This window comes from Streptomyces sp. NPDC104226 (assembly GCF_055584085.1).
Map to the genome: position 1 here is coordinate 55632 of NZ_JBVJMS010000003.1, position 54589 is coordinate 110220.

Annotated in this window: 67 protein-coding genes and 3 pseudogenes (2 of these 70 only partly in view); 37 read left to right on the top strand and 33 right to left on the bottom strand. The window is 66.5% G+C overall.

Features of this window, described 5'->3' with window-relative positions:
- Window positions 1-799 carry the 5' portion of a bifunctional lysylphosphatidylglycerol synthetase/lysine--tRNA ligase LysX gene (gene lysX / locus ACZ60J_RS10065; RefSeq protein WP_469680381.1) on the bottom strand. Its footprint begins 2516 nt before the window's first position, so only the first 799 of its 3315 coding nucleotides appear in the window; the start codon lies at window positions 797-799; its stop codon lies off the left edge, out of view.
- A 114-nt stretch (window positions 800-913) separates the two neighbouring features.
- Between lysX and ACZ60J_RS10070 the strand changes: the two genes are divergently transcribed.
- A complete protein-coding gene (locus tag ACZ60J_RS10070; RefSeq protein WP_469680383.1) occupies window positions 914-1375 on the top strand; it encodes a universal stress protein in 462 nt (153 codons plus the stop codon).
- Between the two features lie 170 nt (window positions 1376-1545).
- Window positions 1546-2268 carry a DUF4328 domain-containing protein gene (locus tag ACZ60J_RS10075; RefSeq protein ID WP_469680385.1) on the top strand — a complete coding sequence of 241 codons (723 nt, stop codon included), beginning with the start codon at window positions 1546-1548 and terminating at the stop codon, window positions 2266-2268.
- 19 nt (window positions 2269-2287) lie between these two features.
- On the opposite strand, the gene ACZ60J_RS10080 is transcribed toward ACZ60J_RS10075, so the two are convergent.
- Window positions 2288-3502, bottom strand: a complete 1215-nt coding sequence (locus ACZ60J_RS10080) for a CapA family protein (protein WP_469680387.1) — start codon at window positions 3500-3502, stop codon at window positions 2288-2290.
- 281 nt (window positions 3503-3783) lie between these two features.
- Here ACZ60J_RS10080 and ACZ60J_RS10085 point away from each other — a divergent pair, with 281 nt between their 5' ends.
- Both ACZ60J_RS10085 and ACZ60J_RS10090 read left to right on the top strand, forming a co-directional pair.
- On the top strand, window positions 3784-4323 hold the full coding sequence (locus ACZ60J_RS10085; protein WP_469680389.1) for a sigma-70 family RNA polymerase sigma factor: 540 nt from the start codon (window positions 3784-3786) through the stop codon (window positions 4321-4323).
- 258 nt (window positions 4324-4581) lie between these two features.
- Complete coding sequence (locus ACZ60J_RS10090; protein ID WP_243341408.1) at window positions 4582-5046, top strand: hypothetical protein; 465 nt, start codon at window positions 4582-4584, stop codon at window positions 5044-5046.
- Between the two features lie 14 nt (window positions 5047-5060).
- Here ACZ60J_RS10090 and ACZ60J_RS10095 read toward each other — a convergent pair whose 3' ends face one another.
- From ACZ60J_RS10095 to ACZ60J_RS10115, 5 genes are all read right to left on the bottom strand, one after another.
- The gene (locus ACZ60J_RS10095; RefSeq protein WP_469680391.1) at window positions 5061-5465 is read right to left on the bottom strand and encodes a hypothetical protein; all 405 of its coding nucleotides are present in this window, start codon (window positions 5463-5465) and stop codon (window positions 5061-5063) included.
- Window positions 5466-5485: 20 nt separating this feature from the next.
- The gene (locus ACZ60J_RS10100; RefSeq protein WP_469680392.1) at window positions 5486-6346 is read right to left on the bottom strand and encodes an Fpg/Nei family DNA glycosylase; all 861 of its coding nucleotides are present in this window, start codon (window positions 6344-6346) and stop codon (window positions 5486-5488) included.
- A gap of 20 nt (window positions 6347-6366) precedes the next feature.
- Entirely contained in the window at window positions 6367-7587 is a 1221-nt protein-coding gene (locus ACZ60J_RS10105) for a hypothetical protein (RefSeq protein WP_469680394.1), read from the bottom strand.
- Window positions 7588-7701: 114 nt separating this feature from the next.
- On the bottom strand, window positions 7702-9765 hold the full coding sequence (locus ACZ60J_RS10110; RefSeq protein ID WP_469680396.1) for a SpoIIE family protein phosphatase: 2064 nt from the start codon (window positions 9763-9765) through the stop codon (window positions 7702-7704).
- Between the two features lie 7 nt (window positions 9766-9772).
- Window positions 9773-11062 carry a DUF6777 domain-containing protein gene (locus ACZ60J_RS10115; RefSeq protein WP_469680398.1) on the bottom strand — a complete coding sequence of 430 codons (1290 nt, stop codon included), beginning with the start codon at window positions 11060-11062 and terminating at the stop codon, window positions 9773-9775.
- A 174-nt stretch (window positions 11063-11236) separates the two neighbouring features.
- Between ACZ60J_RS10115 and ACZ60J_RS10120 the strand changes: the two genes are divergently transcribed.
- The 3 genes from ACZ60J_RS10120 to ACZ60J_RS10130 are packed head-to-tail and all read left to right on the top strand — an operon-like array spanning window position 11237 to window position 14330.
- Window positions 11237-12151, top strand: a complete 915-nt coding sequence (locus ACZ60J_RS10120) for a YndJ family protein (protein WP_469680400.1) — start codon at window positions 11237-11239, stop codon at window positions 12149-12151.
- Window positions 12148-12744, top strand: coding sequence for a DUF1990 family protein (locus ACZ60J_RS10125; RefSeq protein WP_469680402.1), 597 nt, complete (start codon window positions 12148-12150; stop codon window positions 12742-12744). Before ACZ60J_RS10120 ends, ACZ60J_RS10125 begins: the two co-directional genes overlap by 4 nt.
- Entirely contained in the window at window positions 12702-14330 is a 1629-nt protein-coding gene (locus tag ACZ60J_RS10130) for a lipase maturation factor family protein (RefSeq protein WP_469680403.1), read from the top strand. Before ACZ60J_RS10125 ends, ACZ60J_RS10130 begins: the two co-directional genes overlap by 43 nt.
- Window positions 14331-14474: 144 nt before the next feature.
- On the opposite strand, the gene ACZ60J_RS10135 is transcribed toward ACZ60J_RS10130, so the two are convergent.
- Together ACZ60J_RS10135 and ACZ60J_RS10140 are read right to left on the bottom strand one after the other, a co-directional pair.
- The gene (locus tag ACZ60J_RS10135) at window positions 14475-15008 is read right to left on the bottom strand and encodes a GNAT family N-acetyltransferase (RefSeq protein ID WP_469680405.1); all 534 of its coding nucleotides are present in this window, start codon (window positions 15006-15008) and stop codon (window positions 14475-14477) included.
- Entirely contained in the window at window positions 15005-16270 is a 1266-nt protein-coding gene (locus ACZ60J_RS10140; RefSeq protein ID WP_469680407.1) for an XRE family transcriptional regulator, read from the bottom strand. The genes ACZ60J_RS10135 and ACZ60J_RS10140 overlap by 4 nt, the downstream gene beginning before the upstream one ends.
- Window positions 16271-16449: 179 nt before the next feature.
- Between ACZ60J_RS10140 and ACZ60J_RS10145 the strand changes: the two genes are divergently transcribed.
- From ACZ60J_RS10145 to ACZ60J_RS10180, 8 genes are all read left to right on the top strand, one after another.
- Window positions 16450-16644: a hypothetical protein gene (locus ACZ60J_RS10145; RefSeq protein WP_469680409.1), complete on the top strand. Its 195-nt coding sequence runs from the start codon at window positions 16450-16452 to the stop codon at window positions 16642-16644.
- Window positions 16645-16694: 50 nt separating this feature from the next.
- Window positions 16695-16868: a hypothetical protein gene (locus ACZ60J_RS10150; protein ID WP_469680411.1), complete on the top strand. Its 174-nt coding sequence runs from the start codon at window positions 16695-16697 to the stop codon at window positions 16866-16868.
- A gap of 5 nt (window positions 16869-16873) precedes the next feature.
- Window positions 16874-17317 (top strand): hypothetical protein, encoded by a 444-nt coding sequence (locus ACZ60J_RS10155; RefSeq protein ID WP_469680413.1) that lies wholly within the window; start codon window positions 16874-16876, stop codon window positions 17315-17317.
- A gap of 607 nt (window positions 17318-17924) precedes the next feature.
- Window positions 17925-18950, top strand: a complete 1026-nt coding sequence (locus tag ACZ60J_RS10160) for a radical SAM protein (protein ID WP_469680415.1) — start codon at window positions 17925-17927, stop codon at window positions 18948-18950.
- Entirely contained in the window at window positions 18947-19594 is a 648-nt protein-coding gene (locus ACZ60J_RS10165) for a dTMP kinase (protein WP_469680417.1), read from the top strand. The genes ACZ60J_RS10160 and ACZ60J_RS10165 overlap by 4 nt, the downstream gene beginning before the upstream one ends.
- 106 nt (window positions 19595-19700) lie before the next feature.
- Complete coding sequence (locus ACZ60J_RS10170; protein ID WP_469680419.1) at window positions 19701-20084, top strand: hypothetical protein; 384 nt, start codon at window positions 19701-19703, stop codon at window positions 20082-20084.
- Between the two features lie 2 nt (window positions 20085-20086).
- The gene (locus ACZ60J_RS10175) at window positions 20087-20878 is read left to right on the top strand and encodes an STM4013/SEN3800 family hydrolase (RefSeq protein WP_469680421.1); all 792 of its coding nucleotides are present in this window, start codon (window positions 20087-20089) and stop codon (window positions 20876-20878) included.
- Window positions 20879-20900: 22 nt separating this feature from the next.
- Entirely contained in the window at window positions 20901-21326 is a 426-nt protein-coding gene (locus ACZ60J_RS10180) for an NUDIX hydrolase (protein ID WP_469680423.1), read from the top strand.
- Between the two features lie 52 nt (window positions 21327-21378).
- On the opposite strand, the gene ACZ60J_RS10185 is transcribed toward ACZ60J_RS10180, so the two are convergent.
- The 17 genes from ACZ60J_RS10185 to ACZ60J_RS10265 all read right to left on the bottom strand — a co-directional run bounded on the left by ACZ60J_RS10185 (window position 21379) and on the right by ACZ60J_RS10265 (window position 31189).
- Entirely contained in the window at window positions 21379-21783 is a 405-nt protein-coding gene (locus ACZ60J_RS10185) for a deoxycytidylate deaminase (RefSeq protein WP_469680424.1), read from the bottom strand.
- Window positions 21783-22034, bottom strand: coding sequence for a thioredoxin family protein (locus ACZ60J_RS10190; RefSeq protein ID WP_469680426.1), 252 nt, complete (start codon window positions 22032-22034; stop codon window positions 21783-21785). The genes ACZ60J_RS10185 and ACZ60J_RS10190 overlap by 1 nt, the downstream gene beginning before the upstream one ends.
- Window positions 22031-22219 carry a hypothetical protein gene (locus ACZ60J_RS10195; protein ID WP_469680427.1) on the bottom strand — a complete coding sequence of 63 codons (189 nt, stop codon included), beginning with the start codon at window positions 22217-22219 and terminating at the stop codon, window positions 22031-22033. The genes ACZ60J_RS10190 and ACZ60J_RS10195 overlap by 4 nt, the downstream gene beginning before the upstream one ends.
- Window positions 22216-22449: a hypothetical protein gene (locus ACZ60J_RS10200; protein ID WP_469680428.1), complete on the bottom strand. Its 234-nt coding sequence runs from the start codon at window positions 22447-22449 to the stop codon at window positions 22216-22218. Before ACZ60J_RS10200 ends, ACZ60J_RS10195 begins: the two co-directional genes overlap by 4 nt.
- On the bottom strand, window positions 22446-24269 hold the full coding sequence (locus ACZ60J_RS10205) for a DNA polymerase (protein ID WP_469680430.1): 1824 nt from the start codon (window positions 24267-24269) through the stop codon (window positions 22446-22448). Before ACZ60J_RS10205 ends, ACZ60J_RS10200 begins: the two co-directional genes overlap by 4 nt.
- A 36-nt stretch (window positions 24270-24305) precedes the next feature.
- Window positions 24306-24533, bottom strand: coding sequence for a hypothetical protein (locus ACZ60J_RS10210; RefSeq protein WP_469680432.1), 228 nt, complete (start codon window positions 24531-24533; stop codon window positions 24306-24308).
- A complete protein-coding gene (locus ACZ60J_RS10215) occupies window positions 24533-24661 on the bottom strand; it encodes a hypothetical protein (protein ID WP_469680434.1) in 129 nt (42 codons plus the stop codon). The genes ACZ60J_RS10210 and ACZ60J_RS10215 overlap by 1 nt, the downstream gene beginning before the upstream one ends.
- Window positions 24651-25043, bottom strand: coding sequence for a hypothetical protein (locus ACZ60J_RS10220; protein ID WP_469680436.1), 393 nt, complete (start codon window positions 25041-25043; stop codon window positions 24651-24653). The genes ACZ60J_RS10215 and ACZ60J_RS10220 overlap by 11 nt, the downstream gene beginning before the upstream one ends.
- A 35-nt stretch (window positions 25044-25078) precedes the next feature.
- Window positions 25079-25216: a hypothetical protein gene (locus ACZ60J_RS10225; protein ID WP_469680438.1), complete on the bottom strand. Its 138-nt coding sequence runs from the start codon at window positions 25214-25216 to the stop codon at window positions 25079-25081.
- A 142-nt stretch (window positions 25217-25358) separates the two neighbouring features.
- Complete coding sequence (gene thyX, locus ACZ60J_RS10230) at window positions 25359-26042, bottom strand: FAD-dependent thymidylate synthase (RefSeq protein WP_469681490.1); 684 nt, start codon at window positions 26040-26042, stop codon at window positions 25359-25361.
- A 90-nt stretch (window positions 26043-26132) separates the two neighbouring features.
- Complete coding sequence (locus tag ACZ60J_RS10235) at window positions 26133-26654, bottom strand: hypothetical protein (protein ID WP_469680440.1); 522 nt, start codon at window positions 26652-26654, stop codon at window positions 26133-26135.
- A gap of 58 nt (window positions 26655-26712) precedes the next feature.
- Entirely contained in the window at window positions 26713-28713 is a 2001-nt protein-coding gene (gene nrdJ, locus ACZ60J_RS10240; RefSeq protein ID WP_469680442.1) for a ribonucleoside-triphosphate reductase, adenosylcobalamin-dependent, read from the bottom strand.
- Between the two features lie 10 nt (window positions 28714-28723).
- A complete protein-coding gene (locus ACZ60J_RS10245) occupies window positions 28724-28912 on the bottom strand; it encodes a hypothetical protein (RefSeq protein WP_469680444.1) in 189 nt (62 codons plus the stop codon).
- A complete protein-coding gene (locus ACZ60J_RS10250) occupies window positions 28909-29475 on the bottom strand; it encodes a hypothetical protein (RefSeq protein WP_469680446.1) in 567 nt (188 codons plus the stop codon). Before ACZ60J_RS10250 ends, ACZ60J_RS10245 begins: the two co-directional genes overlap by 4 nt.
- The gene (locus ACZ60J_RS10255; RefSeq protein ID WP_469680448.1) at window positions 29472-30281 is read right to left on the bottom strand and encodes a hypothetical protein; all 810 of its coding nucleotides are present in this window, start codon (window positions 30279-30281) and stop codon (window positions 29472-29474) included. Before ACZ60J_RS10255 ends, ACZ60J_RS10250 begins: the two co-directional genes overlap by 4 nt.
- Window positions 30282-30548, bottom strand: coding sequence for a DUF3310 domain-containing protein (locus tag ACZ60J_RS10260; protein ID WP_469680450.1), 267 nt, complete (start codon window positions 30546-30548; stop codon window positions 30282-30284).
- A complete protein-coding gene (locus tag ACZ60J_RS10265) occupies window positions 30545-31189 on the bottom strand; it encodes a topoisomerase (RefSeq protein WP_469681555.1) in 645 nt (214 codons plus the stop codon). The genes ACZ60J_RS10260 and ACZ60J_RS10265 overlap by 4 nt, the downstream gene beginning before the upstream one ends.
- On the opposite strand from ACZ60J_RS10265, the gene ACZ60J_RS10270 reads away from it, so the two are divergent.
- A complete protein-coding gene (locus ACZ60J_RS10270) occupies window positions 31188-31319 on the top strand; it encodes a hypothetical protein (protein WP_469681557.1) in 132 nt (43 codons plus the stop codon). The genes ACZ60J_RS10265 and ACZ60J_RS10270 overlap by 2 nt on opposite strands.
- Here ACZ60J_RS10270 and ACZ60J_RS10275 read toward each other — a convergent pair.
- From ACZ60J_RS10275 to ACZ60J_RS10300, 6 genes and pseudogenes are all read right to left on the bottom strand, one after another.
- Window positions 31260-31448: pseudogene (locus tag ACZ60J_RS10275) on the bottom strand (CHC2 zinc finger domain-containing protein); the annotation flags it as partial. The gene ACZ60J_RS10270 and the pseudogene ACZ60J_RS10275 sit on opposite strands and share 60 nt — an antisense overlap.
- 1 nt (window position 31449) lies before the next feature.
- Window positions 31450-31698, bottom strand: coding sequence for a hypothetical protein (locus ACZ60J_RS10280; RefSeq protein WP_469680452.1), 249 nt, complete (start codon window positions 31696-31698; stop codon window positions 31450-31452).
- Window positions 31695-32123, bottom strand: a complete 429-nt coding sequence (locus ACZ60J_RS10285; protein ID WP_469680453.1) for an endonuclease VII domain-containing protein — start codon at window positions 32121-32123, stop codon at window positions 31695-31697. The genes ACZ60J_RS10280 and ACZ60J_RS10285 overlap by 4 nt, the downstream gene beginning before the upstream one ends.
- A gap of 65 nt (window positions 32124-32188) precedes the next feature.
- On the bottom strand, window positions 32189-33010 hold the full coding sequence (locus ACZ60J_RS10290) for an AAA family ATPase (protein WP_469680455.1): 822 nt from the start codon (window positions 33008-33010) through the stop codon (window positions 32189-32191).
- A 36-nt stretch (window positions 33011-33046) separates the two neighbouring features.
- Window positions 33047-33859 (bottom strand): RecB family exonuclease, encoded by an 813-nt coding sequence (locus ACZ60J_RS10295; RefSeq protein ID WP_469680457.1) that lies wholly within the window; start codon window positions 33857-33859, stop codon window positions 33047-33049.
- Entirely contained in the window at window positions 33856-34197 is a 342-nt protein-coding gene (locus ACZ60J_RS10300; RefSeq protein WP_469680459.1) for a hypothetical protein, read from the bottom strand. The genes ACZ60J_RS10295 and ACZ60J_RS10300 overlap by 4 nt, the downstream gene beginning before the upstream one ends.
- Before the next feature lie 579 nt (window positions 34198-34776).
- Between ACZ60J_RS10300 and ACZ60J_RS10305 the strand changes: the two genes are divergently transcribed.
- Both ACZ60J_RS10305 and ACZ60J_RS10310 read left to right on the top strand, forming a co-directional pair.
- A complete protein-coding gene (locus tag ACZ60J_RS10305) occupies window positions 34777-35625 on the top strand; it encodes a helix-turn-helix transcriptional regulator (protein ID WP_469680460.1) in 849 nt (282 codons plus the stop codon).
- A 28-nt stretch (window positions 35626-35653) separates the two neighbouring features.
- Window positions 35654-36061: an acyl-CoA thioesterase gene (locus ACZ60J_RS10310; RefSeq protein ID WP_469680461.1), complete on the top strand. Its 408-nt coding sequence runs from the start codon at window positions 35654-35656 to the stop codon at window positions 36059-36061.
- Window positions 36062-36145: 84 nt separating this feature from the next.
- Here ACZ60J_RS10310 and ACZ60J_RS10315 read toward each other — a convergent pair whose 3' ends face one another.
- Window positions 36146-36628 (bottom strand): hypothetical protein, encoded by a 483-nt coding sequence (locus ACZ60J_RS10315; protein WP_469680463.1) that lies wholly within the window; start codon window positions 36626-36628, stop codon window positions 36146-36148.
- A 438-nt stretch (window positions 36629-37066) separates the two neighbouring features.
- Here ACZ60J_RS10315 and ACZ60J_RS10320 point away from each other — a divergent pair, with 438 nt between their 5' ends.
- The 19 genes and pseudogenes from ACZ60J_RS10320 to ACZ60J_RS10410 all read left to right on the top strand — a co-directional run.
- Window positions 37067-37438, top strand: a complete 372-nt coding sequence (locus ACZ60J_RS10320; RefSeq protein WP_469680464.1) for an HNH endonuclease — start codon at window positions 37067-37069, stop codon at window positions 37436-37438.
- Entirely contained in the window at window positions 37428-37613 is a 186-nt protein-coding gene (locus ACZ60J_RS10325; protein ID WP_469680465.1) for a hypothetical protein, read from the top strand. The genes ACZ60J_RS10320 and ACZ60J_RS10325 overlap by 11 nt, the downstream gene beginning before the upstream one ends.
- Window positions 37613-38050, top strand: coding sequence for a phage terminase small subunit (locus ACZ60J_RS10330; RefSeq protein ID WP_469680466.1), 438 nt, complete (start codon window positions 37613-37615; stop codon window positions 38048-38050). The genes ACZ60J_RS10325 and ACZ60J_RS10330 overlap by 1 nt, the downstream gene beginning before the upstream one ends.
- Before the next feature lie 12 nt (window positions 38051-38062).
- Window positions 38063-38629: a hypothetical protein gene (locus ACZ60J_RS10335; RefSeq protein WP_469680467.1), complete on the top strand. Its 567-nt coding sequence runs from the start codon at window positions 38063-38065 to the stop codon at window positions 38627-38629.
- A gap of 37 nt (window positions 38630-38666) precedes the next feature.
- On the top strand, window positions 38667-39677 hold the full coding sequence (locus tag ACZ60J_RS10340; protein ID WP_469680468.1) for a hypothetical protein: 1011 nt from the start codon (window positions 38667-38669) through the stop codon (window positions 39675-39677).
- 22 nt (window positions 39678-39699) lie between these two features.
- A complete protein-coding gene (locus ACZ60J_RS10345) occupies window positions 39700-41199 on the top strand; it encodes a phage portal protein (RefSeq protein ID WP_469680469.1) in 1500 nt (499 codons plus the stop codon).
- A gap of 64 nt (window positions 41200-41263) precedes the next feature.
- Window positions 41264-41824: a hypothetical protein gene (locus tag ACZ60J_RS10350; RefSeq protein WP_469680470.1), complete on the top strand. Its 561-nt coding sequence runs from the start codon at window positions 41264-41266 to the stop codon at window positions 41822-41824.
- Window positions 41825-41898: 74 nt separating this feature from the next.
- The gene (locus ACZ60J_RS10355) at window positions 41899-43005 is read left to right on the top strand and encodes a phage major capsid protein (protein ID WP_469680472.1); all 1107 of its coding nucleotides are present in this window, start codon (window positions 41899-41901) and stop codon (window positions 43003-43005) included.
- Window positions 43006-43044: 39 nt separating this feature from the next.
- Window positions 43045-43386: a head-tail connector protein gene (locus ACZ60J_RS10360; RefSeq protein ID WP_469680473.1), complete on the top strand. Its 342-nt coding sequence runs from the start codon at window positions 43045-43047 to the stop codon at window positions 43384-43386.
- The gene (locus tag ACZ60J_RS10365) at window positions 43383-43712 is read left to right on the top strand and encodes a hypothetical protein (protein WP_469680475.1); all 330 of its coding nucleotides are present in this window, start codon (window positions 43383-43385) and stop codon (window positions 43710-43712) included. Before ACZ60J_RS10360 ends, ACZ60J_RS10365 begins: the two co-directional genes overlap by 4 nt.
- Window positions 43712-44038, top strand: coding sequence for a hypothetical protein (locus ACZ60J_RS10370; RefSeq protein ID WP_469680477.1), 327 nt, complete (start codon window positions 43712-43714; stop codon window positions 44036-44038). Before ACZ60J_RS10365 ends, ACZ60J_RS10370 begins: the two co-directional genes overlap by 1 nt.
- Window positions 44035-44421, top strand: a complete 387-nt coding sequence (locus tag ACZ60J_RS10375; protein WP_469680479.1) for a hypothetical protein — start codon at window positions 44035-44037, stop codon at window positions 44419-44421. The genes ACZ60J_RS10370 and ACZ60J_RS10375 overlap by 4 nt, the downstream gene beginning before the upstream one ends.
- A gap of 107 nt (window positions 44422-44528) precedes the next feature.
- The gene (locus ACZ60J_RS10380) at window positions 44529-45434 is read left to right on the top strand and encodes a phage tail tube protein (RefSeq protein ID WP_469680481.1); all 906 of its coding nucleotides are present in this window, start codon (window positions 44529-44531) and stop codon (window positions 45432-45434) included.
- 72 nt (window positions 45435-45506) lie between these two features.
- The gene (locus ACZ60J_RS10385) at window positions 45507-45797 is read left to right on the top strand and encodes a hypothetical protein (protein WP_469680483.1); all 291 of its coding nucleotides are present in this window, start codon (window positions 45507-45509) and stop codon (window positions 45795-45797) included.
- Window positions 45798-45865: 68 nt separating this feature from the next.
- Window positions 45866-46195 carry a hypothetical protein gene (locus tag ACZ60J_RS10390; RefSeq protein WP_469680485.1) on the top strand — a complete coding sequence of 110 codons (330 nt, stop codon included), beginning with the start codon at window positions 45866-45868 and terminating at the stop codon, window positions 46193-46195.
- Between the two features lie 1106 nt (window positions 46196-47301).
- Window positions 47302-47871 (top strand): annotated as a pseudogene (locus ACZ60J_RS10395) (tape measure protein); the annotation flags it as partial.
- A 3783-nt stretch (window positions 47872-51654) separates the two neighbouring features.
- A pseudogene (locus ACZ60J_RS10400) lies at window positions 51655-51888 on the top strand (transglycosylase SLT domain-containing protein); the annotation flags it as partial.
- Between the two features lie 365 nt (window positions 51889-52253).
- Entirely contained in the window at window positions 52254-53210 is a 957-nt protein-coding gene (locus ACZ60J_RS10405; protein ID WP_469680487.1) for a phage tail family protein, read from the top strand.
- 2 nt (window positions 53211-53212) lie between these two features.
- Window positions 53213-54589, top strand: partial view of a Gp37-like protein gene (locus ACZ60J_RS10410; RefSeq protein ID WP_469680489.1) — the 5' portion only. Its footprint extends 180 nt past the window's final position; the window shows 1377 of its 1557 coding nt (coding positions 1-1377); it begins with the start codon at window positions 53213-53215; its stop codon lies off the right edge, out of view.

Below are 54589 nucleotides of genomic sequence, written 5' to 3' on the forward strand. Positions count from 1 at the left end.
CGACGGCCTTGTCCCGCCGGGTGGCGAAGTAGCCGAGGGAGTCGCTCCGTCCGTAGGCGCCCAGCAGCGCCCGGATGCGGGGTTCCTCGTCCCCGTGCAGGGCGGCGGTCAGCCGCTGGGAGCGGAAGAGGGTGGCGGCGGCGTTCAGCAGGGCGAGGGCGCCGAAGAGGCCGAGCAGGAAGTACAGGGGGCGGGGCGGGTGGCCGTCGAACTGCCGGGCCGAGAACAGTCCGCCGAAGACCTGCTTGGCGGACCAGTCCAGCCACTGCCCCCTGGGCAGGCTCCCCGGGAACAGCGCGACCAGGCCCCAGCCGAGGAGGACGGCCGCGAGCAGGCCGAGTCCGAGCACGAGCAGGGCCCGCCACAGGGCCCCCGGCCGGGAGGCGGCGTTGAACTCCTTGCGCGCGGCGATCAGGAGGACGAGGGCGGCGACCGCGACGGCCATGGAGGAGAAGCCGACCCAGTAGTCCTCTTCGGCCACGGTGAGCACGTCGACCAGGAGCAACAGGGCCAAATAGGTGACGACGATCCACCAGGCGATCTTCTTGCGCATGCCGAGTGCGGCGGCGAGGAGGAAGAGGAAGACGGCGTAGGCGAGGTTGGCGCTGACCGGTACGACGATGGCGTCGAGGAAGCGCACGATGGGCCGCAGCAGGCGGCGCAGCGCCGGGGAGAGCGACAGCAGGGCGCACAGCAGGCCCAGCGTGCCGAAGAACGCTCCGAAGGCGTCGGGCACCCGGTTCAGGAAGCGGCTGCGGCTGGCGCGCGTCCCGCGCGTCTCCTCCACGGTGGCACTCATGGTTCGCACTGTAGGGAGGGCCGTGCTCCTTCGCGCGGTGAGAAGGCCCGGCCGTCTGGTGCCGGGCGCCGCGACCCGGTGGACCTTTCCGGTCACGGCACTAGTCTCGGAGGGGTGACGGAGCACGTGGGTACGGAATTCGAGCGCGGTACGGACGGTCCGAAGGTGATTCTCGCCGGGGTGGACGGGTCGCAGTCCTCGCTGCGCGCCGCCGCCTACGCGGCGGGGCTGGCCCGGCGGCAGAACGCGCTGCTGGCGCTGGTGTACGTCCAGCCGGTGATGCCGGCCGGGGCCGCGCTGGGGGCTCCGGTGTCGGAGGCGACCGAGGAGATCGCGGAGGGGCTGGTGGCCGAGATCCGGGAGTCCGCGGAGCGGCTGAAGGGCGTCTACGACGTCCGCTGGCAGTTCCACACCTTCCGCGGGGACGCGTACGCCGGGCTGGTGAGCGCGGCGGAGGAGCTGATGGCGGACGCGGTGGTGGTCGGGGCCTCGGAGCAGGCCGGGCACCGGATCGTGGGCTCGGTGGCGATCCGCCTGGTGAAGGCGGGGCGCTGGCCGGTCACCGTGGTGCCGTAGGGAATCCCACCGCCGCGGCCGTGATTCGCCTCCGCAACCGGATCACCGTAGACGAGGGACTCCGCGTGACATACATTCATGCAGCTCATACAGGTCGGACCAGCCGCTGAGCGGTCCGTTTCCACATCTCTCGTTGCATATGTTCCCGTGGGGGGTATTTCGTCATGTCCATGAGTGCACCCGGTCCGTCGCCATCTGCGGCGCCGAACCCCTTCCCGCCGCAGCCCGCCGGCGTCCTGCGTTCCCCCGAGGGGTCGGCGACGGCCCTGACCCTGCTGCTGTCCTCGGTGGGTGTCCTCAACCTCGTCCTGTCCGGGGCCGACCTGTTCCGGGCGGACCTCCAGGGCGACCTCACGAGCGGGCCCTCGACCGAGACGAGCGAGAGCCTCGGCGGGCTCGACGCCCTCACCATCCCCCTCGACATCCTCCACCCGGTCCTGTATCTGGCCACTGCCGTGGTCTTCATCATCTGGTTCCACCGGGTCCGCTGCAACGGCCAGGTGTTCCGCCCCGACGGCTTCTCCCAGTCCGTCGGGTGGGCCATCGGCGGATGGTTCGTCCCGCTGGCGAACTTCTTCTTCCCGTACCGGACAGCGCGCGAGACCTGGAACGCCAGCACGCAGAACGCGCCCGACGGCTCCTTCCGACAGGTCTCCGGCGCCCCAGTGGTCGCCTGGTGGCTGGCGTTCGTCGTCAGCACGGTGCTCGACCGTGTGTCCTCGCGGCAATACCTGGCGGCCGAGACGCACGAGGCGCTGCGCGACGCCTCTTCCTTCGCGGCGGTCGCGGAGCTCTCCACCGCCGTGGCCGCCGTGCTGGCCGTCCTCTTCGTGCGGAAGCTGACCGCGTTGCAGCGCGTCAAGGCCGTGCAGGGGCCGAACGCCGCGGTCTGACCTCCGTGCCCGCGCGGGCCTACTTCGCCATCGTCAGCCCGTCCTTGGCCGCGCCGCGGCCGAGGACGGCCTCGGTGATCTCGTCGCGGGCGTTCTCGTAGTCCTCGCGGCCCGGCGACTGTGCGAGGGCGGCCGGGAGGTTGACGACCCGGCCCGCTCCGAGGTCCATCATCTGCGGGACGAACTCGGCCTTGGTGACCTGCCAGCGCTGCCCGGGGGCGGCCGGCGGGGCGAAGGTGAAGCGGCCGATGGAACCGTAGTTGCCGCGCATGTCCCGGGCCCCGCTGTAGTTGAACATCTCGCCGGCCACCTGGTCCCCCATGCCGTAGACGATCCAGGTCCCGTTGACCTTCTCGTACGCCTGCGGGATGTGGGCGTGGGTGCCGAGGATCATGTCCACGTCGGGGCGGCCGCCGGTCTGCGAGGCGGTCAGCGCCTTGCCGAGCGCGAGCTGCTTCTCGTCCGGTTCGGTCTGCCATTCCGTGCCCCAGTGGAGGCTGACGAGGACCACGTCGGCGCCCGCCTTACGGGCCGCCCGGGAGTCCGCGATGATCTTCTCCTGCTCCATCAGGTTGACGGCCCAGGGCTGGCCCTCGGGCATCGGGTAGCCGTTGGTGTCGTAGGTGTACGCGAGGTGCGCGACCTTCGCGGAGCCCGCGGTGTACATCGTCACGGTGCCCGCCTCGGCTTCCGTCCGGGCCGAACCCGCGTGCTTCAGACCGACCTTGTCGAACCGGTCGAGGGTCCGCTTCAGACCGGCGCCGCCGCCGTCGAGGGTGTGGTTCGAGGCCGTGGAGCAGCCGTCGTAGCCGGCGTCCTTGAGGCCGTCGGCGACCTCGGGCGGGGACTGGAAGGCCGGGTATCCGGTGAACGGGCCGCCTTCCGGACCGTAGATGGTCTCCATGTGGCAGAGGGCCAGGTCGGCGGCCGCGACGATCGGCTTGACCCCGGAGAACATCGGCCGGAAGTCGTGGCCGTCACCGTCCGCGTCGGAGGCCGCCCGCCGGATCACCGACTCGTGGGGCAGCACGTCGCCGCTCGCGACCAGGGTGAACCCCTTCATCGAGCCGCCGGCGGGGGCCGTAGTGGATCCGGGAGCGCCCGAGGCCGCCGGGGCGGACGGGGAGCCGGCGAGGCGGGCCGGCGCGGGGTCCCCGCCGGCGGAGCAGCCGGCTACGGCCGACAGGACGACGGCGGTCAGGAGTGCGAGGGCGTGGCGGGTGCGCGCGGTCATGGGTCCCGGCTCTCCTTGATGAGCTTGATTTGTACGACTACCTGATCTTCAGTCAATCCATAGAAAGAGACGCCTGAAGTCAAGAAACGGCTCCGCCGGCCGGCCGCGCACTCACCCCAATGGCCGTTCGGCGTGCCGTTCGACCGTTCACCGCCCCGCGCGGCCGCCCACCGGATGACCCGGGTGCTTGGGCGCACCGTCCGGACGGGACGGTTCCCGGGCGGCCCGGTGCAGGTCAGGGTGGATCCATCGACCCCGACCACCCCCGGAAGGAGCCTCCCGTGCCCCTTGCCCCCACCCTCCCGCGCACCGACCCCGAGGCACTGGCCGAACTCCAGCGCGAACACGGACGAGCCCTGTTCGGTTTCCTGCTGGGCCTCACGGCCGGGGACGCCCAGCGCGCGGAGGACCTCGTACAGGAGACCCTGCTGAGGCTCTGGCAGCACCCGGAGGTCCTGGGCAGCTCCTACGAGTCCCTGCGGCCCTGGCTGTTCACGGTGGCCCGGCGGCTCGCCATCGACGCCCGGCGGGCGCGCCTGTCCAGGCCCCTGGAGGTGGACCCGGAGGGGCTGGAGCAGGCACCCGCGCCGGGGGACGCGGTGGCGGGCTCGGTGACGGCCATAGACGTACGGCGGGCCGTGGGATCACTGGGGCCGGAGCACCGGGACGTCCTGGTGCAGGTCTACTTCCAGGACCGCTCGGTGGCCGAGGCCGCCGCCGAGCTCGGCATCCCGGCGGGGACGGTCAAATCCCGTACGTACTACGCTCTGCGCGCCCTGCGGAAGGGCCTCCAGGGGTACGGGTACGGACTCGGCGCCTGAGGGCGGCCCGGCCCGGGAGGCGCCTCTGCCGAGGTGCGGCGAATGCGTCAAAGAATGGCCTGAACGCCCATGAAGCGGACACGAACCGCATCGAAACCGGCATCGGACCGTTCAAGTTGAGTAAACATCCCCCGCTCCGCGAGCCGCGCAAGGAAGGCTCGGCGCTGACGGCGGGAAGACGCGACGCATGCGGGAGAAGGTGGAACGGTGCAGCCCGAGGGTACGAACGGCACCAGTGACGGTGGGCTCGCGGTGCCCATGGCATGGCTCTACGCGGAGTACATCGCCGACGAACTGCTGCGTACGGGCCGGCTGATCCCGGTCAGCACCCTGGAGTTCCGCGCCGGACGCGACACGCTCGCGCTGACCATCTACCTCTCGGACGCCGCCGGCGAACTCTCCGGGATCCGGGTCGTCTCGCAGCTCGACGAGTGGATGTCGCTGACGGCGTACGGTCACCCCTGGCGCGACTGGGTCCACACCCGGTTCCTCGCGCTGGGCGAGGAGGCCCGCGAGCGGGGCCGGGGCGAGGACCCCGATCTGGAACTGGCCCGGGCGGCCTGGCGCTGGCTGGACCACACGGAGCTGTTCGCCACCAACCTCGACCCGGGACGCCACGGCCACGCCGACACCCCGCCCGGCCTGGACGAGAACGCCCGGGTCTGGACCCCGGCGTGGCAACTCGGCCTGCCGCTGGGGCATCTGGCGATGCACCTGTTCTGAGCGCGGGCGGCGGCCTACTCGGGCCGGCGCGGGCCCGGCGACTCCGCCGGGTCGGTGACCAGCCCGGTGAAATCGGCCTCGTTGCGCTCGGCCCGGATCACGTACGCACGGGCGACGCACCACAGCACCGGGTACACCAGCACCCCGAGCGCGACCCAGACCAGCGGGCCCGACGCGACCCGCGGGTGCAGGAACAGCAGCGGCAGCAGGCCCACCAGGAGGAAGAGCGCGGCCAGGGCGGCGAGTCCGGCGCGGAGCTGGCTGCGCATGAGGGCCCGTACGTAAGTGGCGCCCAGGGTGGTCTGCTCGGAAATCTCGGACCGCGCCGGCGTGTGCGCGGGAGGCGTCCTGCGACTGCCGCGCGGGACCCCGGTGACGACCTCCCGCCGGGGCGGCTGGGACTGCTGCTCCTCGGGCACGGTCCGGAGTCTAGCCGGGCCTACTTCAGCAGCTTCGACAGCCTGCGGTCGGCGAGCGGCTTCCCTCCGGTCTGGCAGGTCGGGCAGTACTGGAGCGAGGAGTCGGCGAAGGAGACCGAGCGTACGGTGTCCCCGCACACCGGGCAGGGCTCGCCCGCGCGGCCGTGGACCCGCATCCCGCTCTTCTTCTCGGCCTTGAGCCGTCCGGCGGCCACCCCGTGCGCCCGCTCGACGGCCGTGCGCAGGGTCTCCTCGACGGCCGCGTACAGCTGGTCCGTCTGCGCCTCGTCGAAGGAGGCCGCCAGTTTGAAGGGGGAGACCTTGGCCTGGTGGAGGATCTCGTCGCTGTAGGCGTTGCCGATCCCCGCGATGACGCTCTGGTCGCGCAACACCCCTTTGATCTGCCGCCGTTCCCCGGCGAGCAGCGCCCCGAAGGCCTCGCGGTCGAAGCCCTCGGCGAGCGGGTCCGGGCCGAGCCGGGCGATGCCCGGGACCTCCTGCGGATCGCGGACCACGTACACGGCGAGCCGCTTCTGGGTTCCGGCCTCGGTGAGGTCGAACCCGCCGCCGCCCTCCAGGACCAGGCGCAGCGCGAGCGGTCCCTTGCCGGGGCCCGGCGGCCGGGCGGGGAAGGCGTCGGTCCAGCGGAGCCAGCCGGCCCGGGCGAGGTGGGTGACGAGGTGCAGTTCGCCGATGCGCAGCGCGAGGAACTTGCCGTACCGGGCCGTGGTGCCGGCCCGCTGCCCTTCGAGCGCGGTCAGGGGCGGGTCGTAGGTCTTGAGCACGCTCACCGCGAGCGGGAGGACGCGCTCGACCACCCGCCCGGCGAGGTGTTCGTCGAGGAACTCCCTCAGGGCCTCGACTTCGGGCAGCTCGGGCATGCCCCCAGCCTGCCGCGCCCTCAGGCGAAGCGCGAGCTGGGGACGGGGCCCGGCGAGCCGATCCGGTCCCGGGGGCCGGTCAGCCAGCCGGGTGCGAGGGCCGCGGCATAGGCCCGGAAGGCCTCGTCGGTGTCGGACGGGGTCGCCCCGTCGCCCTCGTCCGGGGCGGGGTCGGCGGCGGCGACGTCCCGGGCGATCTCCTCCTCGGGCCGGGTGTCGTCCTTCCACGGCTCCGTGACGAACTGCGCCTGCAGCGCGCTGAAGTCGGCGCTGACCGGCGGCGGGCTGGTCCACCGTGTGACGTGCTCGTACAGGATCTGCCCGTCGGCGCGTTCCGCGAGCCCGGGGTCCGCGTCGCCGAGGTCGTAGGCGACGACGAGGGTGTCGGGCCGGCCGGGCTCGTACGGGACGGCGGGCAGCGCGAGTACGGTCGCGGCGGCGAGCCCCAGGATCCGGTCGGAGCGGCCGGGCAGCAGCGAGACCGTGGCGGGCCGGCGGCCGGTGGCCTCCAGGGCCAGTGCGAGGCGGGCGAGGCCGCGGCGGCAGGTCTCGTGGCTGTCCCCGAGGAGGGCGTAGCGACCGGTCATGCCGGCGTCGTAGCCGTACGGGGAGAGGGTGCCGAGCAGGGTTCCGGTGAGCGCGAACTGCCAGCCGCGCAGGTCCGTGGAGTCCAGCGGTCCCGCGGTGGCGGCGAGTTCGGCGCGGGCGAGGATCCGGAGCTGGCGGGCGTGGGCCCAGCTCCAGGTGTCGTCCTCGGGGGCGGGCAGCCGGGCGGCGGTGGCGCGGGCACCGGCCAGGTCCCCCGCGAGGAGGGTGTGGTGGACGAGCAGGTACGTCTCGGGCCAGGCGGGGAGCCGGTCGCCCCGGGCGGCGAGCAGGGCCGCGGCCTCGGCGTGCCGTTCCTCGTCCTCCAGGGCGGAGACGAGCTCGGCGAGCAGCGGGCGCGCGTCCGGGACCAGCGCGAGCGCGGCGCGCAGGGGGGCTATTCCGAGGAAGGCGATGCCGTGTTCGACGCAGCCGTAGCCGAGGTCGTAGAGGGCCTGCGGATCGTCCGGCCGCTTGGCTGCGGCCTTGGCCGCCTTGGCCAGGTCCTTGAAGCCGGCCGCTTCGGCCAGTGCCCGGACGGCCCGGGCGAGTTCGGCCAGGGGGAGGGTCTCGGCGTGCGGGCGCAGGGACCGTACGGCGCCGGGCAGGTCGCCGGACTTCAGCAGGGTGCGGACGCGGTCCAGGGTGTCAGTCATCGCCACCGATCATCGGCGTGCTCCCGAGGGCCCCGCAACGGAGTTTCGGCCCCGACCGGCACGCCGCGGGGCCCTGCCGGTGTGCCGGGAAGCCGTTCCGGGCCGGGCGAGGGCTCACGGCATCGTGAACTCGCACCACACGCACTTGCCGCTCCCCCGTGATTCCACGCCCCAGACGTCCGCCAGCCGGTCCACCAGCATCAGGCCGCGCCCCGAGACCCCGGAGTCGCCCGCCTCCCTGCGGCGGGGCAGGGCGCTGGAGCGGTCCTCGACCTCCACGCGGAGCCGGCGTTCGAGGCCGGTGAGGACCCGCAGCGTCACGATGGCGGGGCCGTCGGTGTGCATGAGGGCGTTGACGATGAGCTCGTCGGCGACCAGCTCGATCTCGTCCGCCCGCTCCCGGGCGCCCCAGGTCCGTACCGCCGCGCCGATCATGTGGCGGGCCGATACGAGGGCCTCCGGATCGCCGGGCGCCACGTGCTGCTGGAGCCGGCCGCCGGCCTGCTGGACCTCTTCGGCCTCGCGGCGGAGCAGCAGCAGCGCCATGTCGTCGTCGCCGCCCCGGTCGTCCACGACCTCGCACAGCCGGTCGGCGAGCCGGGCCAGGTCGGCCGGTCCGGTGCGGACGAGGGAGGCGAGCAGCCGGACGCCGTCGTCGAGGTCGGCTCCGGGTTGTTCGACCAGGCCGTCCGTGCACAGCAGAAGCGTTTCTCCTGGTCCGAGCTCGACCGTGGTCACCGGATACTCCAGCAGCCCGAACTCCGCGGACAGCCCCAGCGGCATCCCGCCCTCCAGGGCGAGGCGCTCGCAGCCCCCGTCCCGGGTCCGCAGCAGGGGGTCGATGTGGCCGGCCCGGACCAGTTGCAGCACCCCGGTCGAGAGGTCGGCCTCGGCGTAGGTGCAGGTGGCGAAGCGGTCGGTGTCCAGCTCGTGCAGGAAGACGGAGGCCCGGGCCATGACGGTGGCCGGCGAGTGCCCTTCGGCGGCGTAGGCGCGCAGCACGATGCGCAGCTGGCCCATGACCGCCGCGGCGTGGGTGTCGTGGCCCTGGACGTCGCCGATGACGGCGCCGACCCGGCCGCCGGGCAGCGGGATGATGTCGTACCAGTCGCCGCCGATGTCCTGGCCCATCTTGGCCGACCGGTACCGTACGGCGATCTCGGCGCCCGGCACCGAGGGGATCCGGCGCGGCAGCATCGCCTGCTGGAGCCCTTCCGCCAGATCGTGCTCCTGCTCCAGCAGCATCGCCCGCTGCAGGCTCTGGGCGATGCTGCTGCCGAGTGCGACGAGGAGGTTGCGCTCCTCCTGCGTGAAGCCGGCCTTGTCCCGGTAGAGCAGGCCGATCGCGCCGATCGGGCGGGCCTGGGCGATCAGCGGCAGGTAGGCGGCCGCCGAGATGTGCATGGAGGAGATCTTCGCCCAGAGCCCGGGGTACCCGGCGGCGAACTCGGCCGCGGAGTCCAGGAACCGCGGCTGGAGCGAGCGCACCACCTCGCTCATCGGGTACTGCTCGTCGATGCGGGTGTAACGGGTGCCGGGGACGAAGCTGCCCGCGGGGCCCTCGGCGACGAGGTGGATCCGGCCGGCTTCGACCAGTCCCATCACCATGCCCATGGATCCGAGGCGTTCCAGTCCGTGGGCGTCGCCGAGCGCGTCGATGACGTCCTGGACGGTCCGGGCGTGCGCGAGTGCGGCGGTGGTGCTCTCGACCACGGACGTCTGACGGCGCCGCTCCTCGTCCAGCCCGAGGCGCTCCGCCGAATGACTGAGCTCCTCGGTGGCGTCCCGGACGATGCCGATGATCCGGTACGGGCGGCCGTCCGGGCCGCGCATGACCCGGCCCTGGGTGTGCGTCCAGCGCAGCGTGCCGTCGTGGCAGCGGATGCGGAAGTAGGCGCCGTAGCTGTCGACCCCGCTCTTGAGGGCCGAGGAGACCAGCGCGTCGAGCCGGATGCTCTCGGAGGGCGGGACGCGCGGCGAGAGGGACTCGGGCCGGCCGTCGTACGCCTCGGGGGCGGTGTCGAAGACCTCCAGGGCGGCCGTGTCCATGTGCATGAGACCGGTGACCAGGTCCCAGTCGAAACTGCCCATGCGGTTCAGCGAGAGCGACCGGTCCGGATGTGCGGGCCAGTCCTCCGGCAGAGATACGGCGGTCGGCACCGGTCCACCATGACACACGGGCCGGTCAGGCGCTCTCCAGGTACTGGCCGTCGTACGGGGCCGAGGGCTGCTGCTCGGGGACGGAGTAGGGGTCGGCATACGGGTCCGTGTCGGGGTTCGCGTACGGGTCCGTGTACGGGTCCGCGTACGGATCGCTCGGCTGCAGCGGCGCTCCGTCGGGACCGACCAGTACCCCCGGGTCGCCCGGGGTCTGCCCGGGCAGGTCGGAGGGGATGTCGGTGGGCTGGTCGGTGGCCGGCGGCGGGGCCGTGGGCGGCCCGGAGGGGAGCCCCTTCGAGGGCTGGTCGGGGGCCGTCGGGGTGGTGGGGGTGTTCGGAGCGGTCCGCGGGGAGCCGGGCGGGCAGTCGGTCGCGTTCGGGGCAGGGCTGCGGCCGGGGCTGGCCGGGCCGGTGGGCGGCTCGGTGCGGGCGAGGCTGTTGCTCTCCGGGGTCCGGCACGGTTCGGCGGGCTCGGTGCCGGGCGGGGTCGCGGGCCCGGTGGGGATCCCGTCGGCCGGGTCGTACGGGGGCGGCGTCTGCGGGGTGCGGTCCTGGGCTCCGTCGTCTCCGGCCGTGCGTTCGATCCAGGTGTTGTCGGCCATGTTGACGATGACCAGGTTGTTGATCACCTGCATCGTCGGCTCGATGACCACGACCTGGTTGGGCTGGTAGCCGCTCCAGGGTTCCCCCTTGAGCACCGGTGTGCCCTTGGCGGCGCGCGGAGCGAGCAGCGGGTTCCCGCAGGCGCAGCGGACGCGGGGCATTCCGTGGTCGTCCACGAGGACGGCGGTGCCGGCCTGGAGGACGGACTGGAAGGCACTGGGCTTGCCGCCGACGAAGCCGTGGTTGGTCACCCGGGTGTCGGCGCGCAGCACGACCGGGGTGAGGCCGCGCAGGAAGTCGGGGATCTTCTCCTGCTCCACCTGGGAGGCCTCGGCGAAGGCCCGCGCCTTGGCGTCGTCTGTGGTCAGGGACTGGACCTGCGCCTCCACGTCGCAGCTGCCGAGCCGCTGGGTCCCGCCGTACAGACCGGGGGTGGCCGCGTTCACGGTGCGGATGCCCTGGCCGGTCGCGTTGGGCAGCGGGGGCTGGACGGGGGCGGATTCGGCGGTGGCGGAGGAGGTGGTGAAGGGGTCGGGGCCCGCCGAGGCCACGGGCTGGAGGTGGACGTCCTGACTCTCGGCGGCGGGGCCCTTGGTCCGTCCCTCGTCGCCGGTGGCCCCGCAGGCCGCGGCGAGGAGTCCGAGGACGGCGAAGAGGGCCGCACGGGCCGGTGCGTGACGACGCGGCGCCTGACGGGGTGTCGGTGCGTGCACGTTTCATCTCCCTTTTCGCCCCGGTTGCTCCCTCTTGTCTGCCGTATGTACAGGGTGCCCGCAACCGGAGATCTTGCACCCGACGTCATCTTGAACATGTTCAAGATGACGTCTAGGCTCACGACCGTGAGTTGAACGCGTTCAATGCGTTCGTTCCCGGAGGGGGGTTCCGCCGTGACCGCACTGGTGAATCTGATCGTCACCTTGGGCATGTTCTACGTCGTACCGGCCGGCCTGCGCCTGATCGATCCGGTCCGTTTCGGGCGGACGGCCCGGCTCTGGCCGCTGTTCGCGGCCCCCGGAGCGGCCTGCCTGTGGCTGCCCCGGGGAGCCCCGGCCGCGGCCCTCGCCGCGATCTACGCGGCGGCCACGCTGGCCCTGGCCGTGCGGGGCGTGGTCCCGGCGGTGCGGGGCGTGGTCCCTGCGGTACGGGCGGCGGTGAGCCCGACCCATACCAGCGCACCCGGGCGGGGTCCCGGCCCCGCCGAGGTGGCCGTGCTCACCGCACTGGTGGCGCCCTCCGTCGCCGGGACCGCCCTCGTCGCCGAACGCGCCGGGCACCGGCTCTTCGGCTTCGACCTCGACATCCTGGCCCTGACCGTGCCGCACTTCCACTTCGCCGGATTCGCCGCGGCCCTGGTCGCCGGTCTGGTGTGCCGGGCCTCCGCCGCCGGAGCCCTCGCGCGCTGGGCGGCGTACAGCGTCCCGGCCGGGACCGCGCTGGTGCTCCTCGGCTACTTCATCGACGACTGGGCCGAGCTGGTGGGCGCGGTGACGCTGACCGGCGGCATGTGGGCGGTGGCCCTGCTGACCTGGCGGGACGTCCGCCCCGGGGCCCGGGGCCGGGACCGGATCACGGGTGCGCTGCTCGCGTGCTCGGCGGTCGTCCTGGTCGCCACCATGCTGCTCGCCCTGTGGTGGGCGCTCGGCGAGGCCACCGGGATCGTGCACCCCACCCTGACCTGGATGGCCGCGACCCACGGCCTCGGCAACGCCCTCGGCTTCGGCCTCTGCTCACTGCTGGCCTGGCGCCGCCTGACCGCCCACCCGGCCGCCGACCGGCCCGTCCGAACGGAGATCCCCGCATGACCCGCCTCATCAGCCAGGGCCGCAGCACCTTCAACTACCCGGAGCGGGGTGCCACCGCCGTGCGTCCGCTGCCCAGCGGATACAACATCACCCACCACCGCACCCGCCTCGGACACGGCCGGGCCGTCCTGGACGCGGCGGCCCTCGCCGTCACCACCTTCCACGCGCACCGTGCGTCGGGGATGCTCGTCACCGCCGGACCGCAGCCCGTCCGGCAGGGTGACCGGGTGGTGGTCGGGATGGGCGTCGGCCCGCTGCGGATCGATGCTCCGTGCGAGGTGATCTGGGCGGCGTACGAGCCCCGGCGGACCGGCTTCGCCTACGGGACGCTGAGCGGGCATCCCGCCCGCGGCGAGGAGTCCTTCGTGGTGGAGATGGAGGCGGACGGCTCGGTCTGGTTCGAGGTCAACGCCTTCAGCCGCCCGGAGCGCTGGTACGCCCGGCTGGGCGGCCCGGCCCTGCCCTTCCTCCAGCAGGCATACGCCCGCCGTCTCGGCCGGTACGTCCGGCAGCTGGCCACCGGCGACCGGCCCGCCCGATACTGGAGGGGATGGACTGGTTCACGGCGCCCGGATACTGGCTGGGACGGCTGATCTTCCAGCGGGCCCTGGCCGGCGTCTACCTCGTCGCCTTCGCCGGGGCCGCCCTGCAGTTCCGGGCACTGATCGGGGCACACGGCATGCTGCCCGTGCCGCGCCACCTGCGGTACGTGCCCTTCCGGCGCGCCCCGAGCCTGTTCCACCTGCACTATTCGGACCGGTTCTTCGCCTCCTGCGCCTGGACCGGGGCGGCCCTGGCGGCGGCGCTCGCCGCGGGGGCCGGGGACGCGGTGCCGCTGGGCGCGGCGATGGCGATGTGGGCGCTGCTGTGGCTGCTGTACCTGTCCATCGTGAACGTGGGGCAGACCTGGTACTCCTTCGGCTGGGAGTCGCTGCTGCTGGAGGTCGGCTTCCTGGCCGTCTTCCTCGGCAACGCGCGGGCCGGGCCACCGGTGCTGGTGCTGTGGCTGCTGCGCTGGGTGGTCTTCCGGGTGGAGTTCGGCGCGGGGCTCATCAAGATGCGGGGCGACCCCTGCTGGCGCCGGCTCACCTGCCTGTACTTCCACCACGAGACGCAGCCGATGCCCGGCCCGCTGAGCTGGTTCTTCCACCATCTGCCGAAGCCGCTGCACCGGGTGGAGTGCGCCGCCAACCACGTGACCCAACTGGTCGTGCCCGTCCTGCTGTTCACCCCGCAGCCGGTGGCCTCGTACGCCGCCGGGATCATCGTGGCGACCCAGCTGTGGCTGGTGGCCTCGGGGAACTTCGCCTGGCTGAACTGGATCACGATCACCGCGGCCCTGCCGGCCTTCGACTTCGGTGCGCTCGCGGGCGCCCCGCCGCCGGCCGCCTCCCGGCAGGGGCCGCTCTGGTACGTGGTGCTGGTGTGCGCGCTCACGGCGCTGGTGCTCGTCCTGAGCCGGCATCCGGTGGCCAACATGGTCTCGCGCCGCCAGGTCATGAACCGGTCCTTCGACCCCCTCCACCTGGTCAACACCTACGGGGCGTTCGGCACGGTGGGCCGGATCCGCGAGGAGGTGGTGGTGGAGGGCACCGCGGACCTCCGGCCCCGGGAGGACGGCGCGTGGCGGGAGTACGGCTTCAGGGGCAAGCCGGGTGACGTCCGCCGGATCCCGCGCCAGTTCGCCCCGTACCACCTGCGCCTCGACTCGAACCGGTTGGATTGGTACGGGCAGAGTAGCAGCCAAGATCGTTACGCGCATCAGCGCTCTGACCAGGAGGTTTCCCCCGATGCCGTCTGGCTGGAGTACGAGTTCTACGGCAAGCCCGGCGACGTCAAGCACCTCCCCCGCCAGTTCGCGCCCTACCACCTAAGACTTGATTGGCTTCTCTGGTTTGTCGCCCTCTCCCCCTCGTACGGAGCCTCCTGGTTCGGCGGCTTCATCGAGCGACTGCTGATCAACGACAGGGATACCCTCCGACTGATCCGCCGCAACCCCTTCCCGGACCGGCCCCCTACCTACGTCCGCGCCAGGATCTACCGCTACCGGTTCACCACCTGGCGTGAGCTACGCGAGACGGGCGCCTGGTGGCACCGCACCTTCGTGCGGGACCTCCTACCGCCCACCCGGCTGGAGATCGCACCAGCCCCGGAGAACGAGGACGACCTCCCTCCTTGAGAGTCACATTCCAACTTCACTGGATGAACTAACCCCCTCCGCCGACAGGCCCACGAGGGGGTTAGTTCATTCATGCAGACCTGGACGCCTAGAGCTCGACAGCCTTGGCATAGCCGAGAAGGGCGGGCCAGACGGGGTACTAGGTCACCGAGTACTCCGGACCATGGCCAAGAGGACAGGGGAGTCCGGGGACGGCTGGCTCGTACCGAGCGGGGTGTAGTTCCACGATTCGTAGATGCGCCGAACCTTCCCATCGCCAGCCTCCGGGTTCACCATCAGGCTCACATATTTCTCTTCGCGGCCCGCGAGAAGGTGATCGTGGATGCGCTGGGCGGCGCCGGTTCCTCGCCAGGCGGGGCGGACACCCAGCTCCTTGAGGGCGAAGCCGCTTCCACGAAGCGACAGGTCATCAGGGAAGGGTGTGATCCGAGCCCAGTACCTATCGTCCGGGCCAGCATGGTTGCCGTAGACATACCCGACCGGCTCGTCTCCGTCGTAACCGATTACGACCTCGAACCCTTCGTCCGTGGCGTGCCGATCAAGGCGCTCGGAGACGGTACTGACGGCGTAATTCGGCAGGTGCAGCAGCGGCGCTCGGACCTCTGCCCACAGGCCCAGGAACGTCTTCTTCACAGCCCCCAGCTCGGTGTACCGCTGGAGAGTGAGCGTGCTCGTCATAGGCCGGCCTTCCGTGTGTCGAGTGCGTACTGAGTCCAGCTAGCGGCTTCGGCGCTCCCGGGGGCCAGGGTCTGGAGCCGCTTCCCGAAGACGTGGAGCATCCCCGCTACCCGAGGGTGCAGCATCGCTGCGTCGCGGGACACGGACATCGCGGTTGCGACCGCAGGCTCCAGGTCACCCTGTTCCAACTGGGCTCGCGCGAGTCGAGTCGTGGAGATGGCCTTCGAGCGGGCCATGTGGGGGCGCAGGCTCGCCAGACACTGATGGGCGTGGTACTCGGCTCGGGCATGGTCGCCCAGAGCCAGGTATGCGGACAAGGCGAGGGAGTGAAGTTCAGCCTGGTCGAAGAAGGCGTTCATCCAGACCGGCCGGTAAGCCAACGGGTCGGCTCGGTCCATGGCGACCTGGGCATCGTGGAAGGCTCTGCGGGTCGAAGTCTTGTCACCAGCGGCCCCGTGGATCGCACCTTGGCGAGCGAGCCCGAGCGAGGCGAACATGGGGTCGCGGCGGGTGAGGTCCAGGTTCCTGGCGACCTGGTTCGCGGCGGCAGCGTCGACATGGCGCCCCATGTGCCGGTACATGGTGCCGGCGTGTGACCAGATCCGGAACTTGATGGCGGAGTCACCGGACATCTCAGCCAGGTGTTGAGCTGTCTGCATGTGCGCGATGGCGGCGTCGTACCTACGACCGTCGATCGCGGCCCACATAGCGGAGCTTCGGAAGGCAGCAGCAGTGCCGTACAGGTGACTACGGACTCGCTGACTGGCGCTCCCCGACTCCTGAAGGTCGAGAGCCTCACCGGACATGGCCGCGGCCTTGACCTCGATGTCTCGCTGACCCCCATGCCGGTGATCACTAGCAATGATCTCTGCGAACCGCTCCTGGAGCCGCTCGACATCTTGGGTCCCGATCCGCTTGGGCGAGGCGGAGGCGGTGGCCGGAATTGCGCTAGAGGCGACGATGCTGGTGGTTGCGGTGACAAAGCGGCGACGGAGCACGGAGTCCTCCCGAAGTGCTTCGGAGCTAGGTGGTCTAAACCCTAGTTCCGCGATCGGGCGTCCGAAAACGGACTCCAAAGCAATCCTCGTCTTACCGACAGGGCGGCTGGTCGAGCCGTTCAGCAGGTTCCTCACCGTGCGATCCGAGAAGTTGCCGGTCCTGCCGGTCAGCTGTTGGAGCGCAGTGTTCATCTGACCTGCTAACTCTTCTTGCTTGAAGCCGAGTTTGGCCAGTGCCGCCTTCAGTTCGGCGTTCTCTCCCATGTTGCACAAAGTAGTCGGGACACCACGGAGCAGGCCAGGGGTCGGGTAATCGCGGCGCAAAGTTTTCCGGTCGACCTCAACGGCCTCGCCCTCAACTCTTCCTGTCGCTAAGGCAGTCAGCGGTCCAATCTGTTGCTCACAAGGCCAGAGGTGATCAACGGAGGTGAGAAGTGGGAACCATGGCGACGGACGAGGAGCTGAGGAAGGGCGAGCGAGCTGCGGCCGATCTGAAGGCAGCTTTCGCGATCAACGACCTGCCGAGCGTGGCCCTGTTCGAGGACCCCAGAATCCCCGGATGTTGGCGCTTCACCAGCATGACCACTCGTGACATGGAGCGCCTGACCCACATTCTCACCAACTGGAACACGAGGTGACCTTCGTGGAAGGGGACGTGGTTGTGGACGCTCTGAGTCGAGTCGGTCGTGTGGACGCAGTGAACGGCGAGGTTCTGACCCTGGTACGCCCGCCGGGGGACACGAGCTGGACCACCGAATCCCGCCTCTGCCACTACGCCAGCGAGGACGAGGAGAAGGTCATCGTCGGTGACCGCCCGGTCCGCGTCATCGGGAACCACGAGCCTCCGGCGAGAAAGAGGTGAGAGGGTTGAGTCAGCGCGAGAGGGAGCCCCGCTTCCGCAAGGGGGATCGGGTCACGGACACCGAGCGCGGCGAGCGGGGTGTCGTGAAGGTGGTCCACCGAGGAGTTCTGGAGCTGGAGAACAGCAACGGCTTCGTGTGGCCCGCAATGGAGATGGTCTGCGTGAAGGACACCTCTTCTGGCCATGCACGGAACCGAAGCCGCGGTGGGACCAAAGGCCCGGGGCCGGCCAAGCCGAAAGGCCCGATCGGTTACGAGGCGATCGAGTGCCCGCCCAACAACGTCCGCGTCGGAGACCTCATCCCGCTGGACGGCGGGTACCACCGCGTGGATGACATGAGGGCGACGAGCGGACGCTCCCAGCGAGTGCTGATCTTCCGCACGCACGCCCCCTGGCTCATGACCGTGCACGGAAAGGTCTACCGCCCCCAGGCACGAATCGCCGCCTAGATTCCCCGCCCCGGCCGTCAGGAAGGGGGCCGGGGCGGGGGCTCCAACCCAGACGGAAGCAATGGCTCGGATCGTCCTCATCACGCCATCGGTAGCCGACCTCGGTTACCCGCACCAAGTCTTCCGGGACCCGGACACCCAACGGATCTACGCGTTGAGATGCCCGGGGATCGGCTGTGGTCGGCTCGCCGTCGTGACCCGAGGCCACATCACCAACCACACGAATTACACGCTCACCGAGCCGTGCTCCATATCGGGTGTCCCCGTAGAAGACCGAGCGGCCGGGCGCCGGCCTACCCGCACCATCACCCCCAACCGGAGGCGGGCCTAGTGGAGACCTCGGAGGCATGGTGTACCGACTGATCATCTTTCTCACCAGCTTCATCCTCGGTGTCCTCTTGTGCGCCACCTGGATCAAGAACCCCTAGATCTCCCGCGCGGCGATCAGCCGTTACCCGCGCGGGACGCGCTCCCGAGAGCTTCTGGCACACCCCCCATGCCAGGAAGGGAGCTGGGCCCGGCTGCATGTGTGGTCGCTCCCGAGTAGCCGGGCCCCATCAACTCCCCGCCCCAAACGGGCGGGCAAGCCACAAGTGCGGAGGTTGCTGTGACGATCACGCTCTCCCCTTACGACCCGCCGGTAGTCGACTGGACTGCCCTGCGGAACTTCAACGCCCTCCGGGGGCAGGCTCGAATCTCCCTCACGCCCAGGTGCGACCTGGCCTGCTTCTTCTGCCACAACGAGGGGGACACACCGCCCCCGCTCACGAAGAAGGACCGCACCCAGCAGCCGCGACCCCGCGAACTGGCGGCCACGGACTACATCACGATCATCGGGGCCTTGGCCGACAGGGGCATGGATCGCTTCTACTTCACCGGAGGCGAGCCCCTCACGTCCCCGATGGCCCGCCCGGTTCTGTCCGGACTCCCGCCGCTCGGCTCGGACGGCTCGTACACCCTGATCACGAACGGCACCCATGTTCGCCAGCATCAGCCGTGGCTCGCTAAGACCCGGCTGGACAAGGTCAAGGTCTCCCTCCACTACTTCTCCGACGAGACCTTCCGGACCATCGCCCAGACCCGCTTCGAGATCGCTCTCGTCCTCGACGGCATCGAGGCCGCCCGCGAGGTCTTCAAGGAAGTCGGACTGAACTGCCTCCTCCTCACGACCAACGCGCACGAGGTCCGAGGCATCCTCGACTTCGCTCTCAACCGCCGGATGCCGGTCCAGTTCATCGAACTCGTGAACACCGACTTCAACGCCGGAATCGTGGGCAACGCTGTCTCCGCGGACGCCGTGATCCGCCACCTGCGGACCCTGACGACAGACGAGCGGATCGAGGTGGCCGGCGTCGGCCAGGGACGCCGCGTGTTCAATGTGGACGGCGTCAAGATCGACGTCATCCACCGGGACCTGGGCCGCCACCACGTGGGCCAGTGCGGAACCTGCCCCCTGCGGTCGAAGTGCGTGGAGGGCTTCTGGTCACTGCGGGTCGACCACGGCGGGGGCCTCCAGCCCTGCCTGCTGCGAGACGACCTCCGGCTGGACCTCAAGGACCACCTGACCGACCCGGAGTACCTGGCCGAAATCGTGGCCAAGCACGTCACCGCTTTCACGGAGGGAACCCTGTGATCGACGCCATCCAGCTCCCCAGCGCCTTCGAGCCCATCACCTACGACGAGGACCGCGCCGAGGTCTTCATCGCCCTCGAATCGCCCTCGGGCTTCGGCAAGTCCACCCTGGCCAAGCTGCTGGCCCGGCGGTGGGATGGGACCGTCATACACACCCTGGACACCCCGCACGACGAGTGGTCGCGAGAAGCCAGCACCCTCAAGCCGCTGCCCCAGTTCGCGTTCTACGTGTCGGGGCTGCTGAACGTCTCCGACCGCGCCCGCCAGGCCCTCACCAACGGCCCCGTGATCGCGGACCGGTACACGTCCTCCGTCGTGGCCTGCCAGGCCGCCATCCACGGCGCCACGACCTCCGAGGTGGATCGGCTGCTCTTCCCGTTCAGGCCCTACCTGGTGGTGCCGGACGCGACCTTCTACCTGCGCTGCACGGAGGAAACCCTCCGGAACCGCCTGGAACAGAAGCCGGACTACAAGCAGGACGACGCAGACCTCTTCGGCATCCCCGGGCGCTTCAAGAGCCTCGTGGAGAGTTTCGATGCGGTCGCCGCCCAGGACCCCACCGCGGTCATGCTCGAAACGGACGGGCTCACCCCGAACGATCTCGTGCACGCCATCACAGCCCACATGGAGACCATCCGTGCTTAACCCCATCGACGTCGGTGCGATCGTTCGCGACGGAGGGGCATCCGGCCGAGTCCCTGAGCAGATCCACTCCGGGGTCGCCTGGTGGTTGGCCTCCTGCTTCGTCGTGGTGACCCGGGCGAATCAGCTCGTCGTCGCCCACGACGGGCACGAGGCCAGCAGCGAGTTCTTCGACCGCCTGTGCAGAGGAGCCATCAACGCCAGGCACTACGCCTGCAAGGTCTACGACCACGGCATCGCCAAGGAAGACGAGCTGCTCACCGCCATGACCGCCCTGGGCGGTGTTCCCGGGATGCGCGTGAAGACGGACTCCGGGGACAACGGCTCTCAGGTCGTCACTATCACCCTGTACGGGAAGGACGGGAAGCCGCTGACCGACGAGTCCGGCCTCATCCTGATCCGCCAGATGATCAGCAAGGACCAGGTACCCATCCCGGTCAACGAGCACGCCCGAGGAACCATCGAGCCCTACCCGGGTGTGATGTGGAGGTAGAAGTGATCAACGCGGCGGAGATCATCGAGACCGAGACGAACATCCTCTTCGTCACCTTGGACTCCCTCCGATACGACGTAGCCCGTCAGGCCCTCGACGAAGGCCTGACCCCGGCCCTGGCCGGCCTTCTCCCCGAAGGCGGCTGGGAGCTTCGCCAGACCCCGGGATCGTTCACCCTCCCGGCCCACATGGCGTACTTCTCCGGCTTCCTGCCCAAGCTGCCGCAGCCGGAGCAGCCGACGCGTCTGTGGGAGTGCCGCCCGCCGGCCTTCAAGAAGGTGCCACCTGAGACCTTCGTCTTCGACGCTCCGAACCTGCTGGTCGGGCTCGGGCAGCACGGGTACCGCACCGTGTGCATCGGAGGCGTCACCTACTTCTCCCGGGAGACGCCGCTCGGTGGGGTGCTCCCCGCGATGTTCGACGAGGACCACTGGCGTCCGGAGTTCTGCTCCCCGGAACCGGACTCCACCCGGCATCAGGTCGACCAGGCGTTGAGCGTCGCGGAAGGGCACGCGGCTCGCCCGCTCTTCCTGTTCGTCAATGTGTCGGCCACGCACGTACCCCACGGGCACTACCTCGGTGAGAGCACGGACAGCGTCCTCTCGCAGGCCGCAGCACTCGCCTACGCTGACGAACACCTGGGGCGTCTGATCACCACGCTCACCCAGAATCAGCGGTGGCTGATCATCCTCTGCGCCGACCATGGCGACTCGTTCGGGGAGGACGGATTCTGGGGTAGGGGGACTGCCCGCCCCGAGGTGATGAATGTTCCGTTCGCGGCATTCACTCGGTGAATCAGGTCTACTCTCAATCGATATGGACCACACGGACAACACCCCGGACGCGGCCGTCATCGTGGCCGTGGACCAGGACGGCCTTGTTGCGATTCTGAACGCGGAGTTCCCCCGCCACGGCGGCGACTACCTGTTCCTCCCAGGTGGACGGGTCGAAGGGGACGAGACCCCCGAGGAGTGCGCTCGTCGGGAACTTCAGGAAGAAGCGGGAGTCACCGCAGAGTCCTGGAGGAGCCTCGGTTCGTACGCCATCACTCTCGGGACCACGGCGCGCGTTCATCTCTTCGAGGCTCACGATCTCACCCTCGGTGCCCAGCAGCTCGAACCCTCCGAGGCAGACTTCAAGCTGTCTTGGTGGCCGATGCCGGACGCCATCCAGGCTGCTGCGGAAGGACAGTTCCTCCTCCCCGCCGGCCCCCTGGCGCTCATGCTGGCAGGCCGCGCATAACGCGGCACGAACACGGAGAACCCCCGGCCTTAGGCCGGGGGTTCTCCGCACATCAGAGCACCCTTCGACTCACCTTTTCCTCAGTCAGGTAGACGATCTCCCTCACACCCGCAGAGCGGATGAGCTTCGCGCAGTCGCGGCATGGCGCCCTCGTTATGTAGATCGTCGCGTCCTGGCAGGCCGGCCAGTCGGCGTACAGCAGCGCGTTGGCCTCGGCGTGTGTCTCAAGACAGTTCTCGTATGACGTGCCGGAGGGGACTTCCGAGCGGCAGCGCGGGCACTCGCCACGGCTGCACGACGGGCCGCCTGGAGGTGATCCGTTGTATCCCGTAGAGCGGATGCGCCGGTCAGGGCCGACCACCACAGCTCCGACGCGGCTGCGGCAACAATCACCTCGTGCAGCGACAGCTTGAGCGATTCCGAGGAAGTACGTGTCCCAGTCGGGGCGATCATCCATCAAGCCGTTTCCTCGAAGAAGCCCACAAGATCCGCCTGGCTGCTCATGCCGACCAGGCGGCCGGCCTCCCGGCTGTCCTTCATCGCCATGAGGGTCGGGACGCTGCTGACCTCCAGGACCTCGAAGAGGTCGTCGGGGGCGACCACATCGGTCACGGTCACATCGGCCGTGATGGATTCCTGGGCGATCAGAGGCTTCATACGCTGGCAGGGGATGCAGGCCGGGGACGAAAAGAGAAGGTACGAGGTCACTCCGCGGTCTCCTGCTCCTTGTAGCCCCAGTGGATCTTTGCCGCGTTCATCAGGTCGGTGAGAGTCACCTCGTTGTCGCCGCAGCAGGAGCAACCACCCTCGGCTATGGGGTCGTCGCGGTCCTTCATCCAGAGGACGACGCCGCCGTTTTCCATACCTTCAACAGTGAAGTGATCGGTGTTCACTCGGTCACCTCCGCTGCCGGGGTGCCGATCATGAGGAGGTGCCAAACATCGGCGCCCATGGCTTCGGCCAGATCCTTCGGCACTCCCCAGTCCTTCGCCTCCCTGATGACTGTCCCGCTGATTCGCGCGGACTTGAGGGCCGCGAGGCCGGTGCTCTCGATGAGCCGTTCGTGGATTTCCTTGCTGATACCGCCGACCAGTTCGTCAAACGGATCGTTCTCGTTGCTCATTCGTTCTCCTTGTGGATGGTGTCGCAGAGGTCGCAGTACTGGCCGGCAGCCATGTATCCGCAGCCCCAGCTCTTTCCGTAGACCGACACATCGGTGTCTATGAGGACGCCATTCATGGTTTCCTTCATGATTTGGGCGGCCTTGGTGGTGGCCTTCGAGGCGTGTTCTTCCGGGAATTGGAAGATCACCTCGTCATGGACCGGGAGCAGGCAGTAGGGTCCGTATCCGGCTGTCTGGAGTCGGAGGATGGCCCGGCCTGTCACATCCCGGCTCGCGCTCTGTACCGCATAGTTCAATGCGGCGTATGGGCGCCGCTTGTCAACCAGGAGCCGACGCCCCGTGTTTGTGGTGATGTAGCCGAAGCGGCGGGCTTCCTTCTGTAGCTCCTCGGAGTACTCCCGGACCCTGGGGAAGGCGTCGAAGAAGCCGTCGATCGCGCGTCGAGCTGTCTCCTCGCTGACTCCGGCCTGTGAGGCGAGGGCGGCCCAGCCTCCTCCGTACACGGTGAGGAACCCGGCCATCTTTCCCGTAGCCCGATCGACTCCGGCGGAGTCCGCGGTGATCTGGTGGAGGTCGGCTCCTTCACGGAAGGCCCGCTTCATGGCCTTGTCTCCCGACAGGGCCGCCAGGACTCGAAGCTCCTGGGCCTTGTAGTCCACGGCGCAGATCACGTATCCGGGGTCCGCGATGAAGCCTCGGCGGACCAGAGAATCCTTGGAGGGGAATGTCTGGGCCGGTATCGCGCCCGAGATCGACATCCGGGCCGTCCGGGCGCCAGTCGAGTTGATCGCGGCGTGCAGCCGATCCCCGGAGTCCCGGTTGTTCAGGGCGTTGTCGAACCATGTGCTCTTGGCCTTGGCTGCCTTCTTGCCCTGGTAGATCGCCTCACACAGGGGATCGCCGAGGTGGGCTTTGAGGAGCTGGTCATCGACCTTGGGCTGGCCCGTGGGGGTTGTGTCGGTTGGCCGGATTCCCCGGCCGATGATCGCGTCCCCCACCTGTTTCGGTGAGTTGATGTTCTCCAGTCCGAGCTTCGCGGCCACTTCCTTGAAGTGGACTTCGGTACGGGCCAGTTCGTGAGCGCGAGCTTGGATGTACGGGACGTCCGCCTTGATGCCCTTGCGGACCATGTAGGCGCACGCGGCGGCGAGCTGGTGTTCGTAGTCGAGGAGCTTTCGGGCGGAGGCCGGTATCAGCGGCTTGAGCTTCCGGGCCAGCCGGAAGGCCAGTACGGGGTCCATGCCGGCGTAGAGGTTGAAGCCTTCATGTTCCAGCGGGACGACCGGCCACACCTCGGCCTTCTTGACCTTCAACTCCTTGGCGATGGCGGTCATGCTGCTCTTCACCTCATCGGCCACCACTGTTGAGAGGTAGTGGCGGGTGAGTTCTTCGAGCGAATGACCTATGCCGCCGTCTTTGCGACCCCTGCTGTCTACGAGGTGGGCGACGATGCGGCTGTCGAGGAGTCGCGGGAATACTGATTCGGCCTTGACTCCCCACACCCGGTCCATGCAGAGGATGTCGTAGGTGCCGTTTTGCATGATGAGCTTCTGGACCCACGCGACAGCCTTGATTGCGTCCTCTTGAAAGAGGCCACCCTTCTCCACGGGGAGGACGTAGCTCTCGTGAGCGTTCCCGAACTGCGCGAGGCGGATTCGGAAGCCGTCCTCCCACCAGGAGAGGCCGTCTGTCTCTGTGTCGAAGCCGAGTGCGCGCCGGTTGGCGATGACGAAGTTCCGGAATTCGGGGAGGTCTTCTTCTGTCTCAACGACGTTGATGCGGATGCTGTCGCCGTTGAGGCTGTAGTCGATGACCTTCACAGAAGACTCCCAATGTCACATTCCAACTTCCCGCTCTCAAAAGGGCGGCTTCATACTTCGGTTTCGATCCCGCTCCGCGACCAGCGCGTCAAACTTTGCTTCGAGCGCGCTGTACTCGCGTACGACGATGTCGAGTTCTCGTTCCAGCTCGTCTGCGTAGAGGCCGAGCCGCTGTGCGATCTGCTGGTGCTTCGAGGCCGCTCGCTGGCTCAGCGCCAGCTCCGCTTCCACCTGCCGCAGTGCCGCAGCCTTCCTTCCGAGCATCAGTAGGTGCCTTCCAGGACGGTGGGGAACTCGGACTCTTCGGTGAGCGGGCCCACCCGCCGCTCGACGGTCATGTTGTTGTGGACGTAGACATGAAGAGGGACTTCGTCCCAGGTCTCAAAGAACACCGGCGGCCCGCATCGCGGTCGTCACCTCGTCAAGGCTGGCCTGGCTGGTGGCAGCGTCCGACCAGCGCTTGCCCTCCTGGGCACGATCGATCACACCCAGCAGGGCGCGCTTGCGGTCCGCAAGGTGCTTCACGAGCTGGACGTACCGGTGGCCGGCCCCCGCGGTCTTGCGGGTCCGCTCCGCCTCGTACCGGCCTCGCCAGTCCTTCGAGGCGCGCTTCTCATCGTCGTAGCGCTGGGTCCAGTACTTCCGGGCGTCGGTCAGTTCCGTCACCTTTGCTTCGGCCTGCGCGAGCTGGTCTCGCAGGGAGGTGATCAGCGCCGTGTTCTCCTCCTTGACCTCGATCGTCACCTTGTCCAAGGGGACGTTCAGAAGGTCCATCTGGGAGTTCCCACGCTCAAAGGTGGTCCACATGCTCATTCGTTGGCTCCAGGTATCTCGCAAGCCGTGCAGGCTGCGGGTTCTTCGGGGGTTTCGTCGGCGGGGTAGTCCAGGACGAAGGACATGCCGCAGCGGCACTGGTAGAAGGCCAGGAGGCTCACCAGCTCGGCCATCAGCGGAGGCGGGTGACGCAGCGGGCGGGGGTGTCGCCGACCTTCGCGTACGTCCACAGGCCGCAGGGGGCCTTGATCCAGATGAGGAATGAACTAACTGCGACCAGCACAAGGAGGAGCGCCGCCAGGGCGTTGCCGAGCTTCACGGCCCCACCCGTCCGTTCCGCACGAAGGTCTCGTGGGTCATCGGCATGTGGGTCTTGAAGTGCTCTTCCATCTGGTCCGCGACCATCTGAATCTCGACCTGGGGAAAGCTCGGGTAGGCCGCGTCATCACTCTTCGTGCGGAGCGACAGGAAGTGCATCAGGCTCCGCGGATTGCAGGTGACGTAGAAGGTCGAGAAGGTTCCGACCGGGAGGACGCTGCGGGCGACCTCGCGGGCGACGCCTTCGCCCAGCATGGCCTGGTACTGGGTCCATGCCTCGGTGTAGGCCATGCGCAGGGCCTCCCCGGCCACGAGGGCCTGGCGGAAGGTTCCGGCCTTGAAGTCGTACTTTCCGGCGCGGCCGACCTGGACCAGGGGGCGGTCGCCGGCCGGGACGTAGAAGACGGGTTCCAGTTCCCGGTACCGGGCCGATTCCTCGTTGTAGCTCATGCCGGCCCGATGCCTCATGAACTCGCGGACGACGAAGATCGGGGCGGAGATCCGGAACGTGAACAGGCCGTGCTCGAATGGAGAGCCGTGCCGGTCGCGCATGAGGTAGTTGATCAGGCCCTCGTTCTTCTCGCGGGTATAGGCCTGGACCGTGTTGCCGGTGGTGGAGACTCGGGCGGCCATGCAGACCATCTCGTCGTTGGCGAGCTGCTGCACGAGCTCCACATCCATGGCGCTCTGAAACTTCACGGGTGCCTTTCGGGGCCGGGGGGCCGGGCGGCAACCCGGCCCCCACGTGTCACATTCCAACTTTTAGCGCTGCTACTTCTGGACGTACTTGCCGCTCTTCTTATCCAGGAAGGCAGGCGGGCACTGGTCGGACTTCTCGCGCTCGGTGCAGAACATCGCCTCCCAGTCACCCTTGGCGAAGTGCTTCCGGCCGTGGGGGCAGGTGTCGTTCACCACGGCGGGACCGCCGTCCTGCTGGACACGACCGCCAGAGAAGGTGGTCTTGACCGCGGCCTTGGCCGCGACGCCCTTGTCCTTGGTGTTCAGCTCGGTGTTGAACGTCTGAATCTTGGCCATCTTGCGGAGCATGGATGCGATGGCCGGCCCCTCCTCCTCCAGGAGGTTGTCCATCTCGGCGACGGTCGCCGCCCGCAGCACGGCGAGGGAGGCGTCATAGCCGAGACCCCCCTTGAAGGAGACGGTGACACCCTCGGGCGCGGCGGTCGGGGCGGGGGCGGCAGTGGTCACAGGCGACTCCATGTTGGTCTCGTTCGGGGTGGTGTTCTCGGTGGGTTCATCCCAGGGGGAACCGCTTCCGAAGGGGCTCTCACTCATGTCTTGATCCTCGCATTCCTAGTGTCACATTCCAACTTGAGAGTGCGTGATCTAACTCTCAGATAGGGCAGGCCCCGGAGGCGCAGACCTCGTCATAGCCGGTATCTGCCACGACCTCCCCGATTTCGGACATGCGCTTCTCGTATTCCTCTTCGGAGATCCGCTCGTACGGGGGCTGGGTCCGACTCATCTCCGGGAAGATGGTGGTCCCCTTGAGGACCGGCAGGAACCCACGCAGGATTTCGTACACGTCCATCGCCGTATAGGTCTCCGGGTTCACCGAGGCCGTGTAGGACACGGCTTGGTCGGCCCAAAGCTCCTGGTACATCCGCTGAACCGAGAGCATCTGTTCAAGGGTCAGCTCCCCTGCGTGCTCGAAGGCCTCTACGCACTCGGGGTAGTCAGGGAGGAGCGGGTCCACAGTCGGGATCTCGACCACGACCGTGTTCGCCGAGTACACGCACGGCTCGGTGCGGTAGCCCTTCCTCTCGTACGCCTCGATCTGGGCCTTCTCGGTGGGCTCGATGGACGAGAACCGAATCCGGCGAAGGAAGAAGTCCGAGAAGGGGGCATGGATGCCCTCACCCGAAGCGCTGGCGAGCTTGGACGTGGTACCGGTCGGAGCGATCACCCTCTTCTTGATGGGTACCGGGATGCGTAGCTCATTGGCGTATTCCGCGGCGGCCTGGTCCACGGTGTCCGCGAAGTGGGCGAGGTCGGAGCGGACGCTGTGGTTGTACGGGGCTCGGCTGTACTTGATGCCCTGCCTGACCAGGTAGTCCGCGAACCCGAGGTGTCCGACGCCGATTCGCCTGAACTTCCGGATGGCCTCAGCCGACTTCGGGTCAGCCACCTTGGCGCATGTCGCACGGATGAGGTAGCGGGTGGCGTACCGGTGCGCGTCCTCCAGGCCGGCCAGGTCGGCTGCCCCGTCACGAACGAACCTACCGAGATTGACGGAACCGAGGTTGCACGGCTCCCAGGCGGTCAGCGTCGCTTCACCGCAAGGGTTGGTGGTGAAGGTGCCGTCTACCTCACCCTCGGCAGTCAGCGTCGAGTTCCAGAAGCCAGGCTCCCCGTTCCCAAGAGCGCCCTCGGCGATCGCCTTCATGATCTTCTGGGCACGGGGGTTCTTCTCGTCCAGGGCCTTCATGAAGGCTGAGTCGATCTCGACACTGATGTTCGTCGTCCACATCGCCGTGTCCGAAGACTTGCACTTCAAGAACTCCTCGATCTGGGAATCGTCCCAGTGCATGATGCTCATGCGGGCCGACCTGCGAACTCCGCCCGCGACGATGGCCATTGCGATCTGATGGTCTATCGCCATGGCATCCATGCCGTTGAGCGGCCAGCCGGCAGCCTCCGAGAGGATCGCGCCGACCTCGATCATCATGCGGGCGAACGGCTCGGGGCCCGAGGCGGTCCCACCGAAGCTTCGAAGCGGTGCTCCCTTGCCTCGGATGCGGCTCACGTCGAAGACCCGGTTGTGATGCTTCATCGTCGGCTCGTGCGCCGTGCGGATCAGGTCCCCGAGCGCCCAGGCCCAACCCTCCCGCGAGTCCTCCACCGAGTAGGCCCCGGCCCACTCGTAGTCGTACTCGGAGCTGAGGAGCCCGGCCTTGGACAGTTCCTCGTGGTCGGGGTGCGCGGGATCGCACACGATGTGTACGGTCACGCAGTTCTCGACGGTCGGGGCTCCGTGGAGGTACCGGCTGCTGTAGTTGCTGCCGACGCCGCCGCCCTCGGCCAGGCGGAGAAGGGTGAATGTGTAGTGCTCGGCGGGGTCTTCCGACCATCCCGCGGCCCAGCAGTTGTTCAACGCGAAATTGTTTACGCCGCTGCTCTTGAGGTGCCGGCCTGCGGGCAGGAACTTGAAGTCCTGGATCAGGTCAATGAGGGCCTGGCGCTCGCCGCTCTCGATGTATCGGGGCTCGACCAGTGCCAGGTTGCCGTCTACGACACGTTCGACGGTCTCGGGCCAGCTCTCCTGCGAGCCGTCGGGCTTCTTACGGGAGTAGGTGCGGAGGAACACGGTTTCTGCGGTTTCGGTCTGGAACAAGCGTTTCCCCTTAGTGGTTGGCCGCGAGTGCGGCGGTCAGCATTTCGATGACCTTGCGAAGGTCCTGCCGGTCGATGTTGAACTCCGCGCTGTCTGCCGCGCTGTGGAGTCCGAGGTAGACGGGCGAGATGGTGCCGGAGTCGTAGATCACGTCGAACGTGATGTCGTCACGGTCGTAGTGGTGGCGGGTCTCGATCACGCCTGGACCTTTCGTCGGATTGAGCGGTTCATCTCGTAGGAGAGGGCGACGACCGCCCGTTGGCAGGCTTTCTGGTCTGCGTCGGAAGTGAGAGGTATTCCAAGGACGTATCGGCTGTGGAGGAGTCGCTGATACCGCTCGTTGATCCGCTTCATGGCGTCCTCGGCGTCCAGCCGGGCCGTGTGAAGGTTCTCGCTGACGGTGCAGTGGTTGAGGTCGTCCTTCTTGCCGATGAGTCCGCTGAACTCCTCTGCGGTGTAGACCATGGTCAGGAGGGCCGACTTGGCCTCGTCGGCGGTGTAGAAGTACTCGCCGTCCACCAGGTCCCGGTAGAGTCGTTCCTTGGCGGCGTACCGCTTGCCGGCCGTCCAGAAGATCCGCTTGAGGAGGGCCTGGTCCTCGATGGCCAGGGCGACGTTCTTCCGCTCCCGGATGGCGTGTTCCAGGATGGCCTGCTTCACGTCGTCGGCTTCGACGATGTGCCAGCGTTCCGCGATGGAGTAGGCCACCTTCCCGGCGAGGTCGGACAGGTAGGCCCAGTCGAGTTCGACGTTCTCTGTCACGCTGCTGCCTTCCGTACGAACTGCCCGTTCTCGGCCCGGTGCAGGGCCCCGTACCGCTGACCCTCGACCGTGAAGGAACCGTCACTGGCCATGGGGACCAGGACCGGTGTCACGTCCCCGTATTTGCCGATGTAGAGCACGGTGAAGCCGGCCTGCCAATTGGTCGCCCCGCGCTTCAGGTAGGTGGCCTTGTTGATGTCCATGAAGTGGCCGACCTCGACTCCGGTGAGGGTCTGGAGGTTGCCCTTGTAGCCCCTGGACTCGTTGATGAGTCCGAGCTTGTGCACGTGGCCCATCACCACCGACTTGCCCATGGCCCGAGCTGCTGCCATGGCGGAGCCTCCTGCGTAGCGGCTGGACGAGAACCCGAGGTGGCCGTGTGTCGCTGTCCATCCCTCGGCGAAGTCGTAGAAGTCGCCCAGGTCGGCGATCTCGAATCCGGCGTAGTCGAGAAGTTCGGGCTCGTCGAAGGCGCCTGTCTTAGCGAGGGCCGGCGCGTACTTTCGGAGGTAGTCACGCGGCCGGTCGCCGTGGTTCGAGCGGAGGATGCCGAACCGGCCGCTGAAGACTTCTCGTACGGGGGCGATGACCTTCTTCTTGGTGTAGGCGGCCTGGTCGTAGACGTCGTCTTCGAACTCTCCGCGGCTGCCCTTGTTCCAGCGGGAGGGGGCGGTGAAGTCGCAGGTGTCACCGATTCCGAGAACTTCATCTGGTTCGAAGTCCTTTACGAAGCTGGTCCAGTTCCGGACCATGCGGGGGTCTTCGAGGGGAGCCTGTACGTCAGGCAAGACAACGATTCGCTTCATTCACTTCTCCACACGGATGTTGGCGATGTACCTGTTCGCGTACCAGATGAGCTTCTGAAGGTCCTGGCTTCCGCCGTCCTGGTGCTTGTGCTGGCAGCGCATCAGGTACTTGATCTGGTTGCCGAGGAGGTAGCCGAGGAAGGCTTCGTGGGTCATCGACGCCTGGATGATGTCGATGACTTCGTAGGCGCCTCGGGTGTAATGAGCCGGGCTGTTCACGGCATCGGCGTCACATTCCAACTTCTTGTCCTCGAAGAGGCGACTCATGACAGACCACACTTCTCTCGAAGGGCCTGGGGCCCGAATTCCTTGACGAATCGGCACACGTCGTACTTCTTGTCGAAGTAGATCGGCACGAGGTTGGGGATGCGCTCGGCGAGCTTGGCTACGAACTGCTCGCCGGGTCCGTCGCCGTCCGTGAAGCCGAAGACGACCTCGTACCCGAGGAAGGCGGGGTCGAAGTGGTCCCTCCACCCGGAGACGCCAGGGACTCCGGGGGTTGGAATGTCAGCCAACTCGGCGGCCATGCCGTCGAACTCACCCTCACTCAGGCCGATGTAGGGGCTGGGACGAATAAGGGAGGCCGTGTTGTAGAGCATGGGCTTCGAGCCGGGGAGCGACTGATACTTCCCATGTCCGTCGTGCTCCTCTTCATCGCGCCAGGAACCGTCCGGATTCCTGATGCACTGATCCGCGATGCAACGGAAGCGGATGGTCGCTACCCCGTTCTCACCACCTGCCGGCCGAAGGTACGGAATCGCGAGTCGGCCTGCCTGCTTCTCATGCCCCGTAGCGGGGTGCTCGACGTACCCGAGACCCATCCGGGTCGCGATGCTGTCCAAACCTCGGTGCCTGATGTACTCCGCGGCCGGACTGCCGGGGAAGCTCATGCTGTAGCCCTGGGCCATGTCCACCATCGAAGCGGTGGGCGGCGAACTCTTGAGCTGCACGGAACCCGATGCCTTCCTTTCTCATGATCACGTCGTAGCCGTCTTCGCTGATATCGCAGGCGAAGCAGGACCAGCGGGCCTTGAATGAACTAACTGACGCGCTGGGATTGTTCTCCGGGTGCTCGGGGCAGTGGATCTTCTCCCAGCCGCCCCTCCCCTTCACATCCACCTCGGGGTAGTAGTGCCGGAAGACCTGGACGATGTCCGGCTTCGCCATGTCACATACCAACCTTGAGGGCCGATTCAAGGCGGAGCTGGTTCATAACGTCCACCTCGGCGCGAACCAGCTCGGCCAGGGCGGGAATGCCCATCTCCTGCCGCATGGCGTCTCGGCGGCCCTTGTAGATGGCCACAGCCTGCTCGTGAAGCCCGAGCTGGGCTTCGGCTTCCAGGAGACGGAGGAGTTTCGTCAGGTTCGTCTTGCGAGTAAAGGTCACGTAGAGCGTGCCGCCGTCGAAGCTGATCATTTTCCGTCTTCCTTGTGATACCGCTTGCCGATGATTTGGATGGCCGGCGGGTTGTCGAGGTAGTCAGCCGCATTGCGGAGGATCGCCGGGCTGTCCCGAGCACCCTTCGCCAGCAGATAGTTGTTGCAGCGGCGGCAGAGGAGTCCGCGACAGAGGCCGGTCCTGTGGTCGTGATCGACGCTGAGGCGCTGCTGTCGGGCCTGCCGGCAGATGGCGCACTTCCCGCCCTGCTCCTGGAACAGGGTTGAGTATTCGCCCGGACCAAGTCCGTATGTCGCCTGGACTCTCGTCTCGTGGGAACTCGCACTCCGGGTGCGTTTTCTGCATGACGCACAGACCTTGCCGCGCGTAGAGGTGTAGAACTTCTCAGCCCGGTTCCGTTCGCACTTCACGCACGCCCGGAAACCCTTCCTCGGAGGACTCATCCCCCTGCCCCCCTTCCTCAATTATGTCACATTCCAACTTGGCGGCCAAACGAAAAGACTGTGAGCTAGAACTCATCGTCCAGGTCGGAGATTTGAAGATTCGACGTATTGACCTCGAAGGAGGCGTACGTCGCGCCGGAGGGGTCTGTGAATCCCTCACGGTTCTTCACGGGGCTGATGTGCAGGGTGCGGCCGTTCATGCCGTCCACTTCGGCGTGAATGGTGAGGACGACGGACGGCACGCGCCCGATCTTGCCCTTCACGCCATCCAGCGGGATCGGCTTGATCCCGGAGCTGTACTCGCCGACGACGTGATGCATGGCCATCACGTGCGAGTGGGTCTCCCTTGCCATCTCGTTGAAGTAGTCGCAGAGCCCTTCGAGGCCAAAGGTGTACTCCTCGGCGTTCGAGGAGCCCCCGCCGTCCACGTTGGTGATGTTGTCCACGACCACCAGGTGGGGGTAGATGCCGAACACCTCCCGGTAGCTCTCAAGGTGCGTTTCGATCTCCTTGGGGGTTGGCCTCGCCTGATAGTTGAACCGCAGCCACCACCGCTTGGCGAGTGCGGCCTCGTACACCGCAAAGGAGCCGTCGTCGGCGACCAGCTTCTTCTTGATGTCGCGGGCGTTGTCACCAGTGATCATCGCCGTGGCCCGCGAGAGCTGCGTGGCGGCAGTGCTGTCCGCCGAGAAGTACAGCGTGGGCACGTTCGACCAGACCGCCAGCCACAGGGCTGCCAGGGACTTGCCGGTGCCGCCCCCCGCGCACACGACGGAGAAGTCACCGCGACGGAACTCGACGTCGAGTTTCGAGAGCCCGGTGAAGGGGTTCTTCAAGGGCTCGCCGGCCGCACCGCGGACGAGTACGGACTGATTGAGACTGAACAAGGGTCACTTCCTCACGTGATGGGTCACATTCCAACTTCAGCGCCGAAAAACGCAGGCGTGGGAGACGTCGCAGAATCGGCATCCGAATCCGGGCTTGGCGGGGAAGTCGCCGGACTTCACCCCTTGGTCCATCCGGACGATCCTCTCCGTGATCTCGTCCTGGTCGGCGTCCGCCAGCTTCACGGGCCGGGAGACCTTGCCGGTCTTGGCCAGGTACCAGTCCCCGGAGGTCGCCTGCTGTTCGGGGTAGATCTGGTTCAGGGCCATCCCGTATACCCACAGCTGGAACTTGCTTTTGGTCGAACCCGTTTTGAGGTCGCGGACCCGGTTCGATTCGTCCCGGTTCTTCACCACCTGGTCGATGTAGCCGCGCACCTGTACGCCGCCGAAGTCGGCCAGAAAGTACATCTCGATCGCAGGCTTACTGCCGTCCGGGTACCAGAGCACGGGCGCGTACTCCTGTACGTACTCGACGTACTCGCGGGTCTGGCGGGAGCCTGCCTCGTAGCGCTCTTCGAGGTCGTCGGCGGCCGTGCCGCGGTTCGCCCGCATCCACAGGTCCACGTCGTTGACCTCGTCCAGGCCTCGGTTGATGCCCTTGGTGTATTCGTCCCGGAAGACGTCCACCACGGCATCGACGGCCGCCTCCCGGCCGCCGAGCTCGAACCGCTCGGCGGCCGTGTGGAAGGCGGTGCCGTGGACGCTCCAGGCGGCAGGTCGCGGTTGGACCCGCTCCACCCTCTTGAGCCAGCCCTTGTGCGGACACTCCTCGAATTCCGTGACCTGACTGACGGACCGCGCCATGCCGGCCCAGCGCTCGTAGTTCTTCTCGATGCTCACTTCGGTCACGCGATTGCCTCCTGAAAGATTCCGAACTGGATGAACGACGTGGACCCCTTCATCTTCGGGTGGGGCCAGTCGCAGAAGTCGTTGTAGACGATGACGCAGTCCCGCACGGGCCGCCCCACCCTCTCTTCAAGGAGGGCGAGCTGCCGACGCTCAGCGTCTCCCACATTGCTGCCGAGGGTCACCGTAGTGATCTCCCCATAGCCGACAGCGGTGGCCGTAACGATTCCACATGCAGGGGTTTCTACGGGCCGCTCGGACCACTGCTCGCACTGCGCGAAGGCAATGTTGATTTCAGCAGCATGAACATGGACCTTCATGTCTTTGAAGGTTTCGAACACGACGCCCCTCTTTCGCTTCCAACCGCCTCGGCTGTCGCACCTCGAACACTACAACCCCAGGCAGGGAAATGTCACATTCCAACTATATTGATGGCCGCCAATCGCACGGCTCTCTGTAACGAAGCCGTCCGCTTGCGAATGCGACGATCCCCACGGCAACGCCAACGCACATCCCTTCCCTCGGCGTAGCCACCCCCCGAAGCAGGCTGGCCAGCCATGCGGCCCCGCCTCATACAAACACCAACACCCCGAGCGGAAGTCGAGATCCCCGCCGCAGCGCGCTTCGATGATTGTTACGCACACCGAACCGGAACGATGTTTCCGGAACCCAAGTGCCGGAAGGTGTACCCGCCGGCTCCGCCCTCAACGATTGCCCCGGGGCCGCCAGAGAGAGCAATGCCCTTTCGCGCATCCTTTAGGGATAGGCCAACTTCCTTTTGACATCAACCTCCCCTGGTTTTCCGCCACCTACCCACCTTACGCGGGATGCACGAGCGAGCTCGCGACTCAATCACTGATACCCTCCGCTAACCCTCAGATAAGAGGGAACTAAGAGAGCAAGCAGAGAGACAGTGCAATATGCCGGATGGTTTGACAGGGTCACTTCGATCTGACTCTGAAGTCGGTGACGAGACGTCCGGCCTGCCACGGTTTTTGCGTGCGTGGCGAGCGGGCGCGGGCCAAAAGATGGGCCTGAATAGGCCGATGCCCCAGGCTCTCGTAGCCCAACGCTGCGGCATGAGCGACCGGTGGTACAGGGACATGGAGAAGGGCTACATGCCCCGGCCCGACCGAGAGGCCATGGAGCGCCTTGCCGATGCCTTGCTCCTGGATCCCGACCAGCGATTGACGCTCTTCCTTTACACCGTGGGTTGCACCCCGCCCGCAGGCGTGACCGCCCTCCACGACTCTCCGGAGCACAGAGCCATACAGCTGGTTCTGGATCAGCAGGACCCCCGGCCAGCCTACGTCTCCGACGCCGACTGGAACGTCATCGCGTATAACCGGCCCATGGGTGAATGGTTCCCGTGGGTGCGGGAAGAGGGCGCCAACCTGATGCACTGGGGGCTGATCAACCCCGAGTCCCGCGACCAGCTCGTCAGCTGGGAAAGTCATGCCCGCGTGTACCTGAGCATGATCCGCCTGGAACTCGCCCGGGGCCGCAGTAGCAGCGTCCTCCCCCAGATCCTTGAGCAGGCCCTTGAGGACCCACTGATCCGCGGCTACTGGGCCGAAGACACAACCGTGATCGCCAACCGGGATGGACACCACTTCCGTCTCCGCATTCCCCGGTTCCCTCAGGAGATCGACCTCATCAGCCAGGTTTTCATCCCGGCGAGGTTCGAGAACTTGCGCCTGGTCCTTCTCACCTGGCCGCACGAGGCGGAAAGCCCGCTGGGCTTTATGGTTCCGCCCGTCCTCGGCTGAACACCTTCACGACGAACGAGACTCCAAGATGAACGCCTTTACTTTCCAGTGTCAGGTTCGCTGGTCCGACATGGACGCGAACGGTCACGTGAACAACGCGGTGTATGCCCGGTACCTGGAAGAGGCCCGGATGCACATGTTCGCGGACCTGGTGCCCTCCGATCCTGACGAGCGCCTGGCGCGGAACTTCTTCGTCTCGGAGCAGTCGATGAAGTTCAAGAAGCCGCTGGTCCACCGTCCAAACCCGGTCATGGTCACTGCCCGCGTGACGGGCATCAAGGCGGTCAGCTTCTCGCTCGACTGCGAGATCCGTGACGCCGAGGACATCTACGTCACCGCCTCCACGCTCATGGTCGCCTTCGACTCGAAGGCAGGCCGGGTGCGCCGTATGTCCCAGGACGAACGCGCGTCCCTGGAGCGCTACGCGAGCGAATGAACTAACTGCGGCCCGGACAGGGCTGACACGGATCGGGCCCCTGGTGTGCACCAGGGGCCCGTTTCATTCAGTGCGGCGCCGGCCTCACTCGTCGGCGAGCGTGATCGCGTTCAGGTGCTCGCCCACGGGGAGCGGTCGGTCCTGCGGCCAGCGCAGAATCAGTGCACCGTCCTCGGGTGTCCGGGGTTCCAGGGTGAAGCCCTCGGCGGCGCGGTGGTAGGCGAGGATCAGGTTGTCGTTCCTGAGCCGCTTCTCGAACCTTGCCGCGGCGACGAGGTGGCTCTCCTTGAGCTGGTCGTCGCCAAGGGCCGCCCGTAGATACCCCTTGAGCTGCTTGGCCAAGTAGGTGTTGTGGTGCGAGCCCTTCTCCTTGGTCGTGAGCACATCCCAGGGGATCAGCTCGGTGATGACCGTCTTGGAGACCTGGCGCCGGTAGTACCCGCCAAGAGTCAGCGCCTTGTTCACGGCCTGCCCCGAGACGTCGTAGCGCCGCCCGATCTGCTCGTCGGCGAGGCCCTGCTGCGAGAGGCGGATCAACGTATTGAGGTCCGGCAGGCGCTTCTCCACGGGGCCGCTCCTTCCATGTGGCGTGCATCGAACGCGCTTACATGATCGACGGTAGCAAGGGATCGACACCCGAACCGCCCAAAGGTTGCATCACACTCCAACCTGAGAGCCATGTCACATCCCAACTCGAATCCCTGTTCGATCGACCCTTTGTGTCTCGTGTCACAATCCAACTGTCCGGCGTCCAGTCACAGCCCCTTGGACACCGACATAATTAGTGAGAAGAAGAGAAAAGAAGTAAGAATCTCCCTTAGGACTTCCTGACTCTTAAAGTCAGGAACACTATTCCCTTCCGTCCGATCTCCTGTTGAACATTTCCAGTAGAGATCCGGGAGGGCATCGGCCCCGGAGCCAGACCAGAATCCTCCGGGGCCACTCACCCGTATCCGCCCCCCGCCACATGCCCACGGGGTTCGACAACTTCACAGAGGAGGACCAATGCCCAGAGCCAAGCAAATCTGCCTTGTGAGCCGGTGCACCTCTGTGACCATTCGTTCCGGCCGGTGCGAGGACCACGCCCCGCCGGCCCGTCGAGGCTGGGACAGGCCTTCGGCTCGCAACCGAGCCCGCCCGGGTGACTGGTCCTCCCGCAGGGCCAAGGTCCTGACGCGGGACCGCTTCACCTGCCAGAAGTGCGGGACACGCGAAAACCTCCAGGTAGACCACCTCATCCCCGTTTCACGCGGCGGTAGTTGGGAGCTGGACAACCTCTGGACGCTCTGTGGCCGCTGCCACGCCCTCAAGACCTACCGCGAGGACCGAGGCCTGAGGCCGGTTAGTTCACGCATGGAGCCGCATAGTGACGACTGACCTCGACCTGGATGCCTGGGCCGACGAGCACCACCAGGAGCGCGGCGCCCGTCACTGGCCGCAGACCTCCAAGGCTGCGGCGAAGGCCCGGTGGCACAAGGACGCCCGCACCGAGCTCGAAGATCTGGGCGACCTGTACGGGGTCTCGCCCGACATGGTCAGAGGAGCTGTCTGATGCCTGCTCGACGCGGCCCTGCCCCGAGCCCCAACGCCGTCCGCCGGAACACGGATCACGCCCTGGGCGAGCGCAAGCTGTCCGGCCAGGCCAGTGCCGGCCGTGAGTTGCCCAAGGCCCTCGGGATCACCACCACCGGAGCCAAGAGGTTCTGGAAGACGTGGTCTTCGGCTCCTCAAACCGAGGAGTGGATGGAAACCGACTGGGCCGAACTGGAGATCGTCACGCGCCTTGTTGATGCCTTCTACCTCGGAGACATGAAGCTGGCCGGGGAGATCAGGCAGCGCGTAGGCAAGTGGGGTGCGACCACCGAGGACAGGGCCCGTCTCCGGATGTCCTTCGACAAACAGGCTCAGGTAGAAGCCACTTCGGCTCCCGAGTCTCCGAGCCCCACAGACATGGACGCCGAGCTCTACAAGCTCCTTTCCGAAGGTTAGAGGTGATGCCGGATGGCCCAGACGGGAAACCTCCCGGAAGGCGTTCCGGCTCCCCATGAATCCCTCGGCTACGGGATTATCCGTTGGGCCCAGACGTACATCGTCCAGCCTGACGGTGACACCGCTGGCGAAACCTGGAAGTTCACCCCCGAGCAGTTGAGGTTCGTACTCTGGTACTACGCAATCAATGCGGACGGCACCTGGAAGTACTCGGCCGGCACGCTGCGCCGCGCCAAAGGCTGGGGAAAGACACCACTGCTAGCGGCTCTGGCCATCGTGGAATTCATCGGTCCGGCCCGCTTCTCCCACTTCGATGAAAACGGAATGCCGGTCGGCAGGCGGGTTCCGCTGCCAATCGTCCAACTCGGCGCCACGGCGCTTGACCAGACACAGCAGACGCTCGACATGATCCGCGGAATGCTTTCCGAGTCCCCAGCCGAGAAGGAATACGGCCTGGAGATCAGCAAGAGCATGGTGCAGTTCAAGTCTGGGAAGCCGGGCTCGATCTCCCCGAAGGCGACCTCGGGTCGCACAAACGAGGGAAACCGGCCAACCTTTGTCGGGGCCCCAGTGGATTGAGTTCCGCTGGGGTCCCGGCGATGACTGATTCATTGTTATGGACGAGGTACACCACTGGGTGTCCTCGAACGGTGGACCTGACTTCTATCAGGTTCTCAAGCGCAATGTCGAAAAAACGACCAAGGCCGGCTCTCGCTGGGTGACGACGACCAACGCCTTCAATCCCAACGAGGATTCGGTCGCGCAGATCATCTTCGAGTCCGACATGGTGACGCAGGCCTTCTGGCTCTATGACTGCCTGGAAGGCTCGATCGACGTTGAAGACATCCGAGACGAGGAGAAGGTCCGGGCCGCGCTCGTCGAGGCATACGGCGACGCTCATTGGGCGGACATCCACGGTCTGACCAAGACCATTCTGTTCGACCGCACTACACCGGATTCGACCTACTGTCGCTTCTTCTTCAATCAGATCGCCGAAAGCTCCGACGGCTGGATGTCCAAGGCCGAATGGGATTCCTGCGAAGCCGTGGACGACATCAAGGCCGGTGAGCAGATCGCAATCGGATTCGATGGAAGTGTCCGCGGCGACGGAACAGCTTTGGTCGGCATTAGATTGCGTGACGCCAAGCTGTTCGTCCTCGGCAAATGGATGCGGCCCGAGCACGCCAAGGACGACTGGGAAGTCGATGTTCTTTCCGTCGAGGCAGCCGTCAAGAGAGCCTTCGACACCTACCGGGTTGAGTGGATGTACGCCGACCCGCCTTGGTGGCAGGAGAACATCGGCCGCTGGGCCGTCGAATGGGGAGACGACTACGTCTTCGAATTCTGGACCAACAAACCGACCCGGATGGTTCAGGCCGTTGAACGGTTCCGTACCGCCGTCATGGTCGGCGACCTCTCTCACGTTGGTGAACCCGAGATGACCCGCCATGTACTCAATGCGGTTGTTCGGGAAGTTCCACAGGGTGACCTGATCGTAAAGGACTCACCTCGATCCAAACGCAAAATCGATATCGCGGTGGCCGCCGTACTTGCACTTGAAGCACGCGCGGACGCGATTGCTGATGGACGTCTCCAAATCAAAAGGAGGCGAGTAGTCGGTTTCTGAGCCCCGCTCGAAAGGGGCTCAGATGGTAGCTGCTCTGGACAAGGCGACAGGCCTGGAAGGCGTCCTGTCGCCGCCATCAACGCCGCAGATGTGGATGGACTACCTGTCCTCCAAGCTCGCGTCCCGTTCGGGTCGCTACAAGCGTTACGGCGAGTATTACGACGGCAAGCATCAGAAGATGCTCTTCTCTCAGTCCAAGTTCCGGACTGAGTTCGCCCACGTCTTTGATCGCTGGAACGACAACTTCTGCGGCCTGATCATCGACAGCGTCAACGAGCGCATGTTCATCGACGGCTTCCGCCTATCGAAGGAACCAGGGGAAGACGACCTCGCACGCGAGATCTGGCAGCGGAACCGGATGGACTCCGAGTCCAACTCCGCCCACCTCGACGCGATGATCCAGGGGGCCGCCTACGCGGTCGTCTGGGGCGACTCCGACGGCAAGGCCGTGATCTCCGTCGAGTCCGCCGAGCACGTCGTCGTCCAGTACAAGCCCGGCTCGCGTCACGAGATCGAGGCCGCGGCCAAGTTCTACGTCGATGACTGGGGCCGCCAGTTCTGCACGCTGTGGCTCACCGAGGCCGTCTACGTCGGCAACTGGAAGATCGGCGGCTACACCATCGACGGGCCGGCCCAGCCGAACCCCCTCGGCGTGGTGCCCGTCGTACCCATCCAGAATCGCACCCGCCTTGTCGGCGAGCCGATGTCCGACCTGGCGACGGTCATCCCGATCCAGGATGCGATCAACAAGACCGTATCCGATTCCCTCGTCGCCTCCGAGTATGCGGCCTGGCCGCAGAGGTACGTGACCGGCCTGGAAATCCAGGAGGACGAGCACGGCAATCCGATCGAACCGTTCAAGGTCGCCGTAGACAAACTGCTCCAGGCCGAGGACCCCGCTGCCTCGTTCGGGCAATTCGAAGCCGCGAATTTGAGCAACTACGTGGATCTCGTGGACATGCTGACCATGCACATGGCCAGCATCGCGAGGGTCCCGTTCCATTACATGCTCAAGGGCGGACAGCCACCGAGCGGCGACGCGATCACTTCGTCGGAGGCCGGCTTGGTTTCGAAGACACGGGAACGGATGCTCCACTTCGGAGAATCCTGGGAGCGGGTCATGAGACTCGCCATCGCGGTAGAGAACAGTGGCGAACTCCGCGAGGAGCACGAAGCGGCCGAGGTTATCTGGCGCGATCCGGAGAACAGAACCGAAGCCCAGCACATCGACGCCTTGCTCAAACTTCAGCAGCTCAATGTTCCCAAGCAGCAGCTATGGCAGGACGCGGGTTACACACCCTCTCAGATTGCACGCTTCGACCAGCTGCTTGAAGAGGAAGCCAAGACCGAAATGGAACGGGCCGACAAGTATCAGACTGCTGCACAGAAGCAAGAGCTCGCCATCGCGCAGCAAGGTGCGGACGCCAGGTCCGCGGCCTCTTCCGCCAAAGCGAAGGCTGACGCCATGAAACCACCGCAGGGCAATTCCGGGAACGCGAACCGGCAGCGGTTCGAGAAGTAGCAGAAACGTTTTCCCGATGGCTTCCGAAATGGCAGCCGCCCCTTGATCCGAAATGGATGATCAAATGAGCGACGACCAGAACACCGCAGACAGCGCCCAGCCGGCAGGGGCGAGTGACGGCACCGACGTCACCGCCCTCCAGGCCGAGGTCGACAAGTGGAAGGCCCTCTCCCGCAAGAACGAGGACCGCTTCAAGCAGGCCTCGGGGGAGCTTGAGGGGTACCGCCAGTCGCAGATGTCCGACTCCGAGAAGGCCATCGAGGCCGCCCGGCAGGAGGCCCGACAGGCGGCACTGTCCGAGGTGGGCGCGAAGCTGATCGGCGCCGAGCTCCGCGCCGCCTCCGCTGCGGCAGGGGTGGCTCTTCCCGGCGCCGAGTTCCTGAACCTGGACTCCTTCCTCACCGAAGACGGCCACCCCGATTCCGCTCGCATCGAGGCGTTCGTGTCGTCCCTTCCCAAGCCGAGTTCTGCCCCGCCCTATGCGCAGAATCTCGGCCTCGGTCGTCAGGGGAGCCCGGCCGCCGGCCAGCTCACTCGTGAAGACCTTTCCCGCATGTCTCCGAGGGAGATCAACGAGGCCCGCAAGGCGGGCAAGTGTGACGCCCTCATGCGAGGCGAAATCTAGAGCGTGACCCCTTTTTTTGCACCCCAAGTTGGAGTGTGACATTCGGGTCGTTGCTTGCTCACTAAGGAATTGCTATGGCTGGTAACGACTTCACCACTCAGACCGCATCGGGCCTCCTGACCGGAGGCCCGGCAGGGCAGGACCCCACTCTCAAGGGGCACGGCGTCTTCGTCCCTGAGCTGTGGACTGCGCAGCTCCTCCAGGACCTTGAGGACAATCTCATCCTCGGTTCCGCGGAGATCACCAACCGGAACTACGAGGGTGAGTTCCGGCGCGAGGGCGACCGGATTCGCATCCCGCACTTCATCGACACCGTGGAAGACAAGGGCCTGATCAAGGCGTACGGCGAGATCGGCGACAAGGACCATGCGGCCCTTGAGTACATCCCGATGACCGTAGCCAAGGGCTCCAGCTTCCACATCGAGATCGACGCCCTCCACCAGCTCCAGACGAAGAGCGGCATCGACCTCATGTCGGAGCTGGTCCGCCAGCGAGGCCGCCAGGCTGCCGTCTCGATCGACAGGATGCTGGCCCAGACCCTCACCGCGGCCGTCGTCGGCAAGGACCTCAACGGCACCGAGACGATGCCGGCCGACCTCAACACCCTGCCCGCGCTCCACGGCAAGATCGACACCGTGACGCCGAACGCCCTCGACTCCGAGGTCATCGGCGTCTACGACTACGTGGTCGCCATGCTGGAGAACCTGGACCTCAAGAACGCCCCGGACTCCCGCTACCTGTTCATCTCCCCGCGCCTGCGGTCGCTGCTTCTGCGCGACCCCAAGTTCATCGACGCGTCGCACTTCGGCAGCTCGGTCATGCCGTCCGGTGTCATCGGCACCATCCTCGGCATCCCGATCCGCGTGTCCAACACGCTGGGTACGGCCCGAGCTGAGGCCGGCAAGCTGGTCAAGGGCCGTCGCCATGACGATTTCAAGAACATCGACATGTTCATGGGTGCGACCTCCGCGACCTCCCTGGTGATCCCGTTCGCGCAGATGGAGGCGTACAAGCCGGAGAAGTCCTTCACGGACGCGATCAAGTCGCGCGTGATCTACGACGCCAAGGTCATCCGGCCCGAGCAGCTGCTTGTCGCCACGGGTGTCGAGAAGGCGATCCAGGACCACAACAAGGTGGCCGTGGAGAAGAACCGCACCGTCGCCGTTCAGGCCGCGAAGTAGCAGACCCCCTTTTTTGTGCCCGAAGTTGGGATGTGACACATGAGTATCACCGTGGACGACATCTCTGTCCGCCTGGGGCGCACGATCGGGGACGACGAGAAGGCGAGGGTGGAGGCGTTCATCGAGGACGCCTCCGCCCTCGTCCGGGACTACTGCGGCAGCGGGTATGCGGAGACCCCCGGCATCAAGGCCGTCGTTTGCGCCGAGGTGATCCGGTGGCTCGCCGTGGCTCCCGGCATCGTGAGCGAGCGCGTTGGAGACATCCAGGTCGAGTTCGGCTCGACTGCGACCACCCAGTCCCTCTCGCCTGCGGCCCGGTCCTCCCTCAAGCGCTACCGGAAGAAGCTCGGCACGATCTCGCTGATCCGGGAGGTCGAGTGAAGAGCCTCTTCCGAGACGAGGTCCGCGTCCTCCGTGCCGGGCTCACAGAATCCGCCTACGGCAAGAAGCGGGACTGGACCAGGGTGGTGGTCGTCTTCGAGGGCCTGGGCCACATTCAGCCGGATCGGTCCTTTGAGGTGCGCTCCCCGGAACGGGAGACGGCACAGGAGCGGGTCCGGGTGTACCTGCCCTTCGGGGCCGACGTGGACTCCGCGGACCGGCTCCAGTCCGGCCATCAGCAGTACGAGGTGGACGGCGTTCCAACGCCTTGGGGGCACGGGTCGCTGAGACACCTGCGTGTCCGGGCCTGGCGGGTGGAGCACTAATGCCGGCCCGCGTCCGCCTGGTCCTGTACGAGGACGCCCTCCAGCGGCTTTCGTCCTCCGCCGAGACGGCGAAGATGCTCGCTCAGAAGGCATCGGCCATCGCGGCGACAGCCCGCGGTGCGGCCCCCAAGAACCGCAGGGGTTCGTGGAACATGTACGCCCGCTCCCTCTCCGTCACGGCGTACGAGGTCGAGGGGACAGTTCATTCAGCGGTGCAGGCAGACAGGCACGCACTCCTCATCGAGTACGGCTGGCGAGACAAGGGCGGCCGTCGCCACCCCGGCCACCACACCCTGAAAGACGCCCTGATGAAGGAGCGTGAATGATGCGCCTCGACCCCGTCTCGGTGGTGTTCCGCTTCCTCAAGGGCGTGAATGAACTAACTGACTTCGTTACCGGTGACCTTGTCGGACGCGAGCCGGGCGACACCACGATCTACCTGGAGCACGCCGGGGGATTTCGGGCTGTCCGGGACCGCATGGACCGGGCCGACATCACGTACCAGGTGTACGCGAAGGACAGAGCCGAAGCCGCTGCGGTCGCGTTTCAGGTACGCGAGTACCTGCTCGAAGGCCTGCCGGCCCGCGTCGTGGGTAACGCCCTGGTCCTCGATGTGAACGAGGCGATCAGCCCCCGGTACTTCCCTGACTCGACCTCCCGTGAGCACACGTACCAGGGGGAAGTAAGCCTCTTCCTGATCGAGGCGTAGGGCTCCACGGCCTCTCTTTTTTGCCCCGAGGTTGGAATGTGACACCCCGTTCCGTCTTCTGGCCCCTGCCGCAGGGGCCTTTTTCATGCCTACTCACAGGAGGCCCCATGGCTGACAATTACGGTAACGCCAAGAAGATCCGCTTCGCACCGTCGGGCGAAATCTACGTCGCACCGGCCGACGAGGTCGCGAACCTGCTCCCCCGGGACACCGTCCCCTTCACCGCCGACGGCGACTACCGGGCCCTGGGATATGTGGATGAGGGCGGCGTGACCATCACCCCGTCCATCGAGACCGACCCTGTCAACGTGTGGCAGAGCGCGGTACCCGTGCTCTACAACGTCAAGAGTGCATCCTTCCAGGTCAAGGCCACCCTGATGGAGACGACCCAGCTCACGACCGAGCTCTTCTTCGGAGCCAAGTGGGTGCCGGCCACCGACAAGGAAGGCAAGGTCATTCCGGGCACGTACCGGCTTGACCTCAAGTCCACGCCGGAGCTCCAGGAAATCGCACTCGTCGTGGACTGGTCGCAGTCCGTTGACGGCAAGCCGGTCCGGTACCGCTGCGTCATCGGTCGGGCCATGATCTCCGACCGTGGCGCGATCCAGCTCCAGCGCGCCGAGTCCGGCAAGTTCGAGCTCACGATTGAGGCCCTCGACCGCTCCGGAAACCTCGGCTACGTCCTCACCGACGACCAGGTCATCGACGGCCCCGTCGAGGTGGAGACCAAGGTGACGCTCCAGCCCGGCACCGTCGAGCAGGGTGGCCACTTCACCGTGGCCGGCCAGGGCTTCCCGAAGGGTGAGGCGGTGAGCCTGTCCTTCTCCTCCGAGTCCGCCAAGTACACCTACGCGACCAAGGCCGTCGAGGAGAACGGTTCGTTTGCGATCCCGGTGACGGTCGCAGCGGACACTCCGGCATCCCAGTACACCGTCAAGGCCAGCGCAGGAACCGTCCTCAACGTCGAGGCCACGGAGAAGCTGACCGTCAACGTCAAGCCGTCCGGCGCCTAACGGACGCTCCCCGTGGCGGGGAGGGACAAATCCCCGCCTCCTCTCGACAACCCCTGAATCAATGGAGTTCCCATGACGACTGCCGCCAAGACCACCACTGCCGCGAAGTCCGCCGAGGCCAAGGGCAAGGAGACTGCCTTCGAGTTCAAGGGCGAGACGTTCGTGATCCCCGCCCCGCTTGATCTCCCGGACGAGGTTCTGGACGTGATCGAGGAGGGGGCCGGCGAGCGTGCCATCACCCGCGCCATCGTCGGCCAGGAGCAGTGGGCGACGTACCGGTCCCTGCGCTGCACCATCGGCGAGTTCAACGAATTCCTGGAGAAGGTGACCGACGCCGCGGGCTTCGGTGAGCCGGGAAACTGATCCAGACCGCCCGCATCCTCCACGAGTACAGCGATCCACTCGAAGCCGACCTCCTGTCGCACTTCGGTGTGGATCTGCTTGACCTCTGGTGCGGGCGGCTCTCCCTTCGACGGGTCCACGTACTGATTCAGGCGCTCTTCAAGAAGCCTGGTGAATCACTGCTTCTGATCGAGATCGACGAAGCAACATCCTGGACCGAAAGCAACCACCTTCTCGCCCGGATTTCCGATGGCCTGGAACTGTCGAACTACTTGTTCATCAAGGCCAACTCCGAGGACAACGACCTCGAACCCCCGGAACCATTGCCCCGCCCTGGTCGGGTTGCACAGCCGAAGCCCCGCGAGTTCGCCTCGGGCGATGAGGTGGCCTCGTTCTTCAACACCTTCGGCAACCCCTAGGAGGCTGCATGGCTACGCGCGGAAGGGCACCGGTCAAGGTAGGCGCCGGATACATCGAGATCTACCCGGAGCTTTCCAGGACTGCGATGGGTCGGCTTCGCAGCGACCTCACCACGCAGCTTACCGCGATGGGAAAGACCGGTGCGGCAGCTTTCTCCAAGGGTCTGAGCGGCGGATTCCAGGGCATCGCCACAGCCGCCTCCAAGGCCGCCAAGCAGGCCGGCAAGGCGACGGAGAAGGAAGCGGTCGACACCTCCAACAAGCTGCGCCAGGTCGAACGGAGCCTGACACGCTTCCACGGCGAGGAGGCCGGCAAGCAGTTCCGTACCTACCGGAACCTTGCGAAGCAGCGGGAGCAGCTTGAGGAAGGCACGTCCAAGGCCACCCGGAAGGCGATCTCCGACACGGTCCGGGCGAACCGTCAGGCCGTCCAGGAGGCGATCCGCGACGAACGGCAGAAGGCCCAGGAGAAGGCCCGCGCCGACAGGGAAGCCCGAGCCGAGACCGCACGTCGCGTCCAAGCCGAGCGCAAGGAAGAGCGGGCCCTCGCCGTCGAAGTCGCACAGATCCGCCGCGAGCAGACCGCCGAACTCCGGGCCCAGGCCCAGGAGCGTACCCGTCTCCATCGGGAAGCCATGGTGGAGACTCGGCGCCGCGTTCAGGCCGAGAGGACCGAGGAACGCGAGCTGGCTCGCGAGGTCGCACAGGTCAAGCGTGAGGTCGCTGCTGCGGCACGGCAGGCCGCGGCCGAGCAGAAGGCCGCCGAACGCGAGCTGGCCGCAGCCGTGCGTCAGCGCCTGGCCGAAGAGCGCGCCGCGAATCAGGCCCGCGTCGGATTCCTGCGTGACGAGCTGCGCGGCCTCCAGCTGGCCCGTACCGCGTACGCGGACACGATCACCAGCAACCGACGTCAGATCGCTACCTGGGACCGCGAGCACCGATCCTCCACCCGGTCGGCCGGCGAGCAGTGGAAGTCCCTCTCCCAGACCACCGAGACCTACGGCCAAAACCTTGAACAGGTCGGCCGCAGCATCACCCAGAACCTTGTCGCGCCCCTGGCCATCGCGGCCGGATACGTCACCAAGATCGGTACGACTTCGGCGGACATGCAGTTCTACTCCTCGGAAGGCCTGAACCGGGCCGGCTTCAATCAGAAGGAGGTCGCCAAGGGACTCCAGTCCATCCAGGACTTCGCGGTGCACACTCCGTTCAGCCTGGAGGACATGACCGACAAGTTCTCGCAGGTTGCGCGCAACTTCGAGAGCTACGGAAACTCGACCTCCGAGTCCCTGAAGAAGTCCGGACTGCTCATCAAGGGAATCGCGGACTACGCGGCCTCCTTCGGCGTGACCAGCCCGGAGAAGGTCAAGGGCGGCATGATGGCCGCCGACATGATGATGGACCAGGGCAAGCTGTCCACGCGGTACCTTCGCCAGTTTGTTCGCGGCACTGGCATTCCGATGAATGAAATCGGCAAGATCGCCGGTTACAAGGGCGGCCCCGACTTCCTCAAGGACGTTCAGGACCCCAAGGGCGGAGTGGACTCCAAGGAGTTCTTCGACCGCTTCATTGCCCGGTATCAGACAGCACCGGGAGTCAAGGGGTCCGCGGAGGCCCTTGGTACCGGCTCCATCGGCGGACACTTCACGTCCGTCAAGGAGCAGATGCAGCTGACTCTCGGCAAGCTCTTCGGTGGCTTCGACGAGGAGACCGGCAAGTTCGAGTGGACTGAACTCGGCAAGAACACACACAAACTCGCGGACCGCCTCCAAGACCTCGTTGAGGACCCGGACTTCCAGAAGCTCGCGGGGGGCCTGTCCGGGAATCTGATCAAGGCGCTCAACCTGCTGCTGGGTGGAGTCGAGAAGACGGAGCAGTTCCTCAACGACCATCCGTGGCTGAAGGACCTCGTCGCCAAGGGGGTCCAGCTCGTAGCAGTGCTGGGTCCTCTGGCCATTGCGATCGGCCTGGCCACCAAGATCATCGGCAAGGTCGGTAAGTCCTTCCTGCCGCTCGTGAAGGTCGGAGGCGGACTCGCCAAGGGAGTCCGCGGCGGCTTCCGCACCACGAACCAGTTCCTTTCCGGTGTCGCTGCCGGTAAGGGCAACTTCCGTGAGGCATACCAGGCTCGCCGGGCCGACTACCACGACGGCGACGACCGCTCTCTGGCCCGCCGGGGCATGGACCGGATGCAGGGACAGGACAGTCGCTCCTCCCGCCTGACGGTCGAAACCGGCGACGCCGAGCGTGCCCTTCGCGAGGTGGACCAGAAGATCCAGCAGATCCAGAGCAGGATCTACAACCTCAACCGGGAACGGCTGAACGCACTCGCCAACGAACTGGGCGGCGAGGCCGGTACCAGCGTCAAGGGCGGCGCCCAGGGCGCGGACCGTGAGATCGACCAGGCCCGCCTTTCCGTGCGGGAGCTGAATCAGGCTCCGCTCGCCGAGCTTGGTCAGCGGCTGCTCGCCATCAAGGAGAAGGCCGAGACTGCGCAGTCGGGCATCAAGCAGGTCCGCCAGGCCGTGAACGATCTCAACGACGGCAAACTCGGGATGATCAGGCAGCAGTTCGAGTTCCTGAAGGACAAGGCCGACACCGCACGGCGCTACGTCGCCCAGGTCACCGCAAAGGTGCAGGACCTCAACGCGCGATCCCTCCAAAGCCTTCGAGGGAAGTTCTCCTCGAACCTCACGCCTGCGATCAACGGCTCGCACTCGGCGGCCAAGGATCTCAACGAGAAGGTCAAGGACATCAACGGCCGGGGCCTGGGTCAGGTCACCTCCCGGGTCCGGACCCTCCGTGACGCCCTCGACCAGGCCGAAAGCAAGGCCGGGGGCCTCGGCGGCAAGCTCGGGGAGGTCAACACCCTCACCGGCTTCGGTGGCGGGGGCAACGGCAAGAGCAAGGGCACCAAGCACGCCCTCGGCGGCATCGTCCCCGGCTATGCGCCGGGCGTGGACAACTACCACGCGATCCTCTCCCCCGGCGAAGCCGTGCTCAGGCCGGAGGTCGCCAACGCTCTCGGCTCCGACAGGATCAACTCCTGGAATGCAGCTGCCACGCGTGGCCGGATCTCCCGGCACGCGAAGGGCAAGGCCGGCGCCGGGTCTTCGAAGTCCGGAACGTGGCCGCTCAGCGTCCTCGAAGAGCTCTACGACATCGTGAACGTGGGGCCCGGAATCGGAGCCTTCACCGGCGGTATCGGCATGGCCGGGGCCGGTCAGGGCATCGGCGGCCCGACGGGCGCAAACGTGCGCCGTTGGGGTGCCCAGGCAGGCGGCGACGGCGCCGGACGCCTGGTGAACGACCGGTTCTTCAAGATGAAGGACTTCATCCTGGAGCGGGTTCCGTCGTTCCTGACGAAGGCGCCGACCGGAATCGGAAACCTCATCGGAATCGCAGCAGGCGGCATCGCGCCGACTGCGGGACAGCTCTTCTGGGATGACGTCTGGAAGGGCGAGGGAAACATCCTCCAGCGAGGAGCCCGTTTCACGACCGACCTGGTGAAATCCCTTCCTCAGATCCTCAAGGATCTGGTCTCGAATGTGTGGGACTCCGGAAAGGAAATTCTCGGCGCACTGACGGACGCGATTACCGATCCCGTGGGCTTCTTCGAGGGCGCCCTGTCCTCCGTCAAGTCGATGTTCCAGGGCATGGTCGATCAAGTCCGCGAAATGGTAAGCCTGCTCCAGGAAATCTGGTCGAACCCCTCCGAATATGCGGAAGAAGTCTTCGACAACTTCATCGTGCGCGTCAAGGAACTGATGCCGAACACGACCGGGCTCTTCAAGTTCGCGGACGGTGGAGTGGTCCCCGGATACTCGCCGGGCAACGACCGCGTCCACGCGATGCTCTCTCCCGGCGAGGCCGTCCTCCGCCCGGAGGCCGCCCGATTCCTCGGTCACGCCGCCATCCAGCGACTCAACGCTGGAGCCAAGGCCGGCACGCTTTCCGGCGGATCGAAGTTGGAACGTGACACCACGATCGTTCCTGACGCCGAGGCGTACGAAGAGGCCGTGGCCAAGATCGTCGCATCGCTCGAAGCGCTGACGAAGGCCGTGACTGCACACCGCGCGGCGTCGGTCGCCGACTGGGACCAGGTGGCGGACAAGGTCCGTACAGCCATGGACGGCACCGTCATCCCGGCGCAGACCAGGTGGGCACAACACCTGTCCGGGCCGCTGGCCCAGACACAGCGCGCCTTCCAGGCCGCCAACCAGGGTGTCTGGTCGGACGTGCAGAGCAGGGTCTCCTCGTCGGTCTCCGACGTTTCCGGGTCCCTCACTCGGCTCCGCGGCGACCTGGACACCACGAAGCGGTTCTTCGAGGCCTCCGGCACGCAGATCAGGACCGCGTGGAGCCAGGCCATGTCCTACGTGGACTCGTCCACCAGGAGCACGGTCTCCGGCCCCTACAACCGGGGCGCCGTACCGATGCTGTCCTCGATGGCGAAGCTCGCCGGAACCGGGGCCCCTCTAGCACCGGTGCAGTTCTCTACCGGTGGCATCGTCCCCGGCTACCAGCCGGGCGTCGATACGGTCCCGGCCATCCTCTCGAAGGGTGAGGGCATCCTTCGCCCGGAGGTCGTCCGGTCCCTGGGTGCGGACACCATCCTCCGTTGGAACGAGCAGGCCAGGCGGGGCGGCCACGTCTACGCCAAGGGCGGGATCGTCGGTCCCGCCTCGTTCGCCGGTCCGACCGGCGCGGACTGGGTGAACAAGCACAAGGACGACGACTTCGACGGCTACACCAGCGCTTTCAAGGCCGGTTGGACGTCGGTCATCAGGCCCATGCTCGACACCGTCACCCGCACTTTCGGTGCTGCCGGAGACATCTCCTCGAAGGGCTTCGGCAAGAGCCAGCCGTGGGCGGAGAAGTGGACCAAGTGGGTTGACGACCACACCTCCGGAGGCGGGGGTGCTGCGGTGAAGGTCGCCCTGGACGAGTACCGCGCCGAAGCCCCGATGGTCGGCGGCTCCAAGTACAACCTCGGCAACGGGGAGGCGTGGTGCGCCGACTTCATCTCGTACGTGGTGGACAAGGCCGGAGCCAACGCCGCGTACGGGAACAGCCCCAAGGGAGCACCGCAGAATCGCTGGCCGGCCGTAGCGACCTGGAACGCGGCCATGCGTCACGTTCCCGTCTCACAGTCGCAGCCGGGCGACCTGATGACCTACCAGGGCAACGGACACATCAACATCCGGACCGGTCCGGACGAGACGGTTGGCGGCAACGAGTCCAACCAGCTCAAGCGGTCCCGCGGCTACTGGCGCAACGCCACGGCGGCTCTCCGACCGACCGGAGGGATGACCGCTTCCGACGGCCCGGTCCTTAACGCCTGGCCCGGATCCATCCCGAAGTTCACGGGCACCCTGGGTGGCGGCGTGGACTCGGCGATCGGCCAGTACATCGCCCAGGCAATGGGACTGACCAAGGTCAGCGGTCAGAGTTGGGCTGACGGCCTCGCGACGATCATCCGCCGAGAGTCCGGCGGCAACGCCCGAGCCGTGAACAACTGGGATTCGAACGCGAAGGCCGGCACCCCTTCCAAGGGCCTGGCCCAGCTCATCGACCCGACCTTCCGTGCCTACCACCAGGCAGGTACGTCGTGGGACATCTTCGATCCCGTCGCGAACATCTCTGCCGCGATCAACTACATCAAGGCACGGTACGGCGACATCTCGCGCGTCCAGCAGGCCGATCCGACCAAGCCCCCCAAGGGCTACTGGACCGGAACGAGGTACGCCTCCCCTGGTCTCGCCCTCGTCGGTGAGCGAGGCCCCGAGCTGGTCAATTTCCGCGGAGGAGAGCGGGTCTTCAACAACGGGGACACCCGGGACCTTCTCGGAAATCGGTACGAGATCCACATCCACGAAGCAAAGGCCGAGGACACCACTCAGGCCGTAATTCGCGGACTTCAGTACGTGGAAACCATGTACGGAATGTAACGGCATCAAAAGCCCCGGCCAGCCGGCCGGGGATTTTGTTTGCCCACAACCGAGCGAGGTGTGCAATGCCAATTCCGGGATACCGGCAACCCAAGTGGGAAGAGAACGTGCCCGTCAGCGGGAAGCCGCCTTCCCCGGATGCATGGGGGCACACGAACGTCACGCTCACCGGAGGCAACGGCAGGGGCGAGACCATCCCCCTCACCGACTTCTCCGGCCGGGCCTGGCCGGCCATCTTCCTCCAGGACGGCGCACAGGGCCTGGACATGCCCCCCATGGAGGTCTTCTCCGACACCAGCCCCAACCTCGACGGTGGCTCCTTCCGATCCACCCGCGCCGGGGCTCGGGAGATCATGCTCCCCCTGTACCTGTACGGCGTCGACCGTAGAACCCTGCTGCGCCTCAAGCGGAGCCTTACGCGGGCCCTGAACCCGAAGAACGGGTACTGCGTCCTTCGCTTCACCGAAGGCGACGGCACCTCCCGCTCCATCACCGCCTACTACAAGGGCGGCCTGGAAGGCAAGGAGGGCCCTGACGACGCCGGGTTCACCTGGTGCCGGTACGGCGTCCAGCTCACCGCCTTCGACCCGTGGTTCTACGGGACCAGCGAGCTCATGGCCGAGTGGAAGACCGGCGCCGCGAAGGTCTTCCTCAAGGGGGCCGCCAAGCCGTTCCTGCCGCTGGAGGTCAGCCGCGGCACCATCACATCCTCCGGTGTCCCGGTAAGCAACCCCGGGGATGTCGAGTGCTGGCCGATATGGGAACTGACAGGCCCCATCCGATCCTTCACCATCTCCAACGCGGCGGGAAAGAAGTTTGGCATCACCAAGGGCGACGGAACGAAGGACATCATCGCCGGAGGCGAAACCCTGACGATAGACACCCGTCCCGGATACAAGACCATACGCAGCAGTACCGGCAAGAACTTCTGGCCCGACTTGGATAAGAACCCTGCCCTGTTTCCGATTCCGTCAGGTGAGTCCAAGGTCAGCGTCAAGATGAACCCGGGGGCCTCCAGCGCGGCACTTCGCCTGCGGATGCTCCCCCGATACGAGAGCTACTGACGATGGGTTACCGAATTGAGGTCCGTGATCGGAACCTGGCCCGAATAGGCGAACTGGATACCTGGATGAAGCTGGACCTCGTCCTGCGCTTCAACCGTGCCGGCTCCTGGCAGCTCCTCGTCCGCGACGGAACCCCCCAAGCCAAGCTCCTGGAGAAGGGCGGAGGGATCGCCGTGTGGATGGATGAAAACCCCCAGGCACCCATCTTCACCGGACGGATCGAGACGTTCCAGAAATACTGGACAACCCAACAGCACACAGGCGTCGGCTCCGTCTACGTGGGCGGCAAGTGCGACAACGCCATCCCCTACGGGTACCTGGCCCTCCCCGGGACGACCGGCGAGGGCGACACCCGCACCGTCCTGCCGATCGATCAGCAGTGGAAGGGCGAGGACCGCAGGACGTACGGATTCGAGGCGGGACAGGCCCTCTGGGTCGAGTACGACTTCGCGTTCGGCAACCGCGGCCTGCCGGGGCGTCGCATTCCCGGGGTGCAGATGGGCCCGAAACCCGTGACGGCCGGCACCCCGCCGAAGGTCGGCAAGAAGATCGGCGGGACGCTCCGGTACGACTCCATCGGCACCCTGGCAGAGACCTGGACCAAGGAAGGCGAGATCGGCTACCGGTTCCTCTGGAACCCGGACACCAGGAAGATTGAACTAACTGTCTTCGAACCCGCCGACAAGTCGAGGGACGTCCGGTTCAGCCCCGACCTCGGCAACCTCCGGGAGTACATTGCCACCTTGACAGCCCCCAGGGTCACCCGAGTGATCGCGGCCTGCCAGGGCGAGGGCAAGGAGCGCTTCATCAAGCAGTTCCCGGAGAGGGACGCCAAGGACGAGGCCGGCAAGCCGATCTGGGTTGGCGAGATCACCCAGGACGAAGACGAGTGGGGCTGCGTCATCGAGCAGTTCCTCGACCGTCGTGACGTACCGCTGAAGACGGGAAAGGACGGCAACCCCGAGCTGGTCACCAAGACCGACAGTGACGGCTTCGAGGACATCGGCCAGAACCCGGAAGGCCGGGACTGGACTCCCGAGTTGACCACGCGGAAGACCGCGCTCGCAGCAGCCGACAAGGCCGTGGAGGCCGCCGAGAAGGCACTCAGGGACGCCAAGACAGAGGCCGAGAAGACCGCGGCTGCCTCACAGATGCTCGCCGCCAATACCAACCAGGCGATGGCGCGGCAGAACCTCAAGGCGGCGACCACACAGGCGAAGCCCGTCGTCGTCAAGCACTTCCTGGACTCTCTCAAGACTGCCGCCGACGGCATCTTCAAGGAGAACCAGAAGAACGGAAATTTCCAGGTCTATCCCGTGGAAACCCCGCAGTGCCGGTTCGGCCGGGACTACTACCTCGGAGACAAAGTAACCGTCGAC

Bases quoted from the DNA above. Each gene is read 5' to 3' on its own strand.
- ACZ60J_RS10125 (WP_469680402.1), top strand. From the start codon at position 12,148: ATGACCCGCCTCATCAGCCAGGGCCGCAGCACCTTCAACTACCCGGAG.
- ACZ60J_RS10355 (WP_469680472.1), top strand. From the start codon at position 41,899: ATGGCTGGTAACGACTTCACCACTCAGACCGCATCGGGCCTCCTGACC.
- ACZ60J_RS10225 (WP_469680438.1), bottom strand. From the start codon at position 25,216: ATGGCCGAGCTGGTGAGCCTCCTGGCCTTCTACCAGTGCCGCTGCGGC.
- ACZ60J_RS10100 (WP_469680392.1), bottom strand. From the start codon at position 6,346: ATGCCCGAGCTGCCCGAAGTCGAGGCCCTGAGGGAGTTCCTCGACGAA.
- ACZ60J_RS10285 (WP_469680453.1), bottom strand. From the start codon at position 32,123: ATGAGTCCTCCGAGGAAGGGTTTCCGGGCGTGCGTGAAGTGCGAACGG.
- ACZ60J_RS10080 (WP_469680387.1), bottom strand. From the start codon at position 3,502: ATGACCGCGCGCACCCGCCACGCCCTCGCACTCCTGACCGCCGTCGTC.
- ACZ60J_RS10380 (WP_469680481.1), top strand. From the start codon at position 44,529: ATGGCTGACAATTACGGTAACGCCAAGAAGATCCGCTTCGCACCGTCG.
- ACZ60J_RS10350 (WP_469680470.1), top strand. From the start codon at position 41,264: ATGAGCGACGACCAGAACACCGCAGACAGCGCCCAGCCGGCAGGGGCG.
- ACZ60J_RS10200 (WP_469680428.1), bottom strand. From the start codon at position 22,449: ATGAGCAACGAGAACGATCCGTTTGACGAACTGGTCGGCGGTATCAGC.
- ACZ60J_RS10280 (WP_469680452.1), bottom strand. From the start codon at position 31,698: ATGATCAGCTTCGACGGCGGCACGCTCTACGTGACCTTTACTCGCAAG.
- ACZ60J_RS10210 (WP_469680432.1), bottom strand. From the start codon at position 24,533: ATGCTCGGAAGGAAGGCTGCGGCACTGCGGCAGGTGGAAGCGGAGCTG.
- ACZ60J_RS10220 (WP_469680436.1), bottom strand. From the start codon at position 25,043: ATGGACCTTCTGAACGTCCCCTTGGACAAGGTGACGATCGAGGTCAAG.
- ACZ60J_RS10235 (WP_469680440.1), bottom strand. From the start codon at position 26,654: ATGAGTGAGAGCCCCTTCGGAAGCGGTTCCCCCTGGGATGAACCCACC.
- ACZ60J_RS10340 (WP_469680468.1), top strand. From the start codon at position 38,667: ATGGACGAGGTACACCACTGGGTGTCCTCGAACGGTGGACCTGACTTC.
- ACZ60J_RS10385 (WP_469680483.1), top strand. From the start codon at position 45,507: ATGACGACTGCCGCCAAGACCACCACTGCCGCGAAGTCCGCCGAGGCC.
- ACZ60J_RS10360 (WP_469680473.1), top strand. From the start codon at position 43,045: ATGAGTATCACCGTGGACGACATCTCTGTCCGCCTGGGGCGCACGATC.
- ACZ60J_RS10345 (WP_469680469.1), top strand. From the start codon at position 39,700: ATGGTAGCTGCTCTGGACAAGGCGACAGGCCTGGAAGGCGTCCTGTCG.
- ACZ60J_RS10185 (WP_469680424.1), bottom strand. From the start codon at position 21,783: ATGGATGATCGCCCCGACTGGGACACGTACTTCCTCGGAATCGCTCAA.
- ACZ60J_RS10105 (WP_469680394.1), bottom strand. From the start codon at position 7,587: ATGACTGACACCCTGGACCGCGTCCGCACCCTGCTGAAGTCCGGCGAC.
- ACZ60J_RS10265 (WP_469681555.1), bottom strand. From the start codon at position 31,189: ATGGCCCAGGGCTACAGCATGAGCTTCCCCGGCAGTCCGGCCGCGGAG.
- ACZ60J_RS10335 (WP_469680467.1), top strand. From the start codon at position 38,063: ATGGCCCAGACGGGAAACCTCCCGGAAGGCGTTCCGGCTCCCCATGAA.
- ACZ60J_RS10330 (WP_469680466.1), top strand. From the start codon at position 37,613: ATGCCTGCTCGACGCGGCCCTGCCCCGAGCCCCAACGCCGTCCGCCGG.
- ACZ60J_RS10090 (WP_243341408.1), top strand. From the start codon at position 4,582: ATGGCATGGCTCTACGCGGAGTACATCGCCGACGAACTGCTGCGTACG.
- ACZ60J_RS10270 (WP_469681557.1), top strand. From the start codon at position 31,188: ATGTCCACCATCGAAGCGGTGGGCGGCGAACTCTTGAGCTGCACGGAA.
- ACZ60J_RS10130 (WP_469680403.1), top strand. From the start codon at position 12,702: ATGGACTGGTTCACGGCGCCCGGATACTGGCTGGGACGGCTGATCTTC.
- ACZ60J_RS10180 (WP_469680423.1), top strand. From the start codon at position 20,901: ATGGACCACACGGACAACACCCCGGACGCGGCCGTCATCGTGGCCGTG.
- ACZ60J_RS10075 (WP_469680385.1), top strand. From the start codon at position 1,546: ATGAGTGCACCCGGTCCGTCGCCATCTGCGGCGCCGAACCCCTTCCCG.
- ACZ60J_RS10375 (WP_469680479.1), top strand. From the start codon at position 44,035: ATGATGCGCCTCGACCCCGTCTCGGTGGTGTTCCGCTTCCTCAAGGGC.
- ACZ60J_RS10145 (WP_469680409.1), top strand. From the start codon at position 16,450: ATGGCGACGGACGAGGAGCTGAGGAAGGGCGAGCGAGCTGCGGCCGAT.
- ACZ60J_RS10370 (WP_469680477.1), top strand. From the start codon at position 43,712: ATGCCGGCCCGCGTCCGCCTGGTCCTGTACGAGGACGCCCTCCAGCGG.
- ACZ60J_RS10320 (WP_469680464.1), top strand. From the start codon at position 37,067: ATGCCCAGAGCCAAGCAAATCTGCCTTGTGAGCCGGTGCACCTCTGTG.
- ACZ60J_RS10305 (WP_469680460.1), top strand. From the start codon at position 34,777: ATGCCGGATGGTTTGACAGGGTCACTTCGATCTGACTCTGAAGTCGGT.
- ACZ60J_RS10140 (WP_469680407.1), bottom strand. From the start codon at position 16,270: ATGGGAGAGAACGCCGAACTGAAGGCGGCACTGGCCAAACTCGGCTTC.
- ACZ60J_RS10310 (WP_469680461.1), top strand. From the start codon at position 35,654: ATGAACGCCTTTACTTTCCAGTGTCAGGTTCGCTGGTCCGACATGGAC.
- thyX (WP_469681490.1), bottom strand. From the start codon at position 26,042: ATGGATGTGGAGCTCGTGCAGCAGCTCGCCAACGACGAGATGGTCTGC.
- ACZ60J_RS10260 (WP_469680450.1), bottom strand. From the start codon at position 30,548: ATGAGTCGCCTCTTCGAGGACAAGAAGTTGGAATGTGACGCCGATGCC.
- ACZ60J_RS10135 (WP_469680405.1), bottom strand. From the start codon at position 15,008: ATGACGAGCACGCTCACTCTCCAGCGGTACACCGAGCTGGGGGCTGTG.
- ACZ60J_RS10255 (WP_469680448.1), bottom strand. From the start codon at position 30,281: ATGAAGCGAATCGTTGTCTTGCCTGACGTACAGGCTCCCCTCGAAGAC.